The organism is Solirubrobacter ginsenosidimutans, assembly GCF_027587205.1.
Genome location: NZ_JAPDOD010000012.1, coordinates 114315 through 170756, shown reverse-complemented (window position 1 = coordinate 170756; position 56442 = coordinate 114315). Strand labels below are relative to the sequence as shown.

Sequence of the window (56442 nt, the reverse complement as noted above, 5' to 3'; positions counted from 1 at the left end):
GATTGCCGTCGGGCGGATCCACGCTTCCATCGTCATCCCGGTCGTCAGGTCGAGCGAGTTGGCGTCGGCGACGGTCACCAGGTCGTTGACGCCGTCGAAGCTGAGCGCTCCCCCGAACTTCCCGGACGGCGAGCGCGTCGCCCCGTCGATCGTGCCGACGTTCCCGCGGCCCGACGCGTCCTGCGCCGTCGCGCCGGAGGCCTCGTCGAAGCCCCAGGCGCCGACGAGGCTCGTCGGAGCGGCCGCGACCGTGAGGGTCACGCCGATCGTCTTGGGCGAGCCCGTGGCTCCGGCGGTCGTCGCGGTGACCGTGACGGTCGCGCTGTAGGTGCCGACCGCCAGCCCGGTGCTGTTCGGCGTGACGGTGAGCGTCGCGGGCGCCGTGGCGGTGGCCGGAGTGACGGTCAGCCACGCCGCGTCGTCAGCGGCGCTGACGTCCAGCGCGCCCGACCCGGTGTTGCTCACCGCGACCGTCTTCGCCGCGGGGCTCGCCTGACCCACGGTCGCCGAGAACGCCAGCGTCGTCGGCGTGACGGCGAGCGCCGGCGGAGTCGGCGCCGCGACCGTGAGCGTGACCGGGATCGAGGCCGGCGAGCCGGTGGCGCCCGAGGCGGCGACCGTCACGGTCGCCGTGTACGCGCCGGGGTCCAGGCCGGTGATCGACGGTGTGACCGTCACCGTGCCGGCGCCGCTGCCGGAACCCGGCGTGACGGTCAGCCACGACGCGTCGTCGGACGTCGTCCAGCTGAGCGTTCCACCCCCGGTGTTGGAGACCGCGAGCGTCTTCGCCGCGGGGGCCGCTCCGCCTGCTGTCGCACTGAACGCCAGGCTCGTCGGCGCGACCGAGAGCGCCGGCGGTACCGGGGCGGTGACCGTGAAGGTCACCGGGATGGTCGCGGGTGCGCCGGTTGCGCCTGGGGCGGTGACCGTCACGTCGGTCGTGTACGTCCCGGCGGCCAGGCCGGTGACGTCGGGCGTGAGCGTGATCGTGCCCGCGTTGGTGCCGCTCGAGGGGGAAAGGCCGAGCCAGCTCGCGCTCTCGCTCGCCGACCACGACAGCGTCCCGCCTCCTGGATTGGTGATGCTCAGGGTCTTGGCCGCGGGGCTCGTGGCACCGACGGTGCCGGCGAACGATACGCTCGTGGGGCTCACGCCGAGCGCCGGCGGCGCGGGCACGCCGCTCTTGAACACCACGGTCGCCATTGACCAGGGGATCGAGGGGCCGGTCATGACGCGCGCCGCGGGCACGTCGAAGCGCCCGACGGTCGTGTCCTCCACGAGGAACTCCATGTCCGAGGTCGGGGAGACGTTGACGCGCTGGGTGAACTGCGGGTCGGCGCCGAGCGCGCGGCCGAACCCGGAATCGACGTAGAAGCCGACGGCGAGCTCGTTGTCGCCCGTGAGGGTCGGGGTGGGACCGGACGTCACGTAGTCCGCGGCGACCGACGTGCCCGTCGCGGTCTTCAGCGCATCGACCGAGCCCAGGCCAGCCGCGCTGGACAGCCCGGAGTACTGCAGCGCCGCGGCACCGATGTCAGCACCGCCCGTCGCGGTGACGGTGATCGCCGGCCGCGTGCCGCCTCCCGCCGTGATCGGCGCGGTCCACACGCTGAGCTCGGTGGCCTCGGAGGCGACGATGCTCGTGAGCTTCGTGTACGTGTTCCCCGCGGCGTCGGTGACCCCGGAGATCTTGGCGTTGCCCGAGCTCCAGACGCCCGCGAGGACGACCAGCCGGTCACCTGCCGTGATCGCCGAGGGAGGTGTCAGCGCGAGCGTCGACCCACTCGGGTTGCGGCCCGACACCTGCTGGATGAAGCGCGGCGCCGGATTGGGAGTGACCGCGTTGGACGCGGCGGACTCGGGCCCGTCTCCCACGGCGTTGGTCGCCGTCACCTTGAACGTGTACGAGGAGCCGTTGAGCAGGTCAGGCACGACCGCTGACGTCGGCGCCGGCGAGCCGGTGACGGTCGTCGACGGCTTGGCCACGCCGGCGAGGTAGGGGGTGATCGTGTAGCGGGTGATCGTGCGACCGCCATCGGCTGGGGCCGTCCACCGGACCGTGGCCGACGCGTTGGCCACGCCGGCGACGAGCCCGGTCGGGGCGCCCGGGACGGTCGGCGCGTTCGGCGTGATCGCGTTCGACGCCGCCGACGCCGGGCTCGAGCCGCTGCCGTTGCTCGCCGTCACCTTGAACGTGTACGAGATGCCCGGATCGAGGTTGCCGACGAGGATCGAGGTCGGCGGCGGGGTGCCGTCGACGACGACCGGCGTCTGCGCGGTCGTGCCGACGTACGGCGTCACCGTGTAGCGCGACGGCGAGCCGCCGCTGGCCGGTGCGAGGAAGTTTACCGTCGCCTGCCCGGGGCCGGCCGTGGCGGTGACCAGGCTCACCGGCCCGGGCGGGAGCTTCGGGACGAAGAGGACGTCGACCGAGTAGTTCTCGCCGCTGCCGTTGGAGACCGGGAAGCCGGGCGTGCCGGAATAGGTGTAGACGCCGTTGAGCGTGCCGCCGTTGGCCCCGAGGGGGCGGAGCGGCGCCGAGTCGAGCACGTTCCCACCCACCGGGCTCGGCATGTAGAAGTCGTCCAGCGTGACGGAGTAGTGCCCGCGCGGCGCGTGATATGACGCAACGTACGTCGTTCCCGCCGTGACCGCGACCGGCGTCGCGAAGCTCAGGACCTGCCATCCGCTGCTCGTCTCGCTGCCGAAGGTGCCGCTGGCCAGCAGCGTTCCCCCCGACGTCCACAGCTGGCCGACGTGCGTGCCGGTGTTCGCCGCGGCCTTGTAGAAGCGCACGCCGGTGATCGTCCCATCGAGGTCGGCCTTGAAGCGGACGCCGACACTGACCCCGTTGGGGTCGTTCTCGTCGACGATGGTGGGAACGGTGGACCCGAGCATCGTGCACGGGCAACCGATCGTGACGGTGACGCCGGCCGACGGCGTCTCGAGGTTCGCGCTGTCGTCGGACGAGCGCGTGAGGATCGTCGTCGTCGGCGCGCCGTGTGCGACCCAGCTGTAGCTCCACGAGGTTGTACCCGTGGCCGGGTGCCATGTCGCGCCGCCGTTGGTGGACACCTCGACGCCGGCGACGGTGCCGCCGCTGTCGGAGGCGGTGCCGGTGATCGTGACCGCGGTGCCGTCGGCGATCGTCGCGCCGGGAGCGGGAGATGTGATCGTCGACGTGGGCGCGGTTGTGTCGGTGCTGGCGGTGACGGCGATGAGCCCGGACATCAGCGTCGTCGCCGGCACACCCATGTCGGTGAAGAGGTTGACGGTCGCCTGTTGCATGACGGGGTCAGGCGTGGCGGCGGCGGGCGCTCCGTTGGCGTTCCAGGCGTTCGTGGTGTCCAGCCCCCACGCCCACTGGACGGTGCCCGCGCCGAAGACCAGCGCTCCGCTGGCCGCGCGGTAGAGCATCAGGTGGTGCGTCTGCGTCGTGTTGAGCTGCGTCGAGCTGCCGTAGTCGGTGAACGACTCGACGCCGCTGACCGTCGTCGACGAGAGCTGGATCGCGCCCTTCGGGCGGAAGCCGTTGTCGGTGTCGACGTCCCACTCGTAGCCGAGCGTGTTCGCGCCCGGGGCGAGTGTCCTGGTCTGGCCCGCCGTGAGGTTGGCGACGGCGGTATTGCGCCAGAGCCGGAAGTTCTTGTACGCCGCCGGCACTTTGATGTCAGAGGAGCCGGAATTGATGATGAACAGCTGGCCGGTGAGCGCGTTCTCCGGGCGCCCGCCATCGGCGGGCGGCGTGTAGCGCGGGTCGCGCCATGTGCCCGTCCACGCCACCGGGTCGGTGGGGGCATCGAAGTGCGTGTCCTTGTAGGAGGTCAGCGTGCGGTTCGCGCCGCCGTCGAGCGCGCTCGTCGACCACCGCGTCTTCCAGAAGACCTCGTTGCCGCTGAAGAACGCGAGGTTGACGCCCGCGTCGCGCGCCGCCTCGACGTTGTTGCGCTCCGGGCCTGACCAGTACTCGTCATGCCCGCTGGAAATGATCAGCCGGTGGTCGAGCAGCCGCGCGGGGTTCGATGCCACATCGGCCTGGCTGGTGTAGCTGACGTCGAAGCCGTTGCGCTCAACGAAGCGGATGAACTGGTACTCCGCGTAGAACAGGTAGGACCGGCCGCCGTCCTGCGGGAGCGTCCCGTCGAACGGGCGGTTGTACGAGACCGAGAACGCGGCCTTGTACGTCTTCGGGTTACCGGGCGGGCAGGAAACCGTGCAGGCGTACAGGCTGTTGCCACCGTACGAGTTGTAGGCCTGCCACGTCGAGTCCGACGTGCGCAGGAGCATCTGGGAGTTGCTGGCGTCGTCGCGCACCACGAACGGGATCTGGCTGGCGCCGCTGGCGTCGTCGCGCTTGAGCAACGCGATGTAGACGCCCGAGACCGCATCGGCCGGCACGGCCCAGGAGGCGGAGAGAGCCCAGTTGCCGCAATCGATCAATCCGGTCGCCGCCGTCGTGATGCACGCGGGCTGGGTCTGCGGGAGCGTGGCGGTCGGCCGGATCCCTCCCGCCTGCAGACGGGCTCCGTTGCCCCCGTAGTAACCCAGCCGGAAGATGTCGATGTGGTACGAGGTCGAGGGCGTCTTGACCCTGAAGCGAATCGTCTCGCCCTTGTTGACGCTCATCGTCGTGGCATAGCCCTGGATCGTCGAGCTGCCGGCGCCGTCGACCTGCCAGGTCGAAGGCGCGCTGCCCGGCTTGGCGTTCTCGCAGGCGACAGGGTTCTCGCACGCGGCGACGCTCACCGCCGGAAGCCCTCCCAGCAGCAAGACCGCCAAGGTGGACGTCAGCGCCCACCATCGGGACGATTTGCCACGCCGAGACTTCGGGATCATCGCTCTCCTCCTGGTCTGGCGCGATCCTCCTCTCCAGCGGTAGCGATTCCCAGTATGCGAAAGTCTAGGTTTTTAATGGACCAACGCGTCAGCTTGCGACGTGGAGGTGCAGGTGGCGGGGGCGTGAGGCGTTGCCGGCTGCGTCGGTGACGACGACGGTCAGCGTCCAGGCGCCGGCGGAGAGACGCGGCAAGCGCACGCGCTGGGTTCCGGGCCGCACCGCGCGCGAGATGGTGCGCCGCGGGCAGGCCCGGGCCGCGCAGCGGCCGGTCTTGGTCAGCGTGATCGTGGTGCGGCCCGCCTCGTCCGTCGCGAGCGCGAGCGTCGCGGCGCGGCCGGCGTGGACGCGCTTGGGGCTGATCGAGACACGCTCCAGCCGCGGTGCCCGCTCATCACTCTCCGGCGGCGCGGAGGGCTCGATGGTGGGCGGCTCCTGCGGTTCGCTCGTGTCGATCTCCGGCGGAGCCTCGACGACCGGGTCTGAGTCCGGGTAGGGCGCCGGTTCCGGCTCCCCGTCGACGTCGTAGTCGATCGCCCCGAGCACGAACGCGTCGCCTCCCGGACGGCTGTAGAGCGCGAGCGCGTTGCCGCGCGCGTCGCCGCTGACCGCGAGCATCACGGAGCCCGTCTCGCGGAGCGTGACCGGCGCGCCGAGCACGCCGGAGGCATTCGCCACGCGCCCGACGGTCCGCCCCGGGAACGCACCCACGACCCATGCGAACACCGTCGTTCCCGCGCCGGTTCGGGCGGCCTGGAACGTGCTGGCGTCCTCTTCACCGAGTAGCGGCGCGGCCGGCGTCCAGTGATCGTCGCCGCGGGTGGTGATCGCCTTGCCGTCCGCGGAGCGCAACACCACCAGCGGAGCGCCGGCGCCGCCGACGATCCGCTCGGCGATCGCGTCGGTGTCGCTGACGACCTCCGGCGGCTCGGTGCCGGAGGTCGGCCATGTCGCGCCCCACTCGCGATGACGTGCGAGCGGCGTCACGGTGAACGACTCGAGCGCGACCACGGAGTACACGGCGGTGTCGGCGCCGGCGGCGTCGGCGGCCAGCAGCGGCGAACCGACGATGATCTGTCCTGCCGCCAGGTGGCAGATGTCCGGCGTGCCCTCGCCGGTGGCGTCGAAGGCGTCCAGCCGCCTCGGCGGGAGGTTGGCGCCCTGCGCAGGCACGTCGACGGCGAGCACCGCCGTCCGCACCGCGCAGCCCGCACCCGCCTCGGTGGCGCCGCGCTCGACGTAGATGACGTGTGCGCTTCCCGCCGTCGGCGCGACGAGCGCTGGGAAGAGGTCTCGCGCGCCTGCCCTCGGGGCAGGGAACGACGCCCGCGTGCCGGCGTGTCCGGCGGTCATCCGGAACACCGCGAGGCCGGTCGCGTCCTCGGGGGACTGCGCGGCCACCCACAGCGCGCCGTCCGGCCCGATCGCGGCCTGCCCAGGCCCGGCGCCGGCGGGGCTGATCGGCTCGGGGTCCGTCCAGTACGCACCCGGCGCTCGCATTGACGCGTACCGGGCCCCGCCGGCGTCGAACAGCACGGCGGCCGTCCCGTCCGCGCCCATCAGCAGCTGCAGGTTCGGCCGCGCTGGCGGCTCGACCGTGACCGGCGGGAGGGTGATCGTCGCGCCGACCGGCCCGCCGGGCGGCCGCTCGCGCACCTCCAGCGCGCCGTCGGGGGCGAAGCGCGCGAACACGGCGCGCCCGTCCGGCGCCAGCACGGCACTCGCGTCCAGCTCACGCGCTGGGACGTCGCCGAAGGGCAGGGTTTCGCCGCTCCAGCGCGGCGCGGCGTGGGCGGGGCTCGCGGCAACGAGCACCGCAGCGAGCGCGAGAAGGAGGGGAGGACGGCGCATTGCCCCCAGCGTGCGCGCTGCGCGAGCGTTCGACAATCGGTGACGGGCCCTGAGGTTTGGCTACAAAGGGGCCATGCGGACTCTCTTCGCCGTCCTCGGGGCGGTCCTGCTCTTCGCCGCGCCCGCCGACGCCGCCCAGCTGCGCAGCGTCACCAAGCTCAAGGCGACGGCCGCCGGAGCCGGCGTGCGCCTGACGTGGAAGGACCGGGCGAGCGGGGAGACGCGCTACGAGGTCCGCCGGGCCGGGCTCCACGCACGCATGGCGCGCAATGCGACCCACTACACCGACCGCAAGGCGAAGCTCGGCAAGGCGTACCGCTACAGCGTCCGGCCGTGCCGCGCGGGCCGCTGCGCCGCCGCCCGCACGGTGCGCTTCAAACTGCTCGTCTCCAAGCGCGTCCCGCCACAGCCGCAATCGCCGGCTCCCACACCGCCCGGCGACGCGTTCGCCGGCAGCCCGCTGATCGGCGACTGCCCGGTCTTCCCGAAGGACAACGCGTGGAACAGCGACGTCTCGAGCGCGCCGGTCGACACCTCCCACGACTACATCGGCGCGCTCGGCTCGATGGTCCTGTGGCCCGACTTCGGCGGCGACGGCGAGTACGGCATCCCGTACGTCAGCGTGCCGTTCGCACAGCCGCTCGTCCCGATCAGCTTCGAGGTCGCCGACGAGTCCGATCCCGGCCCGTACCCGGTCCCGCCCGACGCGCCGGTCGAGGGTGGCGGCGACCGCCACGTGCTCACGGTGCGCCAGGGCGACTGCAAGCTCTTCGAGCTCTACGGCGCCGAGCGCTCCGGGCAGGGCTGGAACGCCTACAGCGGCGCGGTCTGGGACCTGAAGTCGGGTGCGCTGCGGCCGGAGCGCTGGACCTCCGCGGACGCGGCGGGCCTGCCGATCCTCCCCGGCCTCGCCCGCCACGACGAGGTCGCCGCGGGCGCGATCAACCACGCGCTGCGGATCACCATCCCGACCACGCAGAAGGCCTACATCCACCCGGCGACGCACTGGGCGTCGTCGAACACCGATCCCGACCAGCCGCCGATGGGGCTGCGCGTGCGGCTGAAGGCGAGCTACGACATCAGCGCCTTGCGCGGGCAGGCGAAGGTCGTCGCGCAGGCGCTGAAGACCTACGGCGCGCTCGTCGCCGACAACGCCGGCTCACCGCGCGTGTACGTCTCGGGCGCCAACGACCCCGGCTGGAAGGACGACGAGCTCAACGGCATCAAGCAGATCCCGGCGAGCGCGCTCGAGGCGGTCGTGACCAACCCGGTCGTGCGCGGCTACTGAGCGCCGGGGTGCCAACTCGGAGTACGGTGTCGATTCCGGTACGCGGCCGTTCGTTCGCGTAGACATGCAGATCATCCTTCCCGCATTCATCTCCCTCGACGGCGTCGTCCAGGCTCCGGGCGGCCCGGAGGAGGACACCGACGGCGGCTTCGCGCACGGCGGCTGGTCGATGAAGTACTTCGACCCGGAGGTCATGGGCGGGGCCTTCGACGACGTCATGTCGCGCACGGAAGCGATGCTCTTCGGCCGCCGCACGTGGCAGGTGGCCGCCTCTGCCTGGCCGGAGCGCGGCGGGGACCCGTTCTCGGACCGGATCAACACGATCACCAAGTACGTCGCCTCGCGCACGCTCTCGCAAGCCGACCTCACCTGGACCGGCTCGACGCTGCTGCCCGCCGGCGACGCGATCGGCGCCATCCGCGAGCTGCGCGCACGCGACGGCGGCGCCCTGCAGGTCCTCGGCAGCGCCTCGCTCGCCGAGCAGCTGGTCGCCGACGACCTCGTCGACGAGTTCGTGCTGATGATCGCGCCGATCCTGCTCGGCGGCGGCAAGCGCATCTTCCCAGCCGACGGCGCGGCACGGCCGCTCGAGCTCGTCTCCAGCCGGACGGCGAGCAGCGGGGCGATGGTGTGCACCTACCGGCCGGCCACGTCGTAGCCGGCCGGTAGGGACCGCGTCGTTTAGACGGACGCGGCCGCGCGCTGCAGCTGCGCCGGGGAGATGCGCGGCAGCTTGATCTGCTTGCCGTCGAGCTTCAGCACGGCCTTGCCGTTGACCGTGCGGGCGTGCGACTTCAGCCACTTCGAGCCGACCGCGCTCGCCGACTTCACCGAGTTGGCGGCGAAGCTGTCGAGGACGACGTTGTCGCCCGGGCCGCCGTCGAGCACGTCCTGGCCCGGGCCGCCGATCAGCACGTCGTCGCCGTTGCCGCCGAGCAGGGTGTCGTTGCCGTTGCCGCCGAGCAGCACGTCGTCGCCGTCGCCACCCGCCTCGGTCAGCAGGATCGCGTTGGCCGCGAGGCCGGAGGCGTCGACGACGTCGTCGCCGTTGAGCGCGTTGACCGTCAGGCGGTCGCTGGCGGCGTTCGCGCCGGTGACGTTCACGCGGGCGGCGAGGCCGAGCACCTGCGCGCTGCCGGCGCTGCCGGCGACCGTCGCGACGTCATCGCCGTTGGTGGCGTTGACGATCACGTTGTCGGCCGCGCCGTCGTCGCCGCCGCCACTGGCCGCCAGCGCCTCGGTGACGTTGACCATGTCAGTGCCGGAGAGGTCGTTGACGGTGAGGGTGTCGGCGCCGCCGAGGGCGTTGACCACGGTCGACTCGACGTCGTTGAGGTCCATGACGATGTTGGCGACGTCACGGGTGAAGCGCACGCGCCCGCCGTTGGCGGAGGCCTCCATGCGCTCGTTGATGTTGGCGCCGTTGAACAGCATCGTGTCGGTGCCGTCCTGGCCCTCGATGGTGTCGCTGCCGTCACCTGGATCCCACTGGAACGTGTCATCGCCCGCGCCCATGAACGCGGTGTCGTTGCCCTGGTTGCCGTCGATGAAGTCATCGCCGTCGCCGCCGAGCAGGAAGTCGACGCCGTTGCCGCCGAGCAGCCGGTCGTTGCCCGTCCCGCCGTCGATCGTCATCGAGATCAGCGCGGCGAGGTTGCCGGTCGCGGAGAAGGTGTCGTCGCCGCCGTTGGCGTTGAGCGTCAGCTTCTCGGAGGTGCCGATGTCGATCGAGAACGGCGCGGGGGTGACGCGGTCGAAGCGCACGCGGGTGCCGTTGGCCGTGGTCGTGAACTGCTCGGCGCCGTTGCCGCCGTTGACCTCGACGGTGTCGGTGCCGCCGGCGCCCTCGTTGAGGTCGGTGTCGTCGCCCGGGTTCCAGATCATGCGGTCGTCGCCGCCCTGGCCGAAGGCTTGGTCGTCGGCGTCGCCGCCGGTCAGCGTGTCGTTGTCGGCGCCGCCGAAGAGCAGGTCGTTGCCGCCCTTGCCGAGCAGCGTGTCGTTGCCGGACTCGCCGAAGAGCTGGTCGTTGCCCGAGCCGCCGGTGAGGACGTCGTTGCCCGCGCCGCCGAACAGGTTCGTAGCGGGCAGCGCGCCGTTGACCTCGCTGATCGTGACGACGTCGTTGCCACCAAGGCCGAAGACGCGGATCAGCGTGGTGTTGGCGACCGTCGGCGTGCCACCGATCACGGCGACGGCGCCGCCGTTGATGAGGATCCGGCCGGCCGCGTCGCGGCTCACCGTCATGTTGTTGTCGAGCGCGTCGCCCGTCACCGACAGGGTGCCGGCATTGAACGTCGCGGTGACCGCGGCGCTCGCGGGAACCGTCGTGGCGGCGAGTGCTCCGGCGGCGAGTGCGCCCCCGGCGAGCAGTCGCCAGAGGGTGGGACGTCCTGGGTTCATTCGTATCTCCTGAGAGGGTTCAGCCTCCTTTGACGCCACGCACGTCGCTTGCATTCCACTCGCGACGCGGACGGTCACGATCCGCGGTGGGCGAACATCTCCAAAAGCGATGGACACACGAGATCCCGAGGCCTTCCGGGACCTGTATCGCGAGCACCACCCGACGGTGCGGCGCTTTCTCGCCGCCCGGGCGCCCGTGGTGCGCGTTTGCCGGTCTGAGCGTGTGCTCGGTCAGGTTCGCGCTCGCGACGCGAGCGTCGAGTTTCTCGCGCTCTGCTCACGAAAGTCGACGCTCGCTCACCGTCCCTCCTCGCCGGAGCAGTTGACTTTCGCCCCTCTTCAGACGCCGAACTCGTCGCGCAGCGCCGCGGAGATCGGGCCGCCGGGACGGTCGCGGCGCTCGCCGTCCAGGAACACATCGACCTGCTCGTCCCAGAACGCGACGAGGCCGGTGATCGCGACCGCGTCGTCCAGCGGCTGTTCGTAGCTCCACGCGACGTGCTCGCGCTCGCCGAGCGACCAGTACGACGCGTGACCCTTGTAGGGGCAATACGTTCGCTCGCGCGTTCCCGGGCGCAGGTCGCCGCGGATGTCCTCGCGCGGGAAGTAGAAGCGCAGCGGCAGGTTGGTCTCGAACAGCAGCCGCGCGCGGGTCGTCTCGGCGACGAGGACGCCGTCGAGCTCGACCCGGACCGGGCGGGAGCTCTGGCGGACGTCGACGCGGTGGTACGGGTCGCGGGGATGGCCGAAGATCCGCTCGTCCTCCTCGTACCACTCGTCGAAGGCGGCGAAGTCGAGCACCACGTAGCCCGGGAGGTCCTCGAGCCTGAACCCGGCGCCGGCGCGCTCTGCGATCGTCACCGGCTCACCCGCGGCGGTGTGGACGGCGAACGGGATGCCGGGATGGAGGACGCCGTCGACGTGGGCGGCCTCGCGCGGCCAGGGCGTGGGCGTGGGACGGATCGTCTCCTCCGGCACCGCGTAGGACGGAACGACGCGACGCGGCTCCCAGACGAGGAGGGCGTGCGTGGTGTCGATGATGGTGCCCACACGCACGCGCTTCTCGACCGGCTCGTAGCGCAGCTCGAGACGCGCCTGCCCGAGCAGGTCTCGCATCCGTGTGCTCATACGCAGAGCAGAACGCTACGCCCGTCCGGCCTATTCCCCGGCGCGCTGCTTGATCGCCCGCCAGCCACCGGCGCGGTTGTTGGCGATGATCTGGCCGATCATCGCGCTGAAGGCGGGGGCGTTGATCGTCTCGTCGCGATAGACGGCCATCGTGCGCGCCGTCTGGTTGTCGTGGCCGCCGGTGATGATCCCGTCTGGGTCGGGGACGATCGCGCCGTCGTAGAGGAACACGTTGACGTGATCCTTGGTGGCCAGCAGCGCGCACACGTTGCCCTGCAGCACGAAGTAGGGCTGGCGGGTGCGCTTGATCGTCTCGACCAGTTCCGGGTCGACGGCGTGGACCAGGGCGCGCACCTCGTGGCAGATGGCCTGCTGCCATTCCGGCAGCGCGTCGATGTAGGCATCCACGCGGGGATCGGCTTCGAAGGACGGCATCAGCTTGAGTGTGGTGAAGTTCACCCCGAAGGGTGGCGCGGATCGCGCGATCGTCTGCGATGGTCGAACGTGATGATGAAGCGAATCGCATTGCCGCTACTGATCACGAGCGCCGTCGCACTCGCCGCGTGCGGCGCCGAGGACTCGACGACCGGCGGCGGTGGCGGTGGCGGGTCGTCCGCGAACGCGCCCACCCCGGCCGCGATGCTGACCAACGCGATCACCGCGACCACCGGTCAGAAGTCCGCCGCGTTCCAGGTCACCGCGTCGGTCGCCGGTTCATCCGACGACCCGCAGATCAAGCCGTTCCTCGAGAAGCCGATCAAGCTCGACATCTCGGGCAAGGGCGGCGCGAACGCCATCGACATCGCCGGCAAGGCCAACGTCGCCGGGCAGGACTACCAGATGGGCATCCGTGCGGATGATCAGCAGAGCTTCATCCAGTTCATGAACACGTGGTACGGCCCGGACAAGGGCATCAAGGACACGACGTCGAGCACCGCGACCGACCCGGCCGAGCTCAAGCAGGCGCTGCTGAAGCTGCGCCAGTACGGCAACGACGTCCTCAAGGGCGAGGTCACCGAGGGCGACGAGGTCGACGGGCAGAAGACCTGGCAGTTCGACGGCACGCTGAACCCGGACGGCATCGTCAAGGTCGCGGCGGCTGAAGGCCAGCCGATGAGCGCCGACGACCAGGCCGGGCTGCGCGCGATCGCCCCGCTGGTCAAGCTCAGGTTCGCGACCGGCCAGAAAGACGGGCTGCTCTACCTGCTCGGCATCGACTTCAAGCTCTCCGAAGCCCAGATCAAGCTGCTCAACGGCGCGGCCGGCAGCTCGCAGGTGCCGCTGAACTCGCTGGCCGTGAGCATGACGATCAAGCTCTCCGACTACGGCACGCCGGTGACGATCCAGGCCCCGCCGAACCCGCAGCCGACGAAGGCGCTCGGCGGCGCGCTGCTCGGCGCGATGTTCTCGATGACCGGCTAGCGCTCGGGCTGGTAGGACGGCAGCAGCTCGTCCAGCGTCAGCGCGGCGTTGCGGATGGCCTCGGCGGCGGTGTACGCCTCGCCGAGGCCGCCGTTCTCGGCGGCCTCCTGCACGGCGGCCGCGATCGAGAGCAGTGAAGCCTGAAGGCCGGTGACGGCGAGGCCGGCGGCGGCGATCTGGACGTCGCCCGCGGTCGTGGAGTCCAGTTCCTGCGCCAGCCAGGCGATCTCGCCGGTCGCCACGGCCGCGCCGACGGCGAGCCGGCTGACGTGCTGGGCGACGTCGTGTTCCGCTCCCGCTGCTTCCGCGCGGGCGGCCTCGATGGCCGAGTCGACCGCGAGCGTCGTGGTCTGGTTCGCGAGCGCCACGATCGAAGACACGAGCGAGGCGACGTGGTCGGTATCGGAGCTGAAGCGGGGCACATCCCGGATATCGGCCGGCACGTTCAAGCGGAAGTTCAACCCCGCTCAAGAAATGGTCAAGAAGCTGTGTGCGCAACCATGTAGGTATGGCCGCAACCGGACACCGCATCTCCACCCACCCGACCGAGCAGAAGGTCCGCGTCGAATTCGACGGGGAAGTGCTCGCCGAGTCGACGCGCGCGATCGCCCTGGAGGAGACCGGACTCCCGACCCGCTACTACCTCCCGCGCGAGGACGTCCGCATGGATCTGCTCACGCCGACCGACACGACGTCGCACTGCCCGTACAAGGGCGACGCGTCGTACTACTCGTCGCCCACCGTCAAGGACGCGTTCTGGGTCTACGAGGCTCCCTCGGAGGAGGACGCGAAGCCGATCGCGGGGCTGCTCGCGCCGTGGCCTGGGCGCGTCGAGGTGATCGTGGAATAGAGCGGGCGGGCTCCGCGTCGTGGTTGGTGAGTTGAGCCAATCCGAAGGAGTCCCCATGCTGCGCAAGCTGTCCGCCGCGGTCGTCGCCGCTTCACTCGCCACGGCCGTCGCGGTGGTGCCGGCTCAAGCCGGGTCGGCGAAGACGGTCTCGGTGAAGAACAACGCGTTCTCGCCGACGTCGGTCTCGATCAAGAAGGGCGGGAAGGTGACGTGGAAGTGGACGCAGGGCGGCGTCCCCCACAACGTCACGCCCGCCAGCGGCGCGGCCGGTTCGGCGACGTCGTCGAAGAAGGGCTTCACCTTCACCAAGACCTTCTCGAAGGCCGGTACCTTCAAGTACGTCTGCACGATCCACTCGTCCATGAAGATGACGGTGAAGGTCAGCTAGCGCTCCGCTCCCTCCCGGCGCTCCTGGTCGCCCTGACGGTCGTAACCGGCCTGGTCGACGCGGTCAGCTACATCGCCCTCGGCCGCGTCTTCGTGGCCAACATGACGGGCAACGTCGTGCTCCTCGGCTTCGCCGTCGCGGGGGAGAGCGGACTGTCGATCGCGGCCTCGCTGACCGCGATCGCCGCGTTTGGAGCCGGCGCCGCGGCGGGTGGCGCGCTCGGCCGCCGGATCGCCGATCGTGGCGCGCTGCTCGCGGCCGGCGCGACGGGTTCCGCCGTGCTGCTCGCTCTCGCGTGTGCGGGCGCGTTCCTCGCCGGCGACCCCGTCGACGGAGACTGGCGCTACGTCCTGATCGTGACGATGGCGCTGGCGCTGGGTGGGCAGAACGCCGTCGCGCGCAAGCTCGCGGTGCCGGACCTCACCACCACCGTGCTCACCTTGACGCTCACCGGGCTGGCGGCGGATGGCGTTCGCGCCTTCAAGCCGCGCCGGTTGGTCGCCGTCGCGGCGATGTTCGCGGGCGCGCTCGTGGGCGCGCTGCTGACGCTCGGCCCCGGACCCGCCTGGGCGCTGCTGCTCGCGCTGGCGGTGACGGCGGGCGTCGCGGCGTCAGCCGATCGGATGCGAGCTCGTCGCGGCGCGCAGGACGATCCGCGTCTCTGAGGCCGCGGCGCCCTGGCGCCGGATCGCGCGGACGGTCTGGTCGAGATCCTCCGCGCCGTGGCACGCCACCCGCACGTGGTAGTCGAAGCGGCCCGTCACGAACGCGACCTCCTGCACCGCCGGCAGGCCGAGCACGAAGGCCTCGAACGCCTCGCTCGTCGTGGAGGGGAGGAGGCGGACGTCGATGAACGCGTCGAGTGAGCGGCCGACGTTGGCCAGCGCGACGGTGGCGGTGAAGCCGGTGATGACGCCGGTGCGCCGCAGGCGGCGGACGCGGTCGGCGGCGCCGTGCGGGCTCAGACCCACCTCCTTGCCGAGCTCGGCGAACGAGACTCTTCCGTTTCGGAGCAGCGCGTTGACGATCTGGAAGTCGACAGCGTCCAGCCCTGTGGTTTCCACAGTTCAACTGTACAGAGCCGGTCGATCCGGGCACGATCACTGGGCAACCTTGACCAGGAGAGAGAACCTGATGCGTATCGGCGTCCCGACGGAGATCAAGACCGACGAGTACCGCGTGGCGTTGACGCCCGCGGGTGTCCGCGAGCTGGTCGACCACGGGCACGAGGTGCTCATCCAGGCGGGCGCCGGCAAGGGCTCCGCGATTCCAGACGCCGAGTACGTCGAGCAGGGCGCGGAGATCGTCGCCGACGCCGAGGCCGTCTTCGCCGGCGCCGAGCTGATCGTCAAGGTCAAGGAGCCGCAGCCGAGCGAGGTCGCGCTGCTGCAGCCGCACCACATCCTCTTCACCTACCTGCACCTCGCGCCCGACTCCGAGCTCACGCAGGGCCTGATCGACTCCGGCGCGACCTGCATCGCCTACGAGACCGTCACCGACCCGCGCGGCCGGCTGCCGCTGCTGGCGCCGATGAGCGAGGTCGCGGGCAAGATCGCGACGCAGGCGGGCGCGTTCATGCTCGAGAAGCCGCTCGGCGGCCGTGGCCTGCTGCTCGGCGGCGTGCCCGGTGTCGCTCCCGGCAAGGTGATGATCATCGGCGGCGGCGTGGTCGGCCTGACCGCGGCCGAGGTCGCGATCGGCATGGGCGCCGAGACCTACATCTTCGACCGCAACATCGACCGCCTGCGCGAGCTCGACTTCCTCCTCAACAACCGCGCGTCGACCGTCTTCTCCACGACGTTGAACGTCGAGCGGATGCTCAGCGAGGCCGATCTCGTCATCGGCGCGGTGCTCGTGCACGGCGCGAAGGCGCCGCACGTCATCAAGCGCGAGCAGTTGAAGCTGATGAAGGAGAACGCGGTGCTGGTCGACGTCTCGATCGATCAGGGCGGGTGCTTTGAGACGTCCCGCGCGACGACGCACACCGACCCGACCTACGAGGTCGACGGCGTGACGCACTACTGCGTGGCCAACATGCCCGGCGCGGTGCCGATCACGTCGACCTTCGCGCTGACCAACGCGACGATGCCGTACGTGGTCAAGCTTGCGACTGAGGGTGTCGAGGGCGCTCTGCAGGCCGACCCGGGCTTCCTCGCGGGGCTCAACGTCGCCGCAGGCAAGGTGACCTACGAGCCCGTCGCCCGTGACCAGGGCCGCGAGTACACGGCGCCGCTCGAGGCGCTGGGCGCAGCGCTCGTCGCCTAAGGGACGAAAGTCAACTGCGCCGGGTGGGAGAGGGGGGAGTGGTGCGCCCTCCGTTGCTGGCTGCCGTGAGTCCGCTGCTCGGCGCGGCTCTGTTGGCTCGAATTGCCGTGCCGGGACACCGACAGTTACGGGCTACGGAGAAGGAAAGTGTGTCCCTCGCGCCCATCTCTCCGTCGCCGTGGTCGACCGTGCGCGTTTGAGGGCCCGTGCGCGGGTCTTGATCAGGTTCGCGCTCGCGACGCGAGCGTCGAGTTTCTCGCGCTCTGGTCACGAAAGTCGACGCTCGCTCACCATCCCACGTGTGAGAACGCGCTTTCTGGCTCCCCCCGGCGCAGTTGACTTTCAGGCCGTGCGAGGAACGCGCGGACGAAGCGGCGTTTCGGCCGGGGCCGACAGGCTCGCCCGCCACGTAACCGCGTCCTGCTCCGGCGCCACAACCGCCTTCAAAGCCCTCACGCAGAGCGCGTCGAACGCGCTCCCCGTGTCCTCGTCCAACAGTGCGAGCGCCCGCTCGATCGGCCACGCCTCGCGGTAGACGCGGTCGGCGGTCAGCGCGTCGTAGACGTCGGCGACGGTGAGGATGCGCACCTCGAGGTCGAGCTTGCCTGCCTTGGCCCGGTTCGGGTAGCCGCGGCCGTCCAGGCGCTCGTGGTGGCTTTCGACGAGGTCGAGCACCAGTTCGGGGAACCCGCCGAGCTCGGAGAGCAGTTCGCGCCCTGTGACCGGATGGCCCTTGATGATCGCGAACTCGTCGTCGGTCAGCTTGCCGGGCTTGTTGAGGATCGCGTCCGGGACGGCCAGCTTGCCCATGTCGTGCAGGAGGCCGCCGAGAGCGAGCAGGCGCAGGCGCGAGGCGGGCAGCTGGAGGTGCTCGCCGATCTGCACGGCGAGCGTGGCGACGCGGCGGGTGTGGCCCTCGGTGGAGCGGTCCTTCTCAGCCAGGCGCACGAGCAGCGCGTGGACGCGCCCGCCGAGGAAGCCTTCCTCGTCGGCGACGATGTCCTCGGCGCGCAGGTCGCCCATCAACGGCCGCGAGGCGGTCGAGTGGCGCAGGTCGAGCGCCGCGGGGATGCCGACGAGGCCGAGCCCCGCCACCTCGAACGCGTGCGCCACCCACCAGATCAGGTCCATCATGTCCGAGTTCAGCAGGCCGTACTCGGCGCCGATCAGGAAGACGACGCCGCTCGCCACGAGCAGGTCGGACGTGCGCCGGGTCAGCAGGAATGTGCGCGACGCCCGGTACGCGAGCACCGCCAGCAGCGGTGCCGCCGCGAGGAAGACGAGCTGCGCCGCCAGCGTCTCGTACTCCGGAACGGCCGGGATGATCGCGGGGAACAGCAGCCCGAGCGTGCCGATCGCCACCAGCACGACGAGCACCACGACCTGCACCCACAGCACCGCCGCGGCACTGCGCGGGCGGCGCAGGGCCGGGAGCGCCGACGCGGCGAGGATCGACCCGCCGAGCGGGAGATTGAGCGCGCCCGCCGCCTGCACGAGCCCGTTGTCGCCGATCAGCACGCCGGGTGTCGCGAGCGCGTGGAACACGAGCAGCACCGACATCACCGAGAACGCGAACCCGAGCAGCACGGCGCGGCCGTCGTTGAGCCGGACCGCGATCACGGACATCGCGACCGCGGCCGCGCCGGCGACCAGCCCGGCGGTGGCGACGGCGACCATGTGCACCACCGGCGGCACATGGAGCATCACGCCGGCACTCAGCGCGTAAGCGAGGACGACGACGAGCGCGGCCGGCGCGAGGATCGCGCCGACCGGGAGGGTCCGGCGAAGAGGCATACACCGGGTGATCGGAGCGTGGCGGCGCTACTTGAGCGACGACTCGGGGCTGCGGTCCCGCGAGAAACGCTGGAGCGCACCGCCTCGGCAGCCGGATCGCGGGTCAGGCCTCTCGCCTGCTCCCGCACCATGCGCGGTCGGCGCTTACGCCAGGCCCGCCCATCGCCTCAGAAGTCAGCGTCATGACATTCCGGTTATCCGCTGATCCAACCGCTGCGCAGTCCGCTGCGTACAAGCCGGACGAACCTCCCCGAAGGGCCCCGCCGTGAGAACTGAACGAGATGGAGCGGTTCCCAGGCGCCGAGCGTGGCGCGAGTCGGTTCGCCGGCTGCTGTCCCTCCAACCGCCGCCCGCGCCGCCGACTCCCCCGACCGCCGTAGCGAGCGATGGGCGGCGCGCGCTCGGCTACTTCCTGCACGCGCGCGGCATCGCGCCGGTCGAGCTCGCCGAGCGGATCGAGGACCTTCACACCTGGTGCTGCGCCACCGACCTCGCCCTCCTGGACGTGGTGCACGACGTCGCCGGCGAGCAGCGTGCCCGGCCGTCGCTGCAGTGGGCGCTCGCGCAGATCGCCGAGCGCAAGGCGGACACGCTGGTGGTCGCGCGGCTGAGCGACCTCTCTCCCAGCGCCGTGACGCTCTCGCCGCTGCTGCGCTGGTTCATGGACGGCGGCCGCGTGCTGATCGCGCTCGATCTCGGGCTCGACACGTCGACGCCCGAGGGACGGCTCGCCGCCGAGGCGGTTGCGGGCGTGGGGAGCCGTGAGCGAGAGCGGATCTCTGTCGGCACCCGCCACGGGATGGCGGCGGCGCGCTCGCGCGGGCAGCGCCAAGGGCGGATCGCGGTGGCGGACGTGCCCGAGCTCTATGCGCGCATCTCCCGCATGCGCGAGGACGGCATGACGCTCCAAGCAATTGCGGATGTCTTGAACGAGGAAGGCGTTCCGACCATGCGCGGGGGTGCCATGTGGCGACCGTCGAGCGTCCAGCGGGCGGCGGGCTACCGCCGTCCGCCGAGCTACAGCGGCATCTCGCTGCCGGGGCCGAGGTCAGGATTCGAGCACGGCGGCGGCGCGTAAACGCCTCGGTATTGCGTATGTACGCAAGGGGTCAGGAGTGGAAGGCCAAGACCCCTTGTAACGACCCGCTCAGCACTTCAAGAATGACGGTAGGGCGATGCCCGGAGGCCTAGGCAGAGGCCGCCGGTGAACAGCGCCGGGACGGAACGCGGAGCGGAGGAAGCATGCGGCAATGGCCACGGACGGAACGGCTGCGGAACATGGGCGTCGCGGTGATCGCGATCGTCGCGCTCGCCGTGCCGGTGGCGCTCGCGGCGCCGCCGGTGCAGGTCGCCCCCGGGCAGACGGTCGACCTGAAGGTGCTGCTGATCTCCGCGGACGGGAGCGAGCCGGGCTTCGGCGCCTGGAAGGCGGAGCTCGATCGCGAAGGCGTGCCCTACGACACGCTGCAGGCGTACACGGGCCAGACGAAGACCGCGACGCTGACCGACGCGCGCCTCGCCGACTACGGCGCTGACCACGCGCGCTATCAGGCCGTGATCCTCGCCTCGGGCGACCTCGGCCACAACGTCACCAACCCCGGCGGCACGATCAGCTACCTGTCGGCCTTCACCGATGCCGAGTGGGCGATGCTCGCGAAGTTCGAGCGCACCTTCGGCATCCGCCGCCTGAGCGACTACACGGCGCCCGGCCCCGCGCACGGGCTCAACACCGTCGGCGGCACCTCGCAGGACGGCGTCATGGCCAACCTGACCCCCGCCGGCAAGGCCGCGTTCCCGTACCTGAAGGGACCGGTGCAGATCGCCAACGACGATCCGATGGTCCCCGAGACCTTCGGCTACCCGGCTACGCCGGTGAACACCGCCGACTGGCAGACGCTGCTGTCGGGGCCCACCAACAACACCGCGTTCCTCGGGATCTACACCCACCCCGACGACGGCCGCGAGGAGATGGTGATGACCGTCGCCTCCAACCAGTTCCAGAGCCACAACCAGCTGCTCCGGCACGGGATGCTCAACTGGGTCACGCGCGGCGTCTTCCTCGGCTACCAGCGCAACTACCTCGAGGTGCAGGTCGACGACCTCTTCCTCGGCGACGACGCCTGGGACCCGGCGACCCACACCACCAACTACGACCCGGGCGCGGCGATCCGGATGACGCCCGCCGACGTCGACCAGGCGATGGCCTGGAGCCAGGCCCACGGGCTGCGGCTGGACTTCGCGTTCAACGGCGGCGGTAGCGAGCTCTACAAGGAGCAGTTCAGCACCAACACCGACCCGCTGGCGGTCAAGTTCGCGCAGCCGAGCGTCAACTCGGCCTTCGGCTTCATCAACCACACCTACGAGCACCCGAACCTCGACTGCTCGTCGACCCGGTACATCGCCCGCCAGGTCACGACCAACCTGACCTGGGCCCGCAGCCACGGCATCCCCGTGACGAGCGAGGCGGAGCTGGTGACCGGTGAGCACTCCGGGCTGGCGAACACCCGCCCGGGCAATCCTGGGACGATCGACCCGCCCGCGTTCGGTGAGGTCACCCCGGCGGCCGGCGGCTTGATCGGAGCCGGCGTCTACGACTACGCGCTGACCGCGAAGTCCAGTGCCGGCGAGACCACGGCCTCGATCACGCCCAACGTCACGGTCGCGGCCAACGGCAAGGTCACGGCGACGTTCAACGCGGTCTGCCACGCCATCGCCTACACGCTCTACCGCAGCCCGGCGGGCACGAACGCGTGGGCGGTCGTGGCGAGCAGCACCCGCGGCGCCACCGACCCCACCGACGACGGCCAGAACCCGATCGAGCTCAGCCTCACCGACAGCGTCGCCGCGGGCACGGCGGGCACGCCGCCCACAAGCAACGGGGCCGCGCTTGCGCCCTATGCCCAGAACCCGAACTTCGCCACCGCCATGACCGCGGCGGGGATCCTGTTCGACGCCTCCGACGCGTCGAAGGACTACCCGTCGGACCCGACGGTGCTGACCAGCCCACCGATCCCGGCCGGCGGGACGTTCTTCGAGGGCGCCGTGCAGGCGGTGCCGCGCTACCCGAGCAACGTCTATTACAACGTCTCCAAGCAGGCCCAGCAGCTCGACGAATACAACTGGATCTACACCAAGCCGGCGGGTGGGGGCAACTGCACGGACATCCCCCTCGTCACCACGTGCCGCGACACCAAGGCCACGTGGGCGCAGTACGTGGCGAGCGAGAACTCGGTGATGTTCCGCCACGTCGTGGGCAACGACCCGCGCCCGCACTACATCCACCAGAGCAACCTCGCCGGCTACACGCTCGGCCTCCCGGAGACCGATCCCGCCCAGGGCGGCATCGCCTACCCCGTGTTCGGCGGCCTGCTGGCCCGCTATGAGGCGGCGTTCGACCGGACCAGCACGAAGCTGGTGCAGCTCTCCCACTCGGAGATCGGGAAGACGCTCGCACAGCAGGGCGCGTGGGCGGCGACCCGCGCCGCGGGCACCGTGACCGCCTCGCTCGTGGACGGCAAGGTCCACGTCAAGAACACCGGCGTGGCGCCGGCCGACGTGCCGCTCACGGGCACCACCCAGGGCGAGCTCTACGGCGGGCAGACGTCAGGCTGGATCACGCTCGCCCCGGGCGCCGAGCAGGTGCTCGCGCCCAGCGATCCGGCCAACACCGCGGCGCCGTCCGTGACCGGCACCGCGCGGGCCGGGGAGACGCTCACCGCGACGAAGGGCACGTGGGCGGGCACGGCCACGATCGCCTACGACTACCGCTGGCAGCGCTGCGACGACAAGGGCGCGAAGTGCAAGACGATCGCCACCGGCCCGAGCTACAAGCTCGACGCCGCCGACGCGGGGTCGACGGTGCGGGTCGTCGTGCTCGCCGGCAACTGGATCTCGTCGGTCAGTCAGGCCGCCTCCGCGGTCACCGGCGTCGTCAAGGACGCGCCCAAGGCCGAGACCCACGTCGAGGCCGGGCCCAACCCGCAGGCAGGCGGTGGCGGCTCCGGCAACGGCTCGGACTCGAAGCCCGCCGCGCGCACCACGAAGCTCACGCTGAGCAAGCTCAAGATGGCCCCGCGCCGCTTCCCGGTCGCCCACAAGACGCCGCCTCGCGGCACCCGTCTCGACGGCTCGCGCGTCACCTTCAAGGTCTCTACCAGCGCCTCCGTCCGGCTGGTCGTGCAGCGCCGGACGACCGGCCGCCACAAGCGCTGGGTCGCGGCCGGCACCATCACCCGCACCGTCAAGGCCGGCAACGTCGAGGTGCGCTTCACCGGGCGCTTCGGCAAGCGCCTGCTCAAGCCCAGCTCGTACCGGCTCGTCGTCACCGCGCACCGGTCCGGGCAAGCCAGGACGAAGGCCAAGACCGTCAGCTTCCGCGTGGTCAAGGGCTGATCGCGATGACGACCGGCGATCCCGATCGCGGGCGGCGGTTCGCCCGCCGGCGGTCAGACATCGAGGGCGAGGACGAGTCCCTGTCCGAGCTGCATTCCGAGCTCGTGCTGCTGCGCGAGGAGAACGCCCGGCTGAAGGCCGCCGAGCACAGGGGGCCGGACATCGAGGGCCTGCTGACCCGCGCGCGGTCGCTCTCGGCGGCGCGCGACGACGACGCGGGCATGGCCGACGAGACGACCAAGGTGCTCGTCGAAGGGCTGGTGATCCGCGAGTCGCTGCTCGAGATCTGCCGGCAGATCGAACGCGTGATGGTCAGCTTCGAGGCTCGCCTGCGCGCCTTGCCGGGCGGCCAGGACCAGGACACGGCGCTGCAGCCCCCGGCCGAGAGCGAGCACGACGGCGGCGGGCACTGGTCCGAGCCGCCGCGGCTGAACGGGAGCCGCCACGATGGCGCTGCTCGAACTTGACCGCGGGCTCGCCCCGCAGTCACGGCGCAAGCTCGCCGTCGCCGGCACGCGGCCACGGATCCTGCTCTGCACCGAGGGCACGTACCCGTACGTCATGGGCGGCGTCAGCTCGTGGTGCGATCTGATCGTCGGCGGGCTCGACGAGTTCGACTGGCAGGTGCTGCCGATCGTGGCGCCGGGAAAACGGGAGGCGCTCTACGCGCTCCCGCCGCAGGCCCGGGAGGTGGGGCGGATCGAGGTCTGGTCCGAGAACATCCCCCGCCGCACGGGCCTGCGGCGGTCGACCGCGGCCGCCGCCGAGCTGCCGGCGACCCTGGTCCGCCACCTGATCGGCTGGGAGGGCGACCCGGCCGAGGTGCTCGACGCGTGGATCGCCTGCCGCAGGCACCCGGCGGACGTGCGCCGGGCGTTTCGCTCGCGCCGCGGCTGGACGGCGTACCTCGCCGCGCTCGCCGGCGTGCTGGCCGAGCGCATCCCGGAGGCGGGCACGCCGCCGGCGCTGGACCTCGTCGAGGCCGCGCAGCTCTACCAGACGCTCTACTGGGTCGCGCGCACGGCCGCGGTGCCGACGCCGGAGACCGACCTGCTGCACGTCACCGCCGCCGGCTGGTCGGCGATCCCCGCGGTCGTCCACAAGGCGCTGCACGGCACGCCGATAATGCTGACCGAGCACGGCGTCTACCTGCGCGAGGCCTACCTCGCCCAGGTGCGCAGCGGCGACTCGCCCGGCGCGCGCTTCGTCGCCACCCGCCTCGCCCGCGGGCTGACCCGCTCGGCCTACGCCGGGGCGGACGTCGTGTGCCCGGTGACCGACGCCAACGCCTACTGGGAGATGGGCCTCGGGATCGACGCGGAGCGGATCGTCGTCCTCTACAACGGCCTGCGCCAGCCGGGGGAGCCGACGCTGCCGCCGCGCACGAAGACCGTCGTCTCGGTCGGCCGCATCGACCCGCTCAAGGACGTCCACACGCTGCTGCGCGTCGCGGCCGACACGCTGCGGCTCGTGCCGGACGCGCAGTTCCTCCACTACGGCTCGGTCAGCCCGGGAGAGGAGGCCTACGGGCGCTCCTGCCACGCGCTGCACAGGCGTCTCGGGCTCGGCGAGCGCTTCCGCTTCATGGGTCGCACGACCGATCCCAACGCCGCGGTCCGCGCCGCCGACGTGGTGCTCATGACGAGCATCTCGGAGGGGCTGCCGATGTCGATCCTCGAGGCGATGAGCGAGGCGCGGCCGGTCGTCTCCACGGGCGTCGGCGGCGTGCCGGACGTCGTCACCGGCTGCGGCGTCGTCACCCCGCCCGGGGACGACCACGGGCTGGCGATGGCGGCGGTGATGCTGCTGCGCAACCCGGACCTCGCGTGGTCGCTCGGGCAGCGCGGTCACGCCCGGCTGGGACGGATCTTCAACGAGGCGGCCTGCGTCGACGGCTACCGCGACCTGCTGCGCGGGATGACCGAGACGACGCGCTTTCGGGAAGCGGCATGAGCGCGGAGCTGGAGCGGTCGCGCAGCCTCGTGCGGGCGCGGCTCGGCCGCGAGCCGCAGGACATGCTCGAGGCCGCCGTGGTGCTGGAGGCGTGGGCGGGCATCCCGGCGCAGCGGGCGCTCGACACGGGACGCCGGCTGCTGCCCCTCACGCCCGCGGAGCCGCTCGCGAGCCACGCCAAGACCGCGCCGCCGCGGCCGCGCAGGGGCGTCGTGCTCGAAGGGACGGCGTTCGTCGCCACGGTCCTGGCGATCGCCCTGTGGGCGGTGCCGCTGGCCGCCGATCTGGGCAGCCAGGTGGTGGAGCAGGGCCTGCGCGTCGCGCTGCCGCTCACGCTCGCGCTGCAGTGGGGCCTGCGCAGTCGCTACCTCGGGCGCCCGGGCGGCCTGCTCGCGCTCGCCCGCCATCCGCGCGAGCTCGCGCTCGGGGCGGTCGCGGTCGTCGCGCTGCCCACCGCCGCGCTCGGCACGCCCGGCCTGCTCGCGGGTCTGCTGACCGTGACCTGGACCGGCGGCACGATCCTGATCCGGCGCGGGTGGTACGCGGTCTACGGCGTGCTCGTCGCGGCGGCGACCCCCGCGATCTTCCTCCTCCCGGCCGGGCAGGTCCTGGCCGCGACGGCGATCTTGACCTCGGGCGCGACGGCGCTCGCGGTGCGCCCCGGTGCCGCCGGCGATCCCGCTGCCCCGGGTCGCTGGAGCCGCGCTTGCCGGGGCGCGCTGATTGGCGCGGGCGTCGGGCTCCTCATCGTCTCGGACCCCAGCGTCAGCTGGACCGCCGGGACGAGCCCGGCGCTCGCGCTGCTTCCTTCGACGGTCGCGAGCCTCTGGGCCGGACACCGCCTGTGGACGCTCGAGCACCTGATCCCGCGCGCGGTGGCGGGTGTGCCGGTAGGGAGCACGCCGCCACGTGGCGTCACGCGCGGCCCACTCGGCGCGCTGCTGGGCTCGCTCTCGCGGCTCGTCTGGCTGACCGCGGCGCTGTCCGCCGCGCTCGTCCTCACCCCGTGGCTGCCGTCCGGGCGCAGCGGGCTGCTGACGGCGTTCGGCCTGCTCGCGCTCGTCACGCTGCTGGCGAGCCTGCTGGAGGCGCTGGGGCGCGCGTCGGTCGCGGTCGCCGGCGTGTACGCCGCGCTCGCGACCGAGCTGCTGCTGCGCTGGGAGGACGCGGCGCCGTTCGCCGGCGCGCCGCTGGCGGTGGGCGCCGCGGTCGGCGTCTGCGTGCTCCTGCCGCCGGTGCTCGCCCTGCTCGCGCGCCCGGCGCGGACACTGGCGACGGCGATGTGGATCACGTGACCCGCGCCGTGCTGCTCGCCGGAAGCCTCGCCGCCGGAATCGTCCTCGCGACCAGCGTGGTGCTCGGCCGCGCGTCCGAACGGCCGGCCGGCTGCGCGTCGAGCCTGATCCCCGCCTACCTCTCGCCGCAGGGGATCGTCGATCTCGCCGACGCCGCCCCCGGCCCGCGGCTGCTGATCGTCAACCCCGCGAGCGGTCCGGGCGCGGCGCCGGACCCGGACCTGCGGCGCGCCGTCGCGCACGCCCAGGCGGGTGGAGCGCGGATCCTCGGCTACGTCCCGACCACGTTCGGCACGCGGCACGCTTCCGCCGTCCTCGCCGACGTCGAGCGCTACCGCGCGTGGTACGGCGTCGACGGGATCTTCCTCGACGAGGTCTCCCACGACGACGCGCAACTGCCGTACTACGCGGCGCTCAGCCGGCAGTTGCGCGGCCAGGGTGAGCTCGTGTTCAACCCCGGGACCGTGCCCGCGCGCGGCTACTTCGACCTCGCGGACCTGGTCGTGACGTTCGAAGGCCCGTTCGCGGACTACGCCGCGCGGATGGCCGCCGCGCCCGATTGGCTGCGCGACATCCCGGAAGACCGCACCGCCCATCTTGTCTACGCGGCGACGGCCGCGCAGGCCCGCTCGCTCTTCGCCGCGACCTCGCGCGAAGTGCATCTCTACGTGACCTCCGGCACCCCGCCCGACCCGTGGGGCACTCCGCCGCCCTACCTGCGCGAGGAAGCCGACTCAAGGAGCCCGCAATGCCCATGACCCGCTCGCTCGTCCTCGCTGCCCTGGTCCTCTCCTGCGCACCCGCGGCCGCCTCTGCGCAGGCGCCCGCCGGGCCTCCTGGTCCGCCGCCCGGCAACGGGACCGACCTGCCCGCGCCGCCTGGCACGGCGCCCGCGTTCGTCGCCCCCGGCACCGCGGCGTCGATCCCGGCCGGGCCGGTCGGTCCCGGGCTGCTGCAGGCGGCGGACGTCGCGCTCAACCGGTCCAAGCGGACGTTCAGCGTGTCCTTCGCCTGCCAGGCGGGCGGGACGCTGCGCGTGACCGCCAAGGCCGCGGGCTCCGGCACGCTCGCTCGCGCCGGCTACCGCTGCACCGGCGGGCGGGCGACCGCGCGGCTTTCGCTGTCGAAGAAGGTGGCTGCGAAGGTCGTCAAGCGCAAGCTCGTGGCGGCGACGGCCAAGCTCGGGAGCAAGCGGCTCTCGTTCTCGCTGACCGCCGGCCGGGCGCCGGCGAAGGCCAAGGGGTTCTGGACCGACGGTCACCTGCAGTGCTCGGCGGACGGCTCCGGCGCGCCGCCGGCCTACCTGGCGGAGCCGGACTTCACCACGAAGTCGACGACGCCGATCTCCACCCGCGGGTGGGTCGCCTGGTACACGGCGGCGGGCGGCTGGCACTGGCTCGGCGTCAACGGCGAGGATCGCGGGCGCTGGGACACGTTCACGGCGACCGCGACCGGGGTCGCGCAGTTCCATCCCGGCGGCGCGTTCGAGCCGATCCCGTTCACGTGGGGCCCGGTCTCGGTGCCTTCGGGGCAGGGGATCTACGCGATCGGCGTCTACGAGATCGTCTATTGGGTCGCCGGCCAGCCGGACTACCAGTGGCAGTACGTAAACGCGGGGACGACGGGCGCAGCGGCCGCGGGCGCGGGCAATCTCTACTGCGTATACGCGTGATCGGCGAACGCGTGCTGGTCACGGGTGGGGCCGGGTATATCGGCTCCAACCTCGTCGACGCCCTGCTCGACCGCGGCGATCACGTGACCGTCCTCGACGACCGCTCCACCGGGCGGATCGAGAACCTCGCGGGCGCGATCGGGCGCGGCGCGACCGTGCACACGGCGGACGTCGTCAACGCCGATGCGGTGGCGCGGGTGTTCGCCGCCGCGCGGCCCTCGGTCGTCTATCACCTCGCCGCGCAGATCGATGTCCGGCGCGCGATCGAGGACCCCGCGCGGGACGCGCGGATCAACGTCGCGGGCACGGCCACCGTGCTCGAGCAGACGCGGCGGTCCGGCGTCGAGCGCTTCGTGCTGGCGTCCACCGGCGGGGCGATCTACGGCGACGCGGCAATCGTGCCGACGCCGGAGACCGAGCCCGCCCGGCCGCTCTCGCCCTACGCGCTGTCGAAGGCCGCGGCCGAGCACTACGTCGAGTACTACGCGCTGCGGCACGGCCTGTCCGCGTTCGTGCTGCGGCTCGCGAACGTCTACGGGCCGCGTCAGGACCCGCGCGGCGAGGCGGGCGTGATCGCGCGATTCTGCGGCGCGGCCGCCGACGGGCGCGAGGTCACCGTGTTCGGCGACGGTCACCAGACGCGGGATTTCGTCTACGTGGACGACGCCGTCGAGGCGTTCGTCGCGGCGGGCGAGCACCGGGTCGGCGGGTGCTGCAACGTCGCGACGGGGCGCGAGACGAGCGTGCTCGACCTCGTGCGGGCACTGGACCTGCCCGCCCGGTTCGTGCCCGAGCGGCCGGGCGAGGTCCGCCGGTCCTGCCTGGAGGCGGCGCGGGCGGCGGAGTTGCTCGGCTGGCACGCCCGCACCGCGCTGCACGACGGGCTGGCGGCGACGCTCACCAGCACGGCTGCCGAAACGGCCCAAGCTCGAGGCGCTTGACCATCGCCATGAACCCGTCGGCCTGGGCCCGCGCGCAGAACGCCGCTGGCTCGAGCTCGTACTCGGTGACGAAGACCGCCTTGCCGGCGGCGACGAACGGCTTCAGCCGGTCACACTCGTCGTACTGGAAGCACTGCTCGTTCAGCGCCCAGTCGAAGCCGGGCTCGAGTTGCGCGACCTGGTCGAGGTCGTTCTTGAGCCCGATCGAGAGGCCGCGCGCGTGGGCGGCGGCCGCGAGGAAGCGGTTGTAGCGGAGCTGGTCGTCGGCGGTCAGCGGGAAGCCTGACTTGTTGGCGTAGCCGTCGACGTTGTCGGCTTCGACGGCATCGAAGCCCTTGCTGCGGCACAGGTCCATGCGGGCCTCCATGATCGGCCCGAGCACGTCGAGGCGGCGGATGTCGAGCCAGCGCTCGTCCGGATAGCCGTCCAGCGGCTCGCCGAGCACTGCTGCCGGGAACGCACGCGCGTCCGGGCGGCCCGTCTCGAACGAGCCGGCGCTGAGGTAACAGACCGCGCGCCGGCCCTGCGCGTGGAGCGTTTCGACGACGCTCGCGGGCGTGTCGAAGAGGTCGACGTCGTACATCTGGGCGTCGACCGACGTGTCGATCGTGCCGCTCAACTGCCATTGCCAGGTCGTCGTGGGGGAGGGGACCCAGATCGTGCGCTGCTTTTGGGCGCCCTCGGCGAGCGTGACGCGGTCCACGCGCAGCGCTCGGCGGCAGCGGGTCCCGGCGACGCGCAGCGTCAGCGTCCGCCGGCCGGCGAGGACGCTGGCCGACGCTTTGAGCGTGACCCAGCGGCGGCTCGTCACCCGCGCGCTGAGCACCCGCGTCTCGCCGATGGTCACGACGACCCGCGGCCCGCCCGCGCACGCCACGGACCGCACGCGCACGCTCGCCTCGACCTCCGCGCCGACCCGCACCCGCAGCGTCGCCGCTCCACTCAGCGCGAGCGCACGTCCGCCGCTCGCGGTCGCGTCGCGGATCACGTGCCCGGCGGAGGCGGCCACGTGCATCCGCTCGGCCTGGATCTGCTGCGGGGGCGCGGGCAGCACCCCTACAGCTTTACCGAATCGCGAGCGTCTTACTCAGATCCGGTGCGCGCGAGCCGTCGCTGAGGACGGTCGTGAGCGTGAGCTTGGCCCGCTTGTAGCCGCGCTTGGCCTTCGGTTTGAGCGTGACCGTGCTGTTCGCGGCGACGGTTCCCTTCGCCGACCCGATGGTCTTCTTGCCCGACGTCAGCGTCGCCGTCACCTTCGCTCCGGGCACGGTCGTCACCGTCAGCGCGAGCTTGGCGCCGACCTTCGGCACCGGCTTGGCGGGTGCGCTCGACGGGAGCCCGACCGTGGCCTGGATCATCGCCGGCGTACTCGCGTTGCCGATCAGGTTGGCGACGGTGAGGATGTCGGCGGCGGTCGTGCGGCGGGTGGCGCGCAGCGGCACGTAGAGCTCCAGCTTCCCGTTGCCGGTCGCGATCGGGAACGGCTCGCCCTGCGGCGCGCGCGTGCTGATCGCGTCGAACTCGGTCCCGCCGGTCTGGCCCGCCTTGACGACCACCGCGTCGTCGGCGACGTTGCCGCCGTCAAACGCCTCGTAGCGCAGAAGCACCGGGTGGGCGGCGTCGATCGCGGTGCTCACGCCATTGAGCGGCAAGAGCTCGGGGAGGACGCTCGTCCCGCCCGTGCACGGGTCGCCGAGCTCGACCCCCGTGAGCCGCAGGTAGAAGACGTCGCCCACCCGCGGCGCGGCGCCCTGAATGGCCGCCGCGACCAGCGTGTCGGGGCCGAGCACCGGGAAGCCGGACGCGACCGACGCGCACGAGAAGCCGGAGGTGATCGCGGCCTCGCCCTCGGTGTACGTCCCCGCCGCGGGCGACTAGCGGATCCGATCGCCGTAGGGACCTCCCCAATTGATGCGGGAGCCGTGTTGCGGGACAGTCGTCACTCCTCCCCGGACTCTCAAGAAGGACCGCTATGTCTCCCCCTCTTGCCGCGTACGCGCGCGGCCACGCCGGCGTGCCCGGCCACCCGTTCGTCTTCCTGCACGGCCTGACCTTCGACCACCAGATGTGGGCGCCGGTCATCGCCGCGCTTCCCCCGCGCCGCCGCGCGCTCGCCATCGACCTCCCCGGCCACGGCGCCTCGCCGGCGCTGAACGACCATCGTCTCGAGTCCGTGGTCGCCGCGGTCCATGACGCGGTGCAGGAGGCCGAGCTGGAGCCGCCGGTGCTCGTGGGCCACTCGTTGGGCGCGCTGGTCGCGACGCTGTACGCCGTCGAGCACCCCGTGGCGGGCGTCGTGAACGTCGACGCGCCGCTCTCGACCGAGCCGTTCGCCCGCCTCGTGCAGTCGCTCGCCCCGCAACTGCGCGGCGAGGGCTTCGAGCGCACGTGGGCGATGTTCCGCGACAGCATGCACGTCGAGCGCGTCGCGCCGAGCTTGCGCTCGCTGCTGGCCGCCGGCGACCGCGTCGAACGCGAGCTCGTGCTCAGCTATTGGGCGGAGCTGCTCGAGACGTCGCCGGAGGACATGGCGGCGCTGACGGAGCGGCTGCTCGAAACGGTCCGCGACGCCGCCGTGCCGTACGTCGCGATCTACGCCGAGACGCGTCCGTGGGACGAGCTGGCCTACGTGGCGCAGCGCGTGCCGCAGGCGCAGATCGAGACCTGGCCGTGCTCCCACCACTTCCCGCCGCTCGCCGACCCGGACCGCTTCGCCGCCCTGCTCGTCGCGTTCGCCGCGTCGGTCCCTGACGCGGTGCGGCGATGAAGCGCGCCGCATTGCTGGTCGCGTGCTTGGGGATGGCCGCCTGCGGCGGCGGGGGCGCCCGGCCCTCGCCGTCGCACGGTGGCGGCCACGCGGTCGCGGCGTCCGGCGGCTCCGTCGTCGACGGCTGCGTGAAAGCGGCCGACGGCGATCCCGCCGAGCTGATGCTCTGCCTCGCCTCCCATCACATCGAGGTCTCCGAGACCATCCGCGGCTGCGTCAGCGGCGTACGCGACAGCGACCGCCTGATCACCTGCATCCGCCGGTACGCACGATGAGCGCGGCGCTGCTCGCGGCCGCCGCGGCGACGGCGTCGGTTCGCGACGGGGCCGGGAACGGCGCCGATCAACTGCTCGTCGCCAGGCCCGGTCGCGCGGTCGAACGGCTGCTGTACCTGCCGCTCGGCGACACCCACTCCGGCTCGCTCGCGATCGCCGGGCTCGACTCAAGCGGCCGTCGCCGGCGCGTCACGCGCGCGTTCGACGACGCCGTGTCGCACCGCACCTTCTCCCTCTGAACAAAGGACCGATATGCACCTGCTTCGCGCCGGCCTCGGCGTGCTGGCGGCGGCGACCCTGTTCGCCGCCGTTCCCAGCGCCCATGCCGCCAACCGCTTCACCCTCGACGCGCACCCGGTGACCCCCGGGCACGTCCTCCTCAACCCACCGGGGAGCGCGTCCGGAAGCGCGCTCGTCGCCTGGACGAGCGATCCGGGCTCGGGTGCGCTCGCCCCGGTCGTCAAGGCGTGCGTGGTCGCGCCCGGCGACAGCGCGTGCGCGCCCCAGATTCTCCACGCGCCTGAAGGCGACGGCGCGGCGTTCGCCGTCGACGGCGTGTTCCCGATCGTCAATGGCGACACGGTGACCCTCGTCGGGCCGCGCAGCGGCCCGGGCGACGTGATCACCTGGACCTCGGTCGACGGCGCGCCGTTCGGAGCCCCCGCCCGGATCCGCGGCGTCTACCCGACCCAGCTGATCCACCCGCAGGACGTCGTCGCGTCCGGCCCGAACGCGCTGATCGGCGGCGACACCGCGGGCCTCGGCGTCGGCGTGTTCGGCAACGTTCGCGGCGCCGTCCATCTCGACCACGCCGGCCTGGACGTGCAGGACTCGAGCCTGGCGCTCGACCGCAACGGCAATCCCGTGCAGGCGTACTTCAATCTTGGATCGAACCCGACGGCGAGCGACAGCACCGTCGAGACCTTTCGCTACAAGGGCGCCGGCGCGCTGACCGAGTCCGGCAGCTGGGAAGGCCCGGACAAGGTCAGCACCGGCACGACTCCGGTGCTGACGGGCGGGGCCGCGGGGCTGTTCCTGGTCGACGCCGAGACGTCGCCCGGCGGCGCGGTTCCGACGCGGATCGTCGTCCGCAAGGACGACGGCACCCGCTTCGGCGAGCCGCTCCTGCTCGCCGACGACACCGCCGCGGAGCTCTTCGACGGCGGCGCGGCCGCACAGGCGCCGAGCGGCCGGCTCGCGGTCGTCTGGCCCGAGACCCGCGCAGGCGACGGCGCGAAGGTCATGCGCCTGTTCACGTCCGTCAACCAGGGCTCGAGCTTCTCGGCGATCGACGTCGCGGCGCTCGGCGATAGCTACCTCGACGACCGCAACGCGTCGGTCGCGGTCGGCGACGACGGGCAAGGCGCCGTGAGCTTCGTCGACGACGGCGGCCTCGAGCTCGCGGACCTCACGCCGATCGCACCGGGCGCCACGCCCGCGCCTCCGGCGCCGACCCCGCCGGCGCCGGCGCCCACGCCGCCGGCCCCGCCGCGGGTGGTCTTCGATCCCGACCGCGGCCCGTTCGCCAGCACCTCGGTGCGCGTCGACCGCGACGTCCTGACGCTGCAGACGCCGGGCGGCTGCGTGCTGCCCGGTGACGTCGTGATGCGCCTGAAGATCCGCTCGCACAAGCCCGGCGGCCGCGTCGGCTCGACGATCCGCAAGGTCCTCTTCCGGCTCGACGGGAAGCTGAGGGCCACGGACAAGCACCCGTCGTTCCGTGCGCGCTTCCGCGTCCACGTCTCACCCGGCAGCCGGCACATGCTGAGCGCGCACGTCTTTCTCAGGACCCGCCGCGGGCGCACCATCGACCTGACGCTGCACAACCACTTCACCGCGTGCTCCGGCTGATCGCGGCGACGGCCGCCGCGCTCCTGCTCGCCGCGCCCGCTCGCGCCGACGTGCCACCGCTCGCGGTCGATGCCTCGGGCACGGCGTTCGGTGTGGTTCCCGGGACGGAGAGCGGCGTCGCCTTCCGCTTGGCGGAGGGCCGCGCGCCGCAGTTCTGGACGTCGCCGGCGCTCGCCCAGGACGCCGACGCGCTCACGGTCCCGGCGGTGAAGCCGGACGGCCGAGGCGGGGCCTGGCTGCTGGTCAACCAGTTCGCGATCGCGCACGTCGATGCCGCCGGGATGATGACGAAGCGCATCCCGCAGACCGCCCAATGGGTCGCCGCGCCCGCGGTCGCTCGCAACGGCGACGCCGTGCTCGCCTGGACGAGCCAACGGCATGTGGTCGTGAGACACCTCACCGCCGCGGGAGCGTTCGGACCGGCCACGGTCATGCCGTCGCGAGACGTCTACGCGGTGGCTCTGGACCCCCGCACGGACGACCCGTGGGTGCTCGCCCGCGCCACCACCGGCCTCGTCCTCCAAACCCCCGGCCGGACCGTCCCGATCCGTGCTCCCGGGCGCCACACCACGAGCCTGCACCTGAACCCATGACAGTGAAGGGAAACGACATGACCGCGACCTCCAATCAGCATCTCCACGGCCTCTGGGCGGCGGTGGCCGGCTCCTGGGCCGAGCACGCCGACTACGCCGACGCCCGCGGCGTCGATGTGACCAACGAGCTGCTGTCGCTCGCCGATCCGCAACCGGGCGACCGCGTGCTCGAGCTCGCCTGCGGCCCGGGTGGCGCCGGGCTCGCGGCCGCCGAGTGCGTCGGCCCGACGGGCGACGTGGTGCTTTCCGATGTCGCCGCCGCGATGACCGCCGTCGCCGCCCGCCGCGCCGCCGCCCGCGGCCTGACCAACGTCAGCACCCGCGAGCTCGACCTCGAGCGGATCGTGGAGCCCGATGCGGCCTACGACGTCGTCCTGTGCCGCGAAGGCCTGATGTTCGCGTCGGACCCGATCGAGGCGGCGCGCGAGATCCGGCGCGTGCTGCGCCCCGGCGGCCGGGTCGCCGTCGCCGTCTGGGGCCCGCGCGAGCGCAACCCGTGGCTCGGGCTCGTCTTCGACGCCGTCTCCGCGCACCTGGGCAAGCCGGTCCCGCCGCCCTGTGTCCCAGGCCCATTCTCGCTGTCGGACGTGAACGTGCTGCGCGCCGTCTTCGACGCCGCCGCACTGACCGACGTGACCGCCGGCGAGGTCTCCGTCCCGCTGCGCGAGGCGACGTTCGACGCCTGGTGGGAGCGCACGTCGGCGCTCGCCGGCCCGCTCGTCAACCTCCTCAAGGCATTGCCCGAGGACGACTCGCGCGTGCTGCGGGCCCGCGTCCGCGATCTCGTCGCGCCCTACACGACGGTCGACGGTCTGCAGTTCCCGGGCGTCGCGCTCGTCGCCGGCGCGCGGAGGGAGGCGTGACGCACACCATCCGTTCATCCTGACCCCGGTACGTTCGCGGCGATGATCGGGGGCGGTGCGACGGTCGTCGGCCGTGAGGCTGAGCGGGCCGCGCTGCGGACCTTCCTGGCCGCGCGCGACGGGCCCGCGGCGCTCGTCCTCGACGGCGAGGCCGGCATCGGCAAGAGCACGCTGTGGGAGGAGGCGTTGCAGAACGCGGCGCGCTCCGGCTGCCGCGTGCTTCGCTGCCGCCCGGCACCCGCCGAGACCCAGCTGGCCTTCGCGGCGCTCGCCGACCTGCTCGGCGGGCGCAAGCTGGCCGACGTCGTGGGGACGCTCGCGCCGCCGCAGCGCCGCGCGCTCGAGGCGGCGCTGCTGCGCGAGGACGCCGGCGGCGCGGCACAGGACGTGCGGGCGATCGCCGGTGGCCTGCTGGCCGTGCTGCGCCACCTCGCGGCCCAGCAGCCGGTGGTCGTCGCGATCGACGACGTCCAGTGGCTCGACGCGCCCTCGCGCGCGGTCCTGGAGTTCGCCGCGCGCCGCGCGTCCGACGACCAGGTCGCGGTGCTGCTCGCGCGGCGCTCTCCGGGTGGGGAGGAGCTGCCGCTGGGTCTGTCGCAGGCGTTCGGCGCCGGTCGGACGACACGGGTGACGCTCGCCCCGATGACCCACGGGGAGCTGCACGAGCTGCTGCAGACCCGGCTCGGGCTCTCGGTCTCGCGCCCGGTGCTGCGGCGGCTGCGCGAGCTCTCCGGCGGCAACCCGTTCTACGCCCTTCAACTCGCGGTCGAGGGCGACGGTGAGTTGCCGGCCACGCTGCAGGGCGTCGTCGACGCACGCTTGGCCGCGCTGCCCGAGCCCGTCGTCGACCTGCTGCAGCGCGTGGCGCTGCTGTATGACCGCCGCGTCGACATCGTGCTCGCCCTGGTGCAGGCGGACGGGCTCGACGGCAGCCTCGACGCCGCGCTCGACGCCGGCGTGGTCGAGACCGCCGGCGACCGTCTCGCGTTCACGCATCCCCTGCTCGCCTCCGCGGTCCATGGCCGCATCGGGCCTGAGCGGGCCGCCGCGCTGCACCGCCGGCTGGCCGAGTTCGAGACCACCGGTGAGGCGCGCGCGCTGCACCTGGCGCTCGCCGCCGCCGGGCCCGACGCCGCCACCGCCGACGAGCTCGAGACGGCCGCGGACCGCGCGGCGCGACGGGGAGCGGCGGAGACCGCCGCACGGCTGGCCGAGCACGCGGCGCGGCTGACGCCCCGCGACGCCGTGTCGGTGGCCGCCCGGCGTACCGTCGCCGCGGCCGAGCATCATGCCGCCGCCGGCGATCCGCGCCGCGCCTACGCATTGACGTCCGACCTCGTCGACCGGCTCGAGCCCGGCCCGGAGCGCGCCGAGGCGCTGTCGTTGCTGAGCTGGCTGCACACGTCGTCGGCGCACTTCGGCGAGTCCGTGCGGGTGGGTGAGCAGGCCATCGCGGAGGCCGCCGACGACGACCGGCTGATCGCCGTGACCCGCCAGCGCCTGAGCACGGCCGAGCGCATCCGCGGCGAGCTCGACGCCAGCGAGGCGCACGCCCGCGCCGCGGTCGAGGGCGCCCGTCGTGCCGGCGATCGGGCCGTCGAGGCGCTCGCGCTCGCGTCGCTCGGGCTCACGCGCCTGTTGCGCGGCGGCGGCGTCGGGCCCGAACTGCGCGATGCGGCCGCGCTCGAGCAGCGCCTGCCCGCGTTCCTCGGCCAGCAGGCGCCGTCCCTGCGGCTCGGCCTCGCCCTGCTCGTCACCGACGCCTACGACGAGGCGCGTCGCGTCTTCGCCGAGGCGCACGACCGCGCGCTGGCCTCCGGGCATGAGGACGCGCGGGCGATGATCCTCTCCTACCGGTCGGCGATCGAGCGCCGCGCCGGCGACTGGCAGCGAGCCCGGACACTGGCCGAGGCGGCCGGGGAGCTGGCGCGCCAGGCCAGCTCCGAGCAGGAGCGCAACGCGGGCGCCGCCAACCGCGCGCTGTTGGAGGCCGGTCTCGGGAACGAGGCGGAGGCACGTGCGCTGGCGGTCGAAGGGCTCGACGTCGCCCGGAGCATGGGCGACCGGGCGTACGAGATCAGCTTCCGCGGGGTGCTCGGGGCGCTCGAGCTGTCACTCGACGATCCCGCGGCCGCGGGGCGCCGGCTCGCGCCCGCCACCGACGAGCTGCTGCGCCAGGGCGTCGTCGAGCTCGGCTTCCATCCGGAGATCGTCCACAACGAGATCGAAGCGCTCGTCGTCCTCGGCGATCACGACCGCGCGAGCCGCCTGACCGTTCATCTCGAGCTACTCGCCGGGCGCAACCCGCGGCCGTGGATGCGGGGCGTCGCCGCGCGCAGCCGAGCGCTGCTGCTGGCGTCGGGCGGCGAGCTCGACGCCGCCCGCGAGCACGCGCGGGCCGCCGTCGCCGCGCACGAGGGAGCGGGTCAGCCGCTCGAACTCGCGCGCACCTTGATCGTTTCCGGCGCACTCGAGCGCCGCGCGAAGCAACGCCGAGCGGCGCGCGAGGCGCTGGAGCGCGCCGTCGCCCTGCTCGACGCGCTGCCCGCGCCGCTCTGGGCCGCTCGCGCCGAGGCGGAGCTCGCCCGCCTCGGGCAGCGCCCCGCCCCGTCGGAGCTGAGCGCCACCGAGGCGCGGATCGCCGCACTGGCTGCCGAGGGCCGCTCGAACCCGGAGATCGCCGCCGCCGTGTTCGTGAGCCGCAAGACCGTCGAGGCCAACCTCTCGAAGGTCTACCGCAAGCTCGGGGTCCGCTCGCGGGTCGAGCTCGCCCGCCGGCTCTCAGGCCCTTAGGCCGGGGCGAGCGTGCGGTTGAGCCAGGCGACGAGCGCGTCGCCGATCGCCTCCGGCCGGTCCTCGAGCGCGAGGTGGCCCGCGGGGCCGCACGGCACGACCTCGAGCGCGGCGATGTTCTCCCGGCACCAGGCTTCCAGCACCGGCCCGATCATCAGCGTCGGCGAGCCCTCGAAGGTCAGCAGGAGCTTCGGGACGTCGGCGCTGGTCGCGAGCCAGGCGTCGTAGGCCTCGGCCCGCGCGACGACGTCGGCAGGTTCGCCGTCGATCGGCGTCGCGCGCGGCCACGCGAGCAGCGGGCGGCGGCTCTCGACCGTCGGGTAGGGCGCGGCGTAGACCGCGTAGTCCTCGTCGCTCAGCGTCGTGAGCGTCGTGGCGTGCAGCGCCTCGGTGATGAACACGTTCTCCTCGAGGATCTTCTGCTCGCCCACGCCCGCTGTCCGGTAGCCCTTGAAGCGCTCCTGCGCGACCGGTGGGTAGTCGGCCCACCAGAGCGGCCTGAGGATCGTCTCGAAGAACGCGAGGCCGCGCACGCGGCCGGGGTGCCGCGCCGCCCAGTCGAACGCGAGCGCACCGCCCCAGTCGTGGCCGACGAGGATCACGTCGTCCAGTTCCATGGCGTCGAACCACGCGTCGAGGTAACGCGCGTGGTCGGCGAACGAGTAGGCGATGTCGGGCTTGCCCGAGCGCCCCATCCCGATCAGGTCGGGCGCGAGGCCGCCGGTGCGCGGCAGGACCTTGCGCCACGCATGCGACGAGGTCGGGTTGCCGTGCAGGTACACGATCGGCCCGGCTGAGCCTTCGTAATGGATGGTCGAGTCGAGTACGTCGATGGTGGGCATCGCTTACCGCCTTTCATTGGTCGTACCAACGTTGGTAAGACCAACGGTATCATGTCGCCGCGTGGACGCCCCGAACCGACTGCGACAGCTTCCGAGCTGGCTATTGAGCGAGGCCGCGCGGCGCGGCCATCAGCTCGTCAGCGACGGCTTCGCCGAGGAGGGGCTGCGCAAGCCGCACTTCACGGTGCTCGTCACGCTGGACGAGATCGGCCCGGCCAGCCAGGCCGAGCTCGGCCGCCGGCTGTGGATCGACCGCAAGAACATGGTCGCCGTCATCAACGACCTGGAGGCGGCCGGGCTGGTCGAGCGGACGGTCGACGAGCAGGACCGGCGGCGCAACGCCGTCCTGCTCACCAGCGCCGGGACCGCGGCGCTGGCGCGCCTGAACGCGCGCGCCGACGCGGCGCAGGACGCGCTGCTGGCCGGCCTCTCCGACAAGGACCGCCGCGAACTCGAGCGGCTACTGCAGCGGGTCGTCGAGGGGTGACGTGCGCGCCACGGCGCGATCGCGGCCCTGGCGCTTGGCGTCGTAGAGCCGGCGGTCGGCGAGCGCGGCGATCCGGTCCAGGCCCAGCGCCTCGCCGGAACGCGCGATCCCGGCGCTCGCGGTGACGGTCAACCCGGGGGCGATGCCGTCCCAGCCCGCGCCGCGGATCGCCGCGAGCGCCCGCTCGCAGCAGTGCATCGCGGCGTCGGCGTCGGCGGCCGGCATCAGCAGCACGAACTCCTCGCCACCCGTGCGCGCGACGACGTCGCTGCGGCGGACGACGTCGAGCAGCAGCCCGGCGACGCGCACGAGGACCTGGTCGCCCACGTCGTGGCCGTAGGTGTCGTTGATGCCCTTGAAATGATCGAGGTCGACGACCGCGAGGCTGAAGTCCTGCTCCTCGGCGCCGGTGACGAGATCGAGCTGGCGTGCGAGGTAGCGGCGATTGTGCAGCCCGGTCAGCCAGTCGCGATCGGCCTGCTCGCGGAACTGGTCCTGCAGCGTCTCCAGCTCGCCCGTGCGCTGCTCGAGCGCCACGTGCGCCTCGTTGAGCTGGTGCACGAGCGCTTCCAGCTCGGCGTTCTTGGCCGCCAGCGCCGCCGCGGTGCTGCGCGCCGCGTCGGTCTCCAGACGGGCGCGCTCGAGGTTGATGCGCAGCTCGGAGAGGTCGTGCAGGCCTTCGCGCTCGAGCGCGGCGCTGCGGCTCAGCGCGTCGTAGGCGTCCTCGACCCGGCCGGCGTCGCGCAGCGCGTCCGCGAGCGTTGCCAGGACGAGGCTGCGGGCGTGCGGGACGTCGGTCCCGAGCCGGTCCAGCGCGCCGTCGCCGGAGAGCTGCGCGTCGTCGAGCCGGCCGAGCGCAGCCAGCGCCTGGACCTGGGCGCGCACCGTGACGCCGAGGATGTACGGGTTCGGCGTGAGCTGGGCGAACTGGTGGGCGAGCGAGCGGTTGGCGTCGGTCAGCGCCTCCTCCGGGCGCCCGGCGAGCAGCCGGATGTCGGCGCGGGTCGAGTGCAGCACGCCGAGCGCGAAGTCACCCGGCGTCAGTCGCGCCGCGGCCTCCAGCCCGCGGGCGAGCTCCGCCTCGGCGTCGGCGAGCCGCTCCTCGCGCTGATGCCAGCAGGCGAGGTCGTTGCGCGAGATCGCCTCCTGCCAGTCGTCGCCGGCGGCGATCGAGAGCTCCAGCGTCTCGTGCAGCCACTCGGCCCAGCCCGGGACGCCGACGGTCCCGAGGACCATGCACGCCGCGCGCCGGACATACAGGCGCAGGTGCGCGTCGCCCTGCGCGTCGGCGAGCGCCGACGCCTCCTCGGCGTGAGCGAGCGCCAGGCTGTACGTGCCGGAGAAGAACGCCAGCTGCGACTGCAGCGCGCCGAGCTCGGCGCACGCGACGACGTCCTCGCCGGACCACGGCTCGGCCTCCGTGGCCAGCGCGAGCGCGGCGTGCAGATCGCCGCGGTTGAGCGCGATCGAGCCCTGCAGCGCGAGCGCGCGACACAGGAGCGCGTCCGCGCCGAACCGGCGGGCGGTGTCCACGGCGGCGGTCGCGATGACCGACGCACCGGTCGGGTCCTCCCAATGCGCGGAGCGGGCGCCTTCCAGCGCCCGCGTCGCGGTCATGACGTCGTCAGTCATCCCGGTCCGCAGAATCGGCCACGGAGCGGACGGACTTGAGCCCTACAGGTTGCGCGAGACGAAGGACAGCGCGGTGTCGGCGACCTCCTGCCAACCCGAGTCGATCGTCAGGGCGTGGCCGCGGCCCTTGATCTCGACGATCTCGGTCACGCCTTCGTTGTGCTGCTGCTGCTTGTAGGACGCGTTGGCGATCGCCCACGGCACGGTGTGGTCCTTCTCGCCCGAGATGATCAGCAGCGGGCCGCGCTCCGGGTTCTTGGTGTCGACCTTGACCTCGGTCCACGGGTTGAAGTTCGCGGTCGCGGCCTGGAAGAGCGGCGCGCCCGCGGCCGGAACGGCGAACTCGTCGTAGAGCGCGTGCGCCTCCTCCTCGCTGACCGCGTTGGCGAACCCGTAGCGGAACTGGTCGTAGGTGAGCGGCACCGCGCGGTTGCGGTTGGCCGGGTTCTTGAGCACCGGGCTCGCCGACTTCAGCGCGGAGAACGGCAGCGGGAGGACGCCCTGGAACGGCGCCGGGTCGATCGCGACCGAGACGGCGGAGAGGCCGCGGCCGGCGACGATCTGCGTCAGCAGGCCGCCGAACGAGTGCCCGACCACGACGGGCTTCTTGTCCAGGCCGCGGAGGATCTCGTCGAAGTGGTCGGCGACCTGACCGACGGTCTTCTTCGCGAACACCTCGGGATGCTCGTTGGCCTCTTCCACGGTGTCGGGATCGTCGGGCCAACCCGGCGTGAGCGCGGTGAAGCCCGCCTCCTCGAACAGCTTGACCCAGCGATCCCAGCTGCTCGGCAGCAGCCACAGGCCGTGGATGAACACCACCGGCTGCAGCCCGGTCGCGTTGGCGCGCGCGACCTCCTGTGCCTCGTGCTCGGTGATCGTCGTGGGCGCTTCGGTATCGGACATCAGTGCCTCCTCGTGAGCGAGGCCGGATTATCCGCGACCTGACGCCGTGGGGTTAGGTCGGATGACTGCGTCGTACGCTAGGGAGGATGGAGGCCACCACCGCCGTCGCACCCCCGCAGCGCGTCTGTCCGAACTGCGCGCGTCTGTCCTGGGCGACCGGTCCGACATGCCCCTACTGCACGGCCCGCTTCCGCAGCGGCCGCGCCATCGCGCCGTGGATGCTGGCCGTGGCGGTGGGCGTCGTCCTGCTCGGCATGGTCGTGCTGTTCGTGATCGCCGGCCAGATCGCGCAGCACCGCGTCGATGACCGCATCGAGCAGATCAACCAAGACTTCGATACGAGCCTGAACAAGTTCCGCACCGACGTGCAGAAGGAGCTGGACGCGCGCCTGCCCGCGGCCGGCGCGGCGGTCCCGCCGGCGGTCCCGACGGCGACCCCGTTCGCCACCGAGACGCCGGCGCCCGCCACGACGCCGGACGCCGGCGCGACGGCGACCGCCGAGCCGACGGTCACCGCCACCAAGACGGCGTCGCCGACCGCGACGCCGTCCGTCACCATCGGGCCGGGCTAGAGCCCGGTCTTGTAGACCTTCTTCTCGTAGTCCTCGAGCATCCGGCCGGCGCCGAACTCCGGGCCGAGCGTGCGCAGCGAGCGGCGGACGCGGGCGACCCAGTCGCGCGGGATGCCGTCGCCTGACGAGCGGTAGAACTCCGGCGCGACCTCTTCCTCGAGCAGGCGCAGGAGCTCGTGGGCGTGGCGCGCGTCCTGGGCGCCGTGGTCGTGGTCGACGTCGCCGGACAGCGACCAGCCGTTGTGGCCGTCGTAGCCCTCGGCCCACCAGCCGTCGAGCACGCTCAGCTGCAGGCCGCCGTTGACGACGTTCTTCATGCCCGACGTGCCGGACGCCTCGAGCGGCGGCCGCGGCAGGTTGATCCAGACGTCGCACCCGCGCACGAGCCACGCGGCCATGCGCAGGTCGTAGTCGTTGAGGTAGGCGACGCGATCGGCGAAGCCGGGCGCGTTCTTGGACTCGAACAAGGCCTGGACGAGCCGCTTGCCGCCCTCGTCGCGCGGGTGCGCCTTGCCGGCGATCAGGACCTGGATCGGCCGGTCGCCGGCGACGAGCTTCATCGCGCGCTCGACGTCCTGGAGCAGCAGGTTCAGCCGCTTGTAGGTGGCGAGGCGGCGGGCGAAGCCGATCGTCAGCACGTCCGGATCCATGTTCGCCGCGGCTTCCGCGTAGGCACGCGGTTCGTCGCGCGACAGCCGGTCCGCGACCGCACGGTGCTGGACGTAGGTGATCATGTCGGCGCGCTGGGTCTTGCGGACGTCCCACAGCTCCTTGGCCGGGATGTCGTCGACCGGGGCCCATGTCGCGGGGTCGGTCGCGCGGTCCAGCCAGTCCTCGCCGAGATGCTTGTTCAGCAGCTCCCACATCGGCTGGCCGAGCCACGTCGGGATGTGCACGCCGTTGGTGACGTAGGTGATCGGGACGTCGTCGACGGCCTTCTCGGGCCACATCGCCTGCCACATCTCGCGCGCGACCTCGCCATGACGGCGGCTCACGCCGTTCGCGGCGCGGCTGGTGCGCAGCGCGAACTGCGTGACGCCGAACGGCTCCGCGCCCTCTTCCGGGTTGGTCCGGCCGAGCGCGATGATCTCCTCGGCCTCGACGCCCAGCGTCCCGGCGATATGCGCGAGCGTGTCCGCGACCTGCTGGGCGGGGTACGTGTCGTTGCCCGCGGGGACCGGGGTGTGGGTGGTGAAGATCGTCTGCTTGCGGCCGATCTCCAGCGCCGCGGACAGCGAGCCGGTGCCGCTGTAGTGGCGCCGGGCGAGCTCGAGCGAGACGAACGCGGCATGACCCTCGTTGAGGTGCACGAGGCCGGGCTCGATCCCCATCGCCTCGAGCGCCCGCACGCCGCCAACGCCGAGCAGCATGTACTGCGCCAGGCGGGTGTCCTCGTCGCCGATGTACAGGCGCGACGTGATCCAGCGCGCGGTCTGCGTGTTCTCCGGTCGATCGGCGTCGAGCAGATAGAGCGGGATGCCGCCGATGTCCACGCGCCAGATCTGCGCGGTGACCTCGGTGTCGCCGATCGGCACCGTGATCGTGATCGGCTCGCCGTCGTCGCCCGTGACGAGCGCCGTGGGCAGGCGGTCCGGATCGGTGTCGACCCAGTACTCGTGCTGCCAGCCGCCGCCGTCGATGCGCTGGCGGAAGTAGCCCTCGCGGTACAGGAGGCCGACGGCGACCAGCGGCCAGGCGCGGTCGGAAGCCTCCTTGAGGATGTCCCCGGCGAGCGCGCCGAGGCCGCCCGAGTAGATCGGGAACGAGCCGTGGAAGCCGTACTCGGCGGAGAAGTAGGCGATGGGGCGCTCGGCCGTCGTGATCTCGTCGCGGCGGGGGCGCGCGAGGTCGGCGCTCACGCGCTCCTCGAGCGCGGCGGCGCGGGCGAGCAGCTCGGGGTTTGCCGCGGCGGCCGCGAGCCGGTCGGTCGCGGCCTCCTGGAGCAGTCGGACCGGGTTCTCGGCGACGCGCTCCCAGCGGTCGGCATCGACGTCCCGGAAGACGGCGGGCCCGTCCGGATCCCAGGCCCAGCGGTAGTTATAAGCGAGTCGGGCGAGGACGCCCAACGGCTCGGGAATGCGGGTCGCGAGCGCCGTGGCGGCTCGCTCCAATTCGCTTCGGCCAGCTTGCACGTCGCGGAGGATAGGCATTCCCCTTAGGTTCCCGTCACCCGCTGCCGATACCCTTGAACGAGTCAAGGCCCGAGCGCAGCCAGCTCAAACGCTGCGGCTCCCTTGATTCAAGAAAGGAGGATCACCATGATCCGATGCCTTCGCTGCCTTCGCCTGTGGGGCGAGCGCTACGCGGAGCGGGCAAGCTGCCCGCACTGCGGCGGCGCGATGAACACCACGCGCTAAGAGCGACGCCGGGCGGCCCCGATGGCCGCCCGGCGCCAAGCCACTTTCGAACTCTCACCTCCTGCGCGCCGCCGGCTCCAGTGCCGGGTTGGCGTAGCCCGTGTCCGCGTAGTTGAAGCTCGTCGCGGGCGGGACGATCTCGTCGATGCGGTCCAGGAGTTCCGCGTCGAGTTGGCGCGTCGCCGCCGGGAGCTGGGACTCGAGGTGCTCCATCGTGCGCGGCCCGATGATCGCCGACGTCACCGCCGGGTGATTGATGACGAACGCGATCGCGATCTCGATCAGCGGGATGCCGACCTCGTCCGCAAGCGCGCCGAGCGCGTCCGCGGCCTCGAACTTGCGCTGGTTGCCCGGGAGGCTGAGGTCGTAACGGTGCGGGAGCCGGTCCGCGCGGGTGGACGTCGGCGTGTCGGCGCCCTTGCGGTACTTCCCGCTCAGCCAGCCGCCCGCGAGCGGGCTCCAGGGGATCACGCCCATGCCGTGGCGCTGGGCGGTGGGCAGGACGTCGGCCTCGATCCCGCGCACGAGCATGCTGTAGGGCGGCTGCTCGGTCTTGAAGCGCTCGAGGCCCCGGTCGCGCGCCACCCACTGGGCCTCGACGATCTGCGACGCCGGGAACGTCGAGGAGCCGAAGTAGCGGATCTTGCCGGCGCGGACGAGGTCCGTCAGTGCCGAGAGCATCTCCTCGACGTCGGTCTCCTCGTCCGGGCGGTGGACCTGGTACAGGTCGATGTAGTCGGTGTCCAGCCGCCGGAGCGAGTTCTCGACCTCCTGCATGATCCACCGGCGCGAGTTGCCCTGATGGTTGATCTCGTCGCCCATCTGGCCGTGGAACTTCGTGGCGAGAACGATGTCGTCGCGGCGGCCTTTGAGGGCCTTGCCGACGATCTCCTCGTTCTCGCCCTGGCTGTAGACGTCAGCCGTGTCCACGAAGTTGATGCCCGCGTCGAGCGCGGCGTGGATGATCCGGATCGATGTGTCGTGGTCCGGCTCGCCCCAGGCGCCGAACATCATCGCGCCGAGGCACAGCGGGCTGACCTTGACGCCGGTCCTACCGAGGTTGCGGTACTCCATACAACGACCCTACGCCCTGCTCGTGCTCGAGCAGCGCGCGCTTGGCGTCGAGGCCGCCGGCGTAGCCGGTCAGTGAGCCGTCGGCGCCGATGACGCGGTGGCAGGGAACGATGATGGAGATCTGGTTGCGCCCGTTGGCGCGCCCGACCGCGCGAGCGACGCTTGAGAGCTCGCGCGCGATCTCGCCGTAGGTCGTGGTCTCGCCCTTCGGGATCTCGCGCAACCGAGCCCAGACGGCGAGCTCGAACGGCGTGCCGTGCTCGGAGAGCGGCAGGTCGAACGCGTCGCGCTCGCCCGCCCAGTACTCGTCGAGCTGCTTGGCGACCTCGGCGAACGTGCCGTCGTCGGGGCCCGCGTCGGCGTGCAGGCGGTGGCCGTCGGTGTAGAGCTTGGTCAGCCCGTGCTCGTCCGCCTCGACGTAGAGCGGGCCGATCGGGCTGGGGAGGAGTGCGGAGTGCATGCCCCTTCTAACGCTACGGATCGCCGCGGCGTGAGGTTCTCGGGGCGGGGCCGCGGAGGTTGAAGTGAATGGCGGCGGCGCGGAGCGCGAAGCCCACCAGCAGGCCGATGAACATCGCGCTGGTGGTGGGGGTGAGGAGGTCGGCGAGCACGAAGACGATCGCGGCGGCGAGCGCGGCGAGGGCGTTGAGCTCGCCGTGGCGGAAGATCTCCGGCGTCCGCGCCGTGAGGATGTCGCGCAGCAACGCGCCGCCGGACCCGCCGAGGACGCCGATCAGCAGCTGCGCGGGCACGGTCACGCCGACCTGCCTCGCGCGCTGGGTGCTGGCGACGGCGAAGAAGCCGACCGCCAGCGAGTCGAGGATCCGGATCGAGCGCAGGATCTTCGGGCCGGGCTCGCCCGCGATCACCGACACGACGATCGCGGCCGTGATCACGGTGGGCAGGTAGAGCGCGTCGGTCAGCGCCACGGGGGTGTTGGCGTTCAGCAGCAGATCGCGCAGGAGGCCGCCGCCGAGCCCGCACGCGAACGCCAGGCCGAGCACGCCGACGAGGTCGAAGCTGTCCTGCCGGCGTGCGGCGAGCGCGCCGCTCGCCGCGCCTGCCGCGACCCCGAGAAGGTCGAGTGAACGAAACGCGTCGAGGGCATCCACGGTCTCTAGAATGAAAGGGTCCCGCGCGGACGTCCCGCTCCGCGTGCCCGCTCAGCCCTCATCTAAAAGGAAGATGCCTATGGCAGTCGAGCAGAAGCTCGAAATCGACGGCGAGGTCACCGAGGCCCTGCCGAACCTGTTGTTCCGCGTGAAGCTCGAGAACGATCACGAGCTGCTGGCGCACCTCGCCGGCAAGATGCGCCGGTTCCGTATCCGCGTGCTGCCCGGTGACAAGGTCCGGGTCGAGGTCTCTCCGTACGACCTCAACCGCGGCCGCATTGTTTACCGTTACAAGTAGCGGTCACGCAGCAACCGTGACTCCCTGCTCCGGGTTCACGTTCGCGACATCGCGACTGCGGAGCAGCACGGCGAGGAGGATCGCGCCGACCGTGACCAGGATCGCCGCCGACGTGAAGGCGACCTGGAAGCCCTCCACCAGCCCCGCCGCCTTGTCTTGCGGCCCCGGCTGGTGGCCTAGGCCTTGCAGGTAGCTCACCGTCCGGTCCGCCGCGAGCGTCGATAGGACGGCCAGGCCCAGCGCGCCGCCCACCTGCTGGGAGGTGTTGAAGAGCCCGCTCGCCAGCCCGGCGTCCTCCGGCTCGACGTTGGTCGTCGCGATCAGCGTGATCGGCACGAACGTGTTGCCCATGCCGAACGACATCAGCAGCAGGCCGGGCAGCAGGTCCTTCACGTAGGTGCCGTCGACCGGCACCCCGCTGAGGTAGAACAGCCCGGCGGCGGCGACCACCATGCCCGCGATCGCGTTGGCGCGCACGCCGATCTTCTTGATCAGCACCTGCGCCGTCCCGGCGCCGATGGCGATCCCGAACGCCACCGGCAGGAACGCGAAGCCGGCCTTGATCGGCTTGAAGCCGAGCACCTCCTGGACGTACAGGGTGGCGAAGAAGAACAGCGCGAACAGGCCGCCGGCGACCAGCAGCAGCACGGAGTTGGCGACCGCGAGGCTGCGGATCTTGAAGATGCCGAGCCGTACGAGCGGCCCGGTCGTGCGCGACTCGACCAGCACGAAGACCGCGAGCAGGGCGACGCCGACGGCGGCCAGACCGAGCGTGCGGTCCGAGCCCCAGCCGAAGCTCTCCGCTTTGACGATCGCGTAGACGAGCACCATCAGGCCCGCGGTGACCAGGACCGCGCCGAGCACGTCGAAGGCGCCCGCGCGCTCGGCCTTGGACTCGCTGATCAGGCGTGCCGACAGGATCGCGGTGGCGGCGCCGACCGGCACGTTGACGAAGAAGATCCACTCCCAGCTCAGCGCCTCGGTGAGGATGCCGCCGAGCAGCAGGCCGATCGCTCCGCCGCCCGCGGCGATGGCGCTCCAGACACCCAACGCCTTGGTGCGCTCCGGGCCCTCGGGGAAGGTCGTCGTGATGATGCTCAGCGCCGCCGGGGAGACGAGCGCGGCACCGAGACCCTGCAGGGCGCGGAAGGCGATCAGCATGCCGCTGGAGGTCGCGAGCCCGTTGAGCAGGCTGGCGACCGAGAAGAGGATCGTGCCCGCGATGAAGATCTTCTTGCGCCCGACGATGTCCGCCGCGCGGCCGCCCAGCAGCAGGAACCCGCCGAACAACAGCGTGTAGGAGTTCACGACCCACTGCAGATCGGCTTGGCTGAAGTGCAGATCCTCCTGGATCGTCGGCAGCGCGATGTTCACGATCGTCGCGTCGAGGATGACCATGAACTGCGCCAGGCAGACGAGGACGAGCGTCACCCAGCGGTTGTCTTCGCGTTCAGCCATCGCGGGAACCTAGCGCGATCCTTGCCGCCGTGACCCAGTCGTGACGGTCTCGTGAAGGGCCTTGAAGAAGGCAGTCATACGTATTATGCTCATACGTATGAATCACCGCATCCGACAGTTCCTCATCATCGTCGTGGCGGTGTTCGCGATCTCCGGAGCGGCGGCGCTTTCGGCCAAGGGTGAGCAGTCCACGCCCAAGGTCGCCGTCGTCGTCGCCGGACGGGCCGCCGAGCAGCCCAGCGTGGTCGCTCGTGCGCGCGACATCGCCGCAGACCGTGGCGCGCAGCTGCGCGTCACCCACACCACCGCCGACGAGCTCGGCGTCACGCACCGGCTGGCCGCCGCGTCCTACGACGAGGTGCTCACCATCGGTGTCGACCGCCGCATCTCCATCGACCCCGTCACCGCCCGCTTCCCGGACACGCGCTTCGTCGCGGTTAACTAACTGGGGGTGCAGTTGATTCCCGCACGCAGAGCGTGACGGGGATCACCTGCTCGGCGGCGACGTCCTCGCCTGCCAGATCCTTCGCCAGCGCCTCGAACGCCGCGGCGCCCAGGCCTTCCGCGTCGACGCCCACCGTCGTCAACGGCGGGGCGAGCACGCGCGCGAAGTCGAGGTCGTCGAACCCGACGACGCTGAGGTCCTCGGGGATGCGGATCTTCCGCTCCCGCGCGGCGAGATAGACGCCGCCGGCGAGGATGTCGTCGTCGCAGAACACCGCGGTGACGTCGCCTTCGTCGAGCAGGTTCGCGGCCGCTCGGGCCGCGCCCTCGAAGGTGAACGGCGCGAGCGCCGTGGGCGGCACCCCGCCCAGCCGGTCGCGCATGCGCTCGCGCCGCAGGTCGAACGTCGGCGCCTCGAAGTTCGACGCCACGTGGCCGATGCGTACGTGGCCGAGCTCGAGCAGGTGGTCGAGGGCGCAGTCGACTCCGGCCTCGACGTCGAGCCGGACGACCGGCAGCTTGCCGGGGCGCATCTCGATCTGGATCGCGTGCTCGGTCGCGCCGGGGGGAAGCTCGGCCTCGAAGAGCAACAGGCCGTCGGCGGGGCCGGCGAGCAGCGCTTGCAGTGACGCCGCCTCCCACGCGCGATCGTTGCCGATGTCGACGAGGACGACGGTGTAGCCGGCGCGTTGGGCCGCTCGTTGCGCGCCCCTGAGCACCCGCCCGAAGAACGGGTTGGTGATGTCGGGGACGACCAGCGCGACGCTGCGTGCGACGCCGGTCCGCAACGCGCGGGCGGCGACGTTCGGCCGGTAGCCCAGCTCCTTGGCCGCGGCCTTGACGGCCTCCTCCGTGCGCGCGGAGATCCGCCCGGCCGCTTTTCCGGAGAGCACGAGGGAGACCGTGGACTGTGAGACGCCGGCACGGCGAGCGACGTCGACGCTAGTAACGCGAGGCGGTGCGCTGATTCAGGCATCCTAGGCGTGGGTGGAGGATCTCGTCGAAGAGGTGGTGGGGATCGGTGGGCGCGACCTGTGCCTGCTGCGTCCGCGCGACGCCGAAGCGCTGCTCACCGAGGACGCGTTCGAGCACGAGGAGTTCCTGCCCTACTGGGCGGAGCTGTGGCCGAGCGCCTTGGCCTTGGCCCGGGCGGTGGGGGCGCGGTCGCTGCGCGGCGCGCGGGTGCTCGAGCTGGGCTGCGGGCTCGGCCTGCCGTCCCTGGTCGCGGCCGTCGCGGGTGGGCGGGTGACGGCGACCGACTGGGCCCCGGACTCGATCGCCATGACCCTCCGCAACGCGGAACGCAACGGCTTGGCGGTCGAGGCGTTCGTCGCGTCGTGGACCGCGCCCGACGCCCTGCTCGAGCGGACGCCGTGGGACCTCGTGATCGCCTCCGACGTCCTGTACGAGCCGCGCAACGGCGAAGCGCTGCTCCCACTCCTGCCCCGCCTGATCGACCAGCGAGGCGAGATCTGGCTCGCCGACCCGGGCCGCCCCGCCGCCGGCCCGTTCCTCGCGGCAGCCGCGGAGGCCTTCACCATCGACTCCCGCGCGGCACCCGAGATCCCCCAAGGCGCCGTCCACCACCTCCGCCGCCGAATCTAAAGGGACTGTCCCTTTACCTTCCGCGGGCTCTCGGGGCGGCGCGCACCGCCACCGCGGCGAACCTAAAGGGACTGTCCCTTTATGTTGGGCGGCATGAGTACGCAGCGTGAGAAGGCCGAAGAGCTACGCCGGTTGCATGCGGCGCCGGAGCCGTTGGTGTTGGTGAATGCGTGGGACGCGGCGAGTGCGCGGGTGGTGGCGGCGGCGCCGGGGGCGCGGGCGATCGCGACCGCGAGCTGGTCGATCGCCGCCGCGCACGGGTTCGCGGACGGCGAGCAGCTGTCACGGGAGGCGATGATCGCGGCCGTGGGGGTGGTTGCGCGGGCCGTGGACCTGCCGGTGACCGCCGATCTCGAGCGCGGCTACGGCAACGCGCGGCTAACGCTCGACTCCGCGCTGGAGGCGGGTGCGGTGGGCTGCAACCTCGAGGACTCCGACGCCGCCGGCGGGTTGTGGCCGGCCGAGGAGCACGCCGCGGTGGTCGCCGCGGCGCGGGCAGCGGGCGACGCGGTCGACATCCCGCTCGTGATCAACGCCCGCACCGACGTCTACCTGCGTGACGTGATCCCGGCGGAGGAACGGCTCGTCGCCGCGCTCGAGCGCGGTGCCGCCTACCTCGACGCGGGCGCGGACTGCATCTTCGTCCCGGGCGTGCGCGACCTGGCGACGATCGAGTCGCTGGTGAAGGAGATGGGCGGCCCGATCAGCCTGCTCCTCGGGGCGGGTGGGCCGCCGCTGGCGGAGCTGGCACGGCTCGGCGTGGCGCGGGTCAGCTACGGCCCGGGACCGATGGGGGTCGCGATGGCGGCGCTGTCACGCGCGGCGGCCTCGCTCCTCGCAGGTGAGGATCCGCCCGCGGACCTGGCGTTCCGCGTGTAGCGACCGTCAGCCCGCGGCGACGATCAGCGCGCGCGTCGTCGTCCCGCCGGTGCGGCGGAAGCGGTGCGGGGTGGTGCCGTCGAAGCGCAGGGTGTCGCCCTCGGCGAGCTCGTGGATCGTGCCGTTGAGGTCGACCTCGAGCGAGCCGCGGGCGGCGTAGACCGCCAGCTCGCCCGCCGCGACCTCGAATTCCTCCGGCCAGCGGCGGGTGCGGGCCGACCACTCACGCAGGATCGGGGCGCCGGGGGTGCCGCCCAGCTCGCGGATGCCCTGCTCGTCGCGATCACCCTCGTCGCTGCGCACGAGCTCGGTGGTGTCGCCGACGCGGGTGGGGGACCAGAGGCGGGCGACGGAGACGTCCAGTGCGGCGGCGATGCGCTCGACGGAGCTGACGCTTGGCCGGGCGAGCCCGCGCTCGACCTGGCTCAGGAACGGATGCGACAGGCCCGCCTTCTCGCCGAGGCCCTTGAGCGTCAGCCCGCGTTCACGCCGCAGGGCACGAACGCGCGCTCCTAGGTCCGTCTCGTATCCGTTGGTGTGAGGATGACTGCTAAGCACCGTGTTTCAGACTAACGCCTGCTGCACGAGAAACTGTCACCACTAACCCTGGGACTGGGCTAGTGGTTAGGAATCACGCGGCATGGCGAAGAGGCACGATCAGGCCACCTAGCGCACGCGTGGCCAGCCCCTCGGCGCTCCCCGCGTACCGCACCCGCCCTTCCGCGAGCAGGGTCACTCCGGCGGCCAGGTCGAGGAAGACGTCAAGGCGCTTTGACGCCCAGATGACCGTGCCGCCCTGGCCGGCGTAGCGCAGGACGAGCGAGCGCGTGGCCGCGGTCGTCTCGGCGTCGAAGCCCTCGACCGGCTCGTCGACGAGCAGCAGGTCCGGCCCGCCGGCGACCGCCCGCGCCAATGCGACCCGGCGTCGCGTCGGCGGGTCCAGCCGCTCTTCGATCGGCGACCGCCCGTCATCGCCGACGAGCAGCACGCTCGCGGGCACCTGCACGCTGCCCGAGCTCGCCGTGAGCTCTCCGGCGAGGACCCGCAGCAGCGTGCTCTTGCCCGCCCAGCGCGGGCCGAGTACGCCATGTACGTGACCGCGGGCGAGCACCAGATCGACGTCCCGAAGCGTCGTTCGCTTCCCATGGACACACGCGAGCGAGCGGACCTCGACGCAGGATGGCATTCCCTGATCATCTGAGTATCCGCTAATCGTCGTGCTGAACGAAGGTCCAGGCTCGGCTAGGGTCGGGACGAATGGAGGACGCCGCCCTCGCCGCGCTCGATCTCGACGCGCTCGCCCGTGACACCGCCGACCTCGTTCGCGTGCCGAGCATCACCGGCGACGAGCGTGTCGCCACCGAGTTGTTCGCCGCCCGCGCCGACGCCGCCGGCCTCTCCGCCGGGCTGCACGTCCACGATCTCGCCAAGCTGCGGGCGAACCCCGGCCACCCGGGCGAGGAGGCCGCGCGCGCCGAGTTGTGGGGCGCGACCGCGACCCTCCCCGGCAACGCTCCCGGGCGCCTCGCGCTCAACGGGCATCTCGACGTCGTCGGGCCTGGAAACGAGCCCTGGGCGCGCGATCCGTATTCGGGCGCGATCGTCGGCGACGCGCTCCACGGGCGCGGCTCGGTCGACATGAAGGGCGCGGTGATCGCCGCGCTGCACGCCCTCGCCGCCCTGCGCCGCTCGGGGGTCGAGACGCCCGAGGTCGTCCTCCAGGCGGTGGCATCGGAGGAGGACGGCGGGCTCGGCACCTTCGCGGCGCTGGAGGCCGACGACGCGTTCGACGCCGCGCTGCTGCCCGAGCCGACGGGGCTGCGGGTCGTCTGCGCCCAGGCGGGTGCGCTGACGTTCCGCGGCGTCGTGCGCGGGCGCTCGGCACATGCCGCGGAGCGACTCGCGGGCTGCTCGGCGCTGGACCGCTACGTGCGCGTGCACCTGGCGCTGGCCGAGCACGAGACGACCGTGAACGCCGCCGTCACCCACCCGCTGATGCGCGAGCTCGAACTGCCGTACCCGCTGCTCGTCGGCCGGATCTCCGGCGGCGACTGGTCGAGCCAGGTCCCGGACCGGGTCGAGTTCGAAGGCCGGCTGGGCGTGCCGGTGGGCGCCGACCTCGACGCCGCCCGCGCGAGTCTGCAGGCGGTCGTCGACCGCGCCCTCGACGACGGCGAGCCGCCGTGCGAGCTCGTCTGGGAAGGCGGCGCCTTCGCACCGGGAGAGACGCCGATCGACCACCCGTGGGTCTCGACCGTGCGCGGCGCGCTGCGCGACGAGCTCGGCCGCGAGCCGGCCTCGGCGGGCGTGCCGTGGGGCGCCGACATGCGCCTCTTCAGCGCCCGCGGCATCCCCACCGTGATGGTCGGCACCACGGGAATCGAGCGCGCCCACGCGGTCGACGAGTACGTCTCGCTCGACGAGCTCGCGACCGTGGCGAGAACGATCATCCGCACCGTCCTCCGCTGGCGCCCCGCCTGAGCTCGACGCTGCGTATACGCGGCGTCAGCGTGGGGTGGGGACGAGCGCGGCGCGGGCCGCGCCGACGGTCAGGGCGGCGCACGCCGCGCCGAACGCCGCGAGGAGGAAGCCGCCGGACGGGCCGGCGCCCTCGGCCAGCACGCCCGCGAGGGCCGCGCCCGCCGCGATCCCTCCCGCCAGGCCGGTCGAGAGCCACGTGTAGGCCTCGGTGACCGTGCCCGCGGCAGCGGCGCCCTCGACGAGGCCGTAGGCGAGCCCGAAGGACGGGGCGATCACCGCGCCCGACAGGAAGAGCAGGGCGCCGAGGACCAGCAACCCACTGGGCAGCGCGAGCAGCAGGTGGCCGCAGGTCAACAGCGTGAGGTAGACGCACAATCGTCCGACCGGGTCGCGCGGGGCCGCCGAACGCGTCGCGAACAGGCCACCCACGAGCGAGCCGAGGCCCCACCCGCCGAGCAGCAGGCTCGCCGCACCTTGCGAGCCCGCGTGGTCCGCCGCGGCCGGGACGGCGACCTCGATCGCGCCGAAGGCGAGCCCGATCAGGACGAACACGACCGCGAGCGTCCGCACGCCGGGCGCGCGCAGCGCACCGCCGCTCTCCTCACGTACGCCCGGCCTCCACCCCCGCGACGACGGCGACGTCGCGAACACCACCGTTCCGAGCACCAGCAGGACCGCGCAGGCGACCGCCGACGCGGACAGCGACCACGCGCCCAGCGCACCCGCGATCAACACCGGGCCCGCGATGTAGACCACTTCGATCGCGGCGGCGTCCAACGCGAACGCCGCGTGCAGGCGCTCGGGTGACTCCAACAGCAGGGGCCAGAGCGTCCGCAGGCAGGCGCCGAGCGGCGGCATCGCCGCGCCCGCGACCACCGCGCAGGGCAGGATCGCCGCCAGCGAGACCCCGTGTGGCAACGCCGCGAACGCCGCCATGGCGAGCGCGCTCACCACCGCGCCCACGAGCAGGATCGGCGGCTGCCCGCGGCGGTCCAGCCACCGCCCGAGCACCGGCGAGCACACCGCGTTCGCCAGCGCGTTGGAGCCGGACGCCAGCCCCGCCGCGGCGAAGGAGCCCGTCAGCTCCTTCGTCCGCAGCACGAGGACGAGCGACAGCGCGGTCGCCGGCGCGCGACCGACCAGCGACGAGACGAACAACCGCGCGGAGTCCCCTCCGCGCAGCAGATCGAGCACGTCCCGCTTAGATGCGGCCCGCGTCCTTCGCGGCCTGCTCGGCCGCGTCGAGCTTGCGCTCCACGATGTCCAGGCCCTTGTCCCAGAAGCCGGGATCGGCGAGGTCGACGCCGACGATCGCGCCCAGCTCCTCCGGCGACTTGGACCCACCCGCCGACAGCAGCTCGAGGTAGGCGTCCGCGAACCCCGGACCCTCCTCCTCGTAGCGACCGTAGACCGCCAGCGCCAGAAGCTGCCCGTACGCGTATGCGTATACGTAGCCCGGGGAGGCGATGAAGTGGGGGACGTAGGACCACCAGGACTCATAGCCCTTGGTGACCTCGACCGAGTCGCCCAGCAGCTCCTCCTGCGACTCGCGCCAGAGCTCGCCGAAGCGGTCGACCGACAGCTCGCCCTCGGACCGGCGGGCGGTGTGCACGAGGTGCTCGTAGCGGTTCATCGCCACCTGCCGGAAGACGGTCGCGATCGAGCCCTCGATCGACTCCGCCAGCAGCGAGAGCCGCGACTCCGCGGTCGGCGACGCGTCCAGAAGCCGCCCGAAGACGAGCGTCTCGCCGAACACGGACGCGGTCTCGGCGAGCGTCAGCGGCGTCGCCATGTGGAAGACGCCCTGCTGCGCGCCCAGCGACGCATGCACGCCGTGCCCGAGCTCATGCGCAAGGGTCAGCACGTCCCGCCGCAGGTAGGTGTAGTTGAGCATCACGTACGGGTGCACGCTCGGCACGCCGTAGGAGCAGAACGCGCCGCCGCGCTTGCCGGGACGCACCGGCCCGTCGATCCAGTTCTCGTCGAAGAACCGGTTCACGAGCGAGCCGAGCTCGTCGCTGAAGGACGAGTAGGCGTCGAGCACGAGCCGCTTGGCCTCCGGCCACGCGACCTTCTCGTTGTCCTGGGTCACGGCCGCCATGCGGTCATAGTCCGCCAGGCGGTCGATCCCGAGCAGCTGCGCCTTCAGGCGATACCAGCGGCGCGGCAGCTCGTAGCGCGCCCGCACGGCCTCGATCAGCGCCTGCACCGACTCGTCGGACGCCTCGTTGGACAGGTTGCGCGACGCGAGCCAGTTCGGGAACGAGCGCAGCCGGTCGTCGGTCATCTTGTCCGCGAGCAGCGTGTTGAACGTGTACGCGCGCGTCCGCAGGCCGGGCAGCAGCGCGGCGGTCACCCGCTCGGCCGTGTCCTGACGCACCGAACGGTCGGTCTCGAAGAGCCGCGACAGCGCGATCTCCAGCGAGACGGGCTCCGCGCCGTCCTCGAGCGCGACGGTGATCGCGGCGGTCTGCTCCTCGAACAGCCGTACCCACGCCGAGCGGCCGGACAGCGCCTTCTCGGTGAGGATCTTCTCCTCCGCCTCGGTCAGCAGATGCGGCCGGTAGCGGCGCGCGGTGGCCAGATGGTGGCGGGCGAAGTCCAAGCCTTCGGTGGCGAGCAGCGACTCGGCGACGGCGTCGTCCAGCGCCGCCCACTCGAGGTGGAAGAACAGCAGCGCGGT

The 56442-nt window shown here is 72.3% G+C and carries 52 protein-coding genes (2 of these 52 running past the window's edge); 29 read left to right on the top strand and 23 right to left on the bottom strand.

Annotated features, from left to right (window positions below; all coding sequences use genetic code 11):
- On the bottom strand, positions 1–4770 hold the 5' portion of the coding sequence (locus tag OM076_RS14715; protein ID WP_270040753.1) for a N,N-dimethylformamidase beta subunit family domain-containing protein. It extends 396 nt beyond the left edge of the window; only the first 4770 of its 5166 coding nucleotides appear in the window; the start codon lies at positions 4768–4770; its stop codon lies off the left edge, out of view.
- A gap of 154 nt (positions 4771–4924) precedes the next feature.
- Positions 4925–6685 (bottom strand): hypothetical protein, encoded by a 1761-nt coding sequence (locus OM076_RS14710; RefSeq protein WP_270040752.1) that lies wholly within the window; start codon positions 6683–6685, stop codon positions 4925–4927.
- A 73-nt stretch (positions 6686–6758) separates the two neighbouring features.
- On the opposite strand from OM076_RS14710, the gene OM076_RS14705 reads away from it, so the two are divergent.
- A complete protein-coding gene (locus tag OM076_RS14705; RefSeq protein ID WP_270040751.1) occupies positions 6759–7973 on the top strand; it encodes a fibronectin type III domain-containing protein in 1215 nt (404 codons plus the stop codon).
- A 64-nt stretch (positions 7974–8037) separates the two neighbouring features.
- Positions 8038–8631: a dihydrofolate reductase family protein gene (locus OM076_RS14700; protein WP_270040750.1), complete on the top strand. Its 594-nt coding sequence runs from the start codon at positions 8038–8040 to the stop codon at positions 8629–8631.
- Positions 8632–8654: 23 nt separating this feature from the next.
- Here the strand turns inward: OM076_RS14700 and OM076_RS14695 are convergent, their stop codons facing one another.
- From OM076_RS14695 to OM076_RS14685, 3 genes are all read right to left on the bottom strand, one after another.
- Entirely contained in the window at positions 8655–10373 is a 1719-nt protein-coding gene (locus OM076_RS14695; protein WP_270040749.1) for a calcium-binding protein, read from the bottom strand.
- 339 nt (positions 10374–10712) lie between these two features.
- Complete coding sequence (locus tag OM076_RS14690; protein WP_270040748.1) at positions 10713–11489, bottom strand: DUF427 domain-containing protein; 777 nt, start codon at positions 11487–11489, stop codon at positions 10713–10715.
- Positions 11490–11531: 42 nt separating this feature from the next.
- Complete coding sequence (locus tag OM076_RS14685) at positions 11532–11936, bottom strand: DUF1801 domain-containing protein (protein WP_270040747.1); 405 nt, start codon at positions 11934–11936, stop codon at positions 11532–11534.
- Between the two features lie 72 nt (positions 11937–12008).
- On the opposite strand from OM076_RS14685, the gene OM076_RS14680 reads away from it, so the two are divergent.
- The gene (locus OM076_RS14680) at positions 12009–12923 is read left to right on the top strand and encodes a hypothetical protein (RefSeq protein WP_270040746.1); all 915 of its coding nucleotides are present in this window, start codon (positions 12009–12011) and stop codon (positions 12921–12923) included.
- On the opposite strand, the gene OM076_RS14675 is transcribed toward OM076_RS14680, so the two are convergent.
- On the bottom strand, positions 12920–13384 hold the full coding sequence (locus tag OM076_RS14675) for a hypothetical protein (protein WP_270040745.1): 465 nt from the start codon (positions 13382–13384) through the stop codon (positions 12920–12922). The genes OM076_RS14680 and OM076_RS14675 overlap by 4 nt on opposite strands.
- A gap of 47 nt (positions 13385–13431) precedes the next feature.
- Between OM076_RS14675 and OM076_RS14670 the strand changes: the two genes are divergently transcribed.
- From OM076_RS14670 to OM076_RS14660, 3 genes are read left to right on the top strand one after another with little or no spacing between them, the layout of a single operon-like run.
- On the top strand, positions 13432–13773 hold the full coding sequence (locus OM076_RS14670; protein ID WP_270040744.1) for a DUF427 domain-containing protein: 342 nt from the start codon (positions 13432–13434) through the stop codon (positions 13771–13773).
- 55 nt (positions 13774–13828) lie between these two features.
- Entirely contained in the window at positions 13829–14161 is a 333-nt protein-coding gene (locus tag OM076_RS14665) for a cupredoxin domain-containing protein (RefSeq protein ID WP_270040743.1), read from the top strand.
- On the top strand, positions 14116–14826 hold the full coding sequence (locus tag OM076_RS14660; protein ID WP_270040759.1) for a YoaK family protein: 711 nt from the start codon (positions 14116–14118) through the stop codon (positions 14824–14826). The genes OM076_RS14665 and OM076_RS14660 overlap by 46 nt, the downstream gene beginning before the upstream one ends.
- Here the strand turns inward: OM076_RS14660 and OM076_RS14655 are convergent.
- On the bottom strand, positions 14773–15225 hold the full coding sequence (locus OM076_RS14655; protein WP_270040742.1) for an Lrp/AsnC family transcriptional regulator: 453 nt from the start codon (positions 15223–15225) through the stop codon (positions 14773–14775). The two genes, OM076_RS14660 and OM076_RS14655, sit on opposite strands and share 54 nt — an antisense overlap.
- 70 nt (positions 15226–15295) lie before the next feature.
- On the opposite strand from OM076_RS14655, the gene ald reads away from it, so the two are divergent.
- The gene (gene ald, locus OM076_RS14650; protein WP_270040741.1) at positions 15296–16426 is read left to right on the top strand and encodes an alanine dehydrogenase; all 1131 of its coding nucleotides are present in this window, start codon (positions 15296–15298) and stop codon (positions 16424–16426) included.
- Positions 16427–16768: 342 nt separating this feature from the next.
- On the opposite strand, the gene OM076_RS14645 is transcribed toward ald, so the two are convergent.
- The gene (locus OM076_RS14645; RefSeq protein WP_270040740.1) at positions 16769–18220 is read right to left on the bottom strand and encodes an HD-GYP domain-containing protein; all 1452 of its coding nucleotides are present in this window, start codon (positions 18218–18220) and stop codon (positions 16769–16771) included.
- Positions 18221–18485: 265 nt separating this feature from the next.
- Between OM076_RS14645 and OM076_RS14640 the strand changes: the two genes are divergently transcribed.
- The 8 genes from OM076_RS14640 to OM076_RS14605 all read left to right on the top strand — a co-directional run bounded on the left by OM076_RS14640 (position 18486) and on the right by OM076_RS14605 (position 28473).
- A complete protein-coding gene (locus tag OM076_RS14640; protein ID WP_270040739.1) occupies positions 18486–19298 on the top strand; it encodes a recombinase family protein in 813 nt (270 codons plus the stop codon).
- Between the two features lie 164 nt (positions 19299–19462).
- Positions 19463–22612, top strand: a complete 3150-nt coding sequence (locus tag OM076_RS14635; protein WP_270040738.1) for an Agd3-related carbohydrate-binding protein — start codon at positions 19463–19465, stop codon at positions 22610–22612.
- A 5-nt stretch (positions 22613–22617) separates the two neighbouring features.
- Complete coding sequence (locus OM076_RS14630; RefSeq protein ID WP_270040737.1) at positions 22618–23079, top strand: hypothetical protein; 462 nt, start codon at positions 22618–22620, stop codon at positions 23077–23079.
- Positions 23060–24565, top strand: coding sequence for a GT4 family glycosyltransferase PelF (gene pelF, locus OM076_RS14625; RefSeq protein WP_270040736.1), 1506 nt, complete (start codon positions 23060–23062; stop codon positions 24563–24565). The genes OM076_RS14630 and pelF overlap by 20 nt, the downstream gene beginning before the upstream one ends.
- Positions 24562–25860 carry a hypothetical protein gene (locus OM076_RS14620; protein ID WP_270040735.1) on the top strand — a complete coding sequence of 433 codons (1299 nt, stop codon included), beginning with the start codon at positions 24562–24564 and terminating at the stop codon, positions 25858–25860. The genes pelF and OM076_RS14620 overlap by 4 nt, the downstream gene beginning before the upstream one ends.
- A complete protein-coding gene (locus OM076_RS14615) occupies positions 25857–26618 on the top strand; it encodes a spherulation-specific family 4 protein (RefSeq protein WP_270040734.1) in 762 nt (253 codons plus the stop codon). Before OM076_RS14620 ends, OM076_RS14615 begins: the two co-directional genes overlap by 4 nt.
- Positions 26609–27532: a hypothetical protein gene (locus OM076_RS14610; protein ID WP_270040733.1), complete on the top strand. Its 924-nt coding sequence runs from the start codon at positions 26609–26611 to the stop codon at positions 27530–27532. Before OM076_RS14615 ends, OM076_RS14610 begins: the two co-directional genes overlap by 10 nt.
- Positions 27529–28473 carry an NAD-dependent epimerase/dehydratase family protein gene (locus OM076_RS14605; protein ID WP_270040732.1) on the top strand — a complete coding sequence of 315 codons (945 nt, stop codon included), beginning with the start codon at positions 27529–27531 and terminating at the stop codon, positions 28471–28473. Before OM076_RS14610 ends, OM076_RS14605 begins: the two co-directional genes overlap by 4 nt.
- On the opposite strand, the gene OM076_RS14600 is transcribed toward OM076_RS14605, so the two are convergent.
- Positions 28430–29527: an endo alpha-1,4 polygalactosaminidase gene (locus OM076_RS14600; RefSeq protein WP_270040731.1), complete on the bottom strand. Its 1098-nt coding sequence runs from the start codon at positions 29525–29527 to the stop codon at positions 28430–28432. The two genes, OM076_RS14605 and OM076_RS14600, sit on opposite strands and share 44 nt — an antisense overlap.
- 10 nt (positions 29528–29537) lie before the next feature.
- Complete coding sequence (locus OM076_RS14595) at positions 29538–30263, bottom strand: hypothetical protein (RefSeq protein WP_270040730.1); 726 nt, start codon at positions 30261–30263, stop codon at positions 29538–29540.
- A 182-nt stretch (positions 30264–30445) separates the two neighbouring features.
- On the opposite strand from OM076_RS14595, the gene OM076_RS14590 reads away from it, so the two are divergent.
- The 7 genes from OM076_RS14590 to OM076_RS14560 are packed head-to-tail and all read left to right on the top strand — an operon-like array spanning position 30446 to position 37615.
- Positions 30446–31240 (top strand): alpha/beta fold hydrolase, encoded by a 795-nt coding sequence (locus OM076_RS14590; RefSeq protein WP_270040729.1) that lies wholly within the window; start codon positions 30446–30448, stop codon positions 31238–31240.
- Positions 31237–31515, top strand: a complete 279-nt coding sequence (locus OM076_RS14585; protein WP_270040728.1) for a hypothetical protein — start codon at positions 31237–31239, stop codon at positions 31513–31515. The genes OM076_RS14590 and OM076_RS14585 overlap by 4 nt, the downstream gene beginning before the upstream one ends.
- Positions 31512–31754 carry a hypothetical protein gene (locus tag OM076_RS14580; RefSeq protein WP_270040727.1) on the top strand — a complete coding sequence of 81 codons (243 nt, stop codon included), beginning with the start codon at positions 31512–31514 and terminating at the stop codon, positions 31752–31754. The genes OM076_RS14585 and OM076_RS14580 overlap by 4 nt, the downstream gene beginning before the upstream one ends.
- Before the next feature lie 13 nt (positions 31755–31767).
- Positions 31768–33366 carry a hypothetical protein gene (locus OM076_RS14575; protein ID WP_270040726.1) on the top strand — a complete coding sequence of 533 codons (1599 nt, stop codon included), beginning with the start codon at positions 31768–31770 and terminating at the stop codon, positions 33364–33366.
- The gene (locus OM076_RS14570; RefSeq protein ID WP_270040725.1) at positions 33354–33959 is read left to right on the top strand and encodes a hypothetical protein; all 606 of its coding nucleotides are present in this window, start codon (positions 33354–33356) and stop codon (positions 33957–33959) included. Before OM076_RS14575 ends, OM076_RS14570 begins: the two co-directional genes overlap by 13 nt.
- Before the next feature lie 17 nt (positions 33960–33976).
- Entirely contained in the window at positions 33977–34822 is an 846-nt protein-coding gene (locus OM076_RS14565) for a class I SAM-dependent methyltransferase (RefSeq protein ID WP_270040724.1), read from the top strand.
- Positions 34823–34864: 42 nt separating this feature from the next.
- A complete protein-coding gene (locus tag OM076_RS14560) occupies positions 34865–37615 on the top strand; it encodes an ATP-binding protein (RefSeq protein ID WP_270040723.1) in 2751 nt (916 codons plus the stop codon).
- On the opposite strand, the gene OM076_RS14555 is transcribed toward OM076_RS14560, so the two are convergent.
- A complete protein-coding gene (locus OM076_RS14555; RefSeq protein WP_270040722.1) occupies positions 37612–38457 on the bottom strand; it encodes a haloalkane dehalogenase in 846 nt (281 codons plus the stop codon). The two genes, OM076_RS14560 and OM076_RS14555, sit on opposite strands and share 4 nt — an antisense overlap.
- A 61-nt stretch (positions 38458–38518) precedes the next feature.
- Between OM076_RS14555 and OM076_RS14550 the strand changes: the two genes are divergently transcribed.
- Positions 38519–38944 carry a MarR family winged helix-turn-helix transcriptional regulator gene (locus tag OM076_RS14550; RefSeq protein WP_270040721.1) on the top strand — a complete coding sequence of 142 codons (426 nt, stop codon included), beginning with the start codon at positions 38519–38521 and terminating at the stop codon, positions 38942–38944.
- Here the strand turns inward: OM076_RS14550 and OM076_RS14545 are convergent.
- Positions 38918–40576 carry a tetratricopeptide repeat-containing diguanylate cyclase gene (locus tag OM076_RS14545; RefSeq protein ID WP_270040720.1) on the bottom strand — a complete coding sequence of 553 codons (1659 nt, stop codon included), beginning with the start codon at positions 40574–40576 and terminating at the stop codon, positions 38918–38920. The two genes, OM076_RS14550 and OM076_RS14545, sit on opposite strands and share 27 nt — an antisense overlap.
- Positions 40577–40618: 42 nt before the next feature.
- Positions 40619–41479 (bottom strand): alpha/beta hydrolase, encoded by an 861-nt coding sequence (locus OM076_RS14540; RefSeq protein WP_270040719.1) that lies wholly within the window; start codon positions 41477–41479, stop codon positions 40619–40621.
- An 86-nt stretch (positions 41480–41565) separates the two neighbouring features.
- Here OM076_RS14540 and OM076_RS14535 point away from each other — a divergent pair, with 86 nt between their 5' ends.
- Positions 41566–42051 (top strand): hypothetical protein, encoded by a 486-nt coding sequence (locus OM076_RS14535; RefSeq protein ID WP_270040718.1) that lies wholly within the window; start codon positions 41566–41568, stop codon positions 42049–42051.
- Here the strand turns inward: OM076_RS14535 and glgP are convergent.
- From glgP to OM076_RS46085, 4 genes are all read right to left on the bottom strand, one after another.
- Positions 42048–44183 (bottom strand): alpha-glucan family phosphorylase, encoded by a 2136-nt coding sequence (gene glgP, locus OM076_RS14530; protein ID WP_270040717.1) that lies wholly within the window; start codon positions 44181–44183, stop codon positions 42048–42050. The two genes, OM076_RS14535 and glgP, sit on opposite strands and share 4 nt — an antisense overlap.
- A 279-nt stretch (positions 44184–44462) precedes the next feature.
- The gene (locus tag OM076_RS14525) at positions 44463–45482 is read right to left on the bottom strand and encodes an aldo/keto reductase (protein WP_270040716.1); all 1020 of its coding nucleotides are present in this window, start codon (positions 45480–45482) and stop codon (positions 44463–44465) included.
- Complete coding sequence (locus OM076_RS14520; RefSeq protein WP_270040715.1) at positions 45460–45942, bottom strand: methylated-DNA--[protein]-cysteine S-methyltransferase; 483 nt, start codon at positions 45940–45942, stop codon at positions 45460–45462. The genes OM076_RS14525 and OM076_RS14520 overlap by 23 nt, the downstream gene beginning before the upstream one ends.
- A 13-nt stretch (positions 45943–45955) precedes the next feature.
- Positions 45956–46594: a trimeric intracellular cation channel family protein gene (locus OM076_RS46085; protein ID WP_270040714.1), complete on the bottom strand. Its 639-nt coding sequence runs from the start codon at positions 46592–46594 to the stop codon at positions 45956–45958.
- Between the two features lie 79 nt (positions 46595–46673).
- On the opposite strand from OM076_RS46085, the gene infA reads away from it, so the two are divergent.
- Positions 46674–46892, top strand: coding sequence for a translation initiation factor IF-1 (gene infA, locus OM076_RS14510; protein ID WP_028061634.1), 219 nt, complete (start codon positions 46674–46676; stop codon positions 46890–46892).
- Positions 46893–46895: 3 nt separating this feature from the next.
- Here the strand turns inward: infA and OM076_RS14505 are convergent, their stop codons facing one another.
- Positions 46896–48350, bottom strand: a complete 1455-nt coding sequence (locus OM076_RS14505) for an MFS transporter (RefSeq protein WP_270040713.1) — start codon at positions 48348–48350, stop codon at positions 46896–46898.
- A gap of 61 nt (positions 48351–48411) precedes the next feature.
- Between OM076_RS14505 and OM076_RS14500 the strand changes: the two genes are divergently transcribed.
- The gene (locus OM076_RS14500; protein WP_270040712.1) at positions 48412–48795 is read left to right on the top strand and encodes a hypothetical protein; all 384 of its coding nucleotides are present in this window, start codon (positions 48412–48414) and stop codon (positions 48793–48795) included.
- On the opposite strand, the gene OM076_RS14495 is transcribed toward OM076_RS14500, so the two are convergent.
- Complete coding sequence (locus tag OM076_RS14495) at positions 48788–49762, bottom strand: LacI family DNA-binding transcriptional regulator (RefSeq protein ID WP_270040758.1); 975 nt, start codon at positions 49760–49762, stop codon at positions 48788–48790. The genes OM076_RS14500 and OM076_RS14495 overlap by 8 nt on opposite strands.
- Before the next feature lie 19 nt (positions 49763–49781).
- Between OM076_RS14495 and OM076_RS14490 the strand changes: the two genes are divergently transcribed.
- Both OM076_RS14490 and OM076_RS14485 read left to right on the top strand, forming a co-directional pair.
- Entirely contained in the window at positions 49782–50399 is a 618-nt protein-coding gene (locus tag OM076_RS14490; protein WP_270040711.1) for a class I SAM-dependent methyltransferase, read from the top strand.
- 93 nt (positions 50400–50492) lie between these two features.
- Positions 50493–51278, top strand: a complete 786-nt coding sequence (locus OM076_RS14485; protein ID WP_270040710.1) for an isocitrate lyase/PEP mutase family protein — start codon at positions 50493–50495, stop codon at positions 51276–51278.
- 6 nt (positions 51279–51284) lie between these two features.
- On the opposite strand, the gene OM076_RS46080 is transcribed toward OM076_RS14485, so the two are convergent.
- Entirely contained in the window at positions 51285–51836 is a 552-nt protein-coding gene (locus OM076_RS46080; RefSeq protein WP_270040709.1) for a helix-turn-helix domain-containing protein, read from the bottom strand.
- Positions 51837–51909: 73 nt separating this feature from the next.
- Positions 51910–52464 carry an ATP-binding cassette domain-containing protein gene (locus OM076_RS14475; RefSeq protein WP_270040708.1) on the bottom strand — a complete coding sequence of 185 codons (555 nt, stop codon included), beginning with the start codon at positions 52462–52464 and terminating at the stop codon, positions 51910–51912.
- Between the two features lie 71 nt (positions 52465–52535).
- On the opposite strand from OM076_RS14475, the gene OM076_RS14470 reads away from it, so the two are divergent.
- Positions 52536–53759: a M20/M25/M40 family metallo-hydrolase gene (locus tag OM076_RS14470; protein WP_270040707.1), complete on the top strand. Its 1224-nt coding sequence runs from the start codon at positions 52536–52538 to the stop codon at positions 53757–53759.
- 24 nt (positions 53760–53783) lie between these two features.
- On the opposite strand, the gene OM076_RS14465 is transcribed toward OM076_RS14470, so the two are convergent.
- Both OM076_RS14465 and OM076_RS14460 read right to left on the bottom strand, forming a co-directional pair.
- Positions 53784–54953 carry an MFS transporter gene (locus OM076_RS14465; protein ID WP_270040706.1) on the bottom strand — a complete coding sequence of 390 codons (1170 nt, stop codon included), beginning with the start codon at positions 54951–54953 and terminating at the stop codon, positions 53784–53786.
- Positions 54954–54960: 7 nt separating this feature from the next.
- Positions 54961–56442, bottom strand: partial view of a M3 family oligoendopeptidase gene (locus OM076_RS14460; protein WP_270040704.1) — the 3' portion only. It continues 339 nt past the right edge of the window; 1482 of the gene's 1821 nt are visible here — the last part of the coding sequence; the start codon falls outside the window, past its right edge — the gene reads right to left on this strand; it ends in the stop codon at positions 54961–54963.

What these genes read in the sequence shown, in the direction of transcription:
- OM076_RS14710 (WP_270040752.1), bottom strand. Translation starts at nt 6,685, where the DNA reads ATGCGCCGTCCTCCCCTCCTTCTCGCGCTCGCTGCGGTGCTCGTTGCC.
- OM076_RS14705 (WP_270040751.1), top strand. Translation starts at nt 6,759, where the DNA reads ATGCGGACTCTCTTCGCCGTCCTCGGGGCGGTCCTGCTCTTCGCCGCG.
- OM076_RS14700 (WP_270040750.1), top strand. Translation starts at nt 8,038, where the DNA reads ATGCAGATCATCCTTCCCGCATTCATCTCCCTCGACGGCGTCGTCCAG.
- OM076_RS14695 (WP_270040749.1), bottom strand. Translation starts at nt 10,373, where the DNA reads ATGAACCCAGGACGTCCCACCCTCTGGCGACTGCTCGCCGGGGGCGCA.
- OM076_RS14690 (WP_270040748.1), bottom strand. Translation starts at nt 11,489, where the DNA reads ATGCGAGACCTGCTCGGGCAGGCGCGTCTCGAGCTGCGCTACGAGCCG.
- OM076_RS14685 (WP_270040747.1), bottom strand. Translation starts at nt 11,936, where the DNA reads ATGCCGTCCTTCGAAGCCGATCCCCGCGTGGATGCCTACATCGACGCG.
- OM076_RS14680 (WP_270040746.1), top strand. Translation starts at nt 12,009, where the DNA reads ATGATGAAGCGAATCGCATTGCCGCTACTGATCACGAGCGCCGTCGCA.
- OM076_RS14670 (WP_270040744.1), top strand. Translation starts at nt 13,432, where the DNA reads ATGGCCGCAACCGGACACCGCATCTCCACCCACCCGACCGAGCAGAAG.
- OM076_RS14665 (WP_270040743.1), top strand. Translation starts at nt 13,829, where the DNA reads ATGCTGCGCAAGCTGTCCGCCGCGGTCGTCGCCGCTTCACTCGCCACG.
- ald (WP_270040741.1), top strand. Translation starts at nt 15,296, where the DNA reads ATGCGTATCGGCGTCCCGACGGAGATCAAGACCGACGAGTACCGCGTG.
- OM076_RS14645 (WP_270040740.1), bottom strand. Translation starts at nt 18,220, where the DNA reads ATGCCTCTTCGCCGGACCCTCCCGGTCGGCGCGATCCTCGCGCCGGCC.
- OM076_RS14635 (WP_270040738.1), top strand. Translation starts at nt 19,463, where the DNA reads ATGCGGCAATGGCCACGGACGGAACGGCTGCGGAACATGGGCGTCGCG.
- OM076_RS14630 (WP_270040737.1), top strand. Translation starts at nt 22,618, where the DNA reads ATGACGACCGGCGATCCCGATCGCGGGCGGCGGTTCGCCCGCCGGCGG.
- pelF (WP_270040736.1), top strand. Translation starts at nt 23,060, where the DNA reads ATGGCGCTGCTCGAACTTGACCGCGGGCTCGCCCCGCAGTCACGGCGC.
- OM076_RS14620 (WP_270040735.1), top strand. Translation starts at nt 24,562, where the DNA reads ATGAGCGCGGAGCTGGAGCGGTCGCGCAGCCTCGTGCGGGCGCGGCTC.
- OM076_RS14610 (WP_270040733.1), top strand. Translation starts at nt 26,609, where the DNA reads ATGCCCATGACCCGCTCGCTCGTCCTCGCTGCCCTGGTCCTCTCCTGC.
- OM076_RS14590 (WP_270040729.1), top strand. Translation starts at nt 30,446, where the DNA reads ATGTCTCCCCCTCTTGCCGCGTACGCGCGCGGCCACGCCGGCGTGCCC.
- OM076_RS14585 (WP_270040728.1), top strand. Translation starts at nt 31,237, where the DNA reads ATGAAGCGCGCCGCATTGCTGGTCGCGTGCTTGGGGATGGCCGCCTGC.
- OM076_RS14580 (WP_270040727.1), top strand. Translation starts at nt 31,512, where the DNA reads ATGAGCGCGGCGCTGCTCGCGGCCGCCGCGGCGACGGCGTCGGTTCGC.
- OM076_RS14575 (WP_270040726.1), top strand. Translation starts at nt 31,768, where the DNA reads ATGCACCTGCTTCGCGCCGGCCTCGGCGTGCTGGCGGCGGCGACCCTG.
- OM076_RS14565 (WP_270040724.1), top strand. Translation starts at nt 33,977, where the DNA reads ATGACCGCGACCTCCAATCAGCATCTCCACGGCCTCTGGGCGGCGGTG.
- OM076_RS14560 (WP_270040723.1), top strand. Translation starts at nt 34,865, where the DNA reads ATGATCGGGGGCGGTGCGACGGTCGTCGGCCGTGAGGCTGAGCGGGCC.
- OM076_RS14555 (WP_270040722.1), bottom strand. Translation starts at nt 38,457, where the DNA reads ATGCCCACCATCGACGTACTCGACTCGACCATCCATTACGAAGGCTCA.
- OM076_RS14545 (WP_270040720.1), bottom strand. Translation starts at nt 40,576, where the DNA reads ATGACTGACGACGTCATGACCGCGACGCGGGCGCTGGAAGGCGCCCGC.
- OM076_RS14540 (WP_270040719.1), bottom strand. Translation starts at nt 41,479, where the DNA reads ATGTCCGATACCGAAGCGCCCACGACGATCACCGAGCACGAGGCACAG.
- OM076_RS14535 (WP_270040718.1), top strand. Translation starts at nt 41,566, where the DNA reads ATGGAGGCCACCACCGCCGTCGCACCCCCGCAGCGCGTCTGTCCGAAC.
- OM076_RS14525 (WP_270040716.1), bottom strand. Translation starts at nt 45,482, where the DNA reads ATGGAGTACCGCAACCTCGGTAGGACCGGCGTCAAGGTCAGCCCGCTG.
- OM076_RS14520 (WP_270040715.1), bottom strand. Translation starts at nt 45,942, where the DNA reads ATGCACTCCGCACTCCTCCCCAGCCCGATCGGCCCGCTCTACGTCGAG.
- infA (WP_028061634.1), top strand. Translation starts at nt 46,674, where the DNA reads ATGGCAGTCGAGCAGAAGCTCGAAATCGACGGCGAGGTCACCGAGGCC.
- OM076_RS14505 (WP_270040713.1), bottom strand. Translation starts at nt 48,350, where the DNA reads ATGGCTGAACGCGAAGACAACCGCTGGGTGACGCTCGTCCTCGTCTGC.
- OM076_RS14485 (WP_270040710.1), top strand. Translation starts at nt 50,493, where the DNA reads ATGAGTACGCAGCGTGAGAAGGCCGAAGAGCTACGCCGGTTGCATGCG.
- OM076_RS14475 (WP_270040708.1), bottom strand. Translation starts at nt 52,464, where the DNA reads ATGCCATCCTGCGTCGAGGTCCGCTCGCTCGCGTGTGTCCATGGGAAG.
- OM076_RS14470 (WP_270040707.1), top strand. Translation starts at nt 52,536, where the DNA reads ATGGAGGACGCCGCCCTCGCCGCGCTCGATCTCGACGCGCTCGCCCGT.